A 55,645-nucleotide genomic window follows, 5' to 3' on the forward strand; every position below is an offset into this window, starting at 1 on the left:
AGCCGCTCCGCCCCGTCAGGATCGTCATGGCCTGCGGGAAACTCGGTCGTTCCGTGTCTCCATTGGGTGTCCGTCGCCGCGCGCCATATGCAGGCAGTCACGACAGGCACATTCTTCTCGTCCGTGAACGCCGGCTCCTCGACCCAGGGCCTGAAGACCGGCGGGACACCGTCGATCACACCAGGCCAGGGTTCGCCATCATGGGCATACGGGCTCATCGGCGATTCATGGTCGAATCCGCGGACGTAGGCACCTACTGCCGAGAAAATGATGGAGTACTCGTTGCCGGAGCCGTTGCGCATCGAGGCCATCTCTTCACCGTCGGCCCAGGCGGAGTCGAAGGAGTGGTACCGATACTCCCAGTCAGGGCTGAGGATCGTATCGAGCACCGCCAGGGAGCGGCACAGGTTCCGCAGGTCATCGATGGCAGGCAGTTGTCGAGCGATGTCATGTGCAGTCACGCGCTCATCCAACCGGATGCCTCTGACACCTTTATGCCTGTGACAGTCGGATGCCTGTGACACCCCGACGGCTCGACGAAGGACGTCACGACCAGTAACAAGTCCGGAGCGGTTCAAAGCCAACAGGCGGCACCGCGACCGGGACCCTCCGCCGGGGAGCCGCAGGCCGCTCCCCGGCTCGTGGCCCGCGCCGGCCGTCAGCCCTCCTCGCGCAAGCCCCACGGAGAGCCGTACTCGGTGAGCAGGTCGAGGAAGGGGCGGGGCGGCAAGGCTTCCGGGCCGAGAACACCGCTGGCCGACCAGGCTCCACCCGCGACGAGTTCGAGAGCGACGACAGGGTTGACGGCGGTCTGCCACACCACCGCCTGGGATCCGTACTCGCGCATCGACCATTGGTTGTCGACCACGTGGTAGAGGTAGACCTCGCGAGCCGAGCCGTCCTTGGTGCCCTTGACCCAGGTGCCCGCACAGGTCTTGCCGGTCATGCGGTCGCCCAGCGTGGCCGGGTCGGGCAGGCAGGCGGCGACCACGTCGCGCGGGGAGACCGCCACGGGCCCGTTCTCCGAGGGGACGGTGACCTTCTTGGTGGCGTCCAGACCCAGCTCATGGAGGGTCTTCAGCTTGTCGATGAAGTCGTCGCCGAGGCCGTACTTGAACGTCACACGGCGGGCGTCGACCCAGCGGGGGATGAGCAGGACCTCCTCGTGTTCGACGTTGACGCACTCCACCGGGCCGATGCCCTCGGGGAAGTCGAAGACCTCAGGTTCGCTGAAGGGTTCGGTGGTGAACCAGCCGCGATCCTTCTCGTAGACCACCGGCGGATTGAGGCACTCCTCGATGGTCGTCCAGATGCTGAAGGACGGGGCGAAGTCGTAGCCCTCGACCGTCAGGTTGGCGCCGTCGCGGACGCCGATCTCGTCGATCTCGTCGAAGAGCTCGTCGGCTGCGTACCGGGCGAAGACGTCCGACAGGCCCGGCTCCACACCCATGCCGACCAGGGCCAGCCTCCCGGAGCGTTCCCACGGACCGGCCTGTTCGAACTGTGCGTCGCCGAGCTTTACGCCGCATCGCTCGTACGGGTGGCCGGCGTGCGGCGCGGACAGGGACATCGCCATGTCGACATAGTGCGTGCCTGCCGCGAGGGCCGCGTTGAACAGCGGCATCACGAACCGCGGATCGGTCGCGTTGAGCAGGGCGTCACACTTCTCCTCGGTGAGCGCCTGACGTACCGCGTCCTCGTCGGAGGCGTCCAGGCGCCGCGCGCTGAACCGGTCCCCGTGTTCCTTGAGCGCCGCGACGGCTGCCTCGGCGCGCGCGAGGTCGTAGTCCGCGACGACCATGTGGGTCAGGAAGTCGCGACGGGCCGCGATCCGCGTGACGGCCGTGCCCACGCCGCCTGCGCCCACGAGAAGAACTCGCATGTCACACACCTTTCGTCGCCGGAGACGGACGCCTCCGGGGTTGGAGAGATGCAACGGGATGCCCTGGGTTAAGGTCAACAGTGTTGGCATAGGAGTCCAGGTCCGGTCGGAAGGGAGAGTTGGCGTGGCGAAACAGGTGGTGCCGGAGGCGGCACGGCGCAGGCGTCGGCCGACGAGGCAGGGCACGGTGCTGTCCGAGAAGCTGATCGTGCAAACGGCGTTGCGGATGCTGCGAGAGCACGGCAGCACGGGACTGACGGCACGCAGGCTGGGCGCGGTGCTCGGAGCCGACCCCAGCACCCTCTACCGTTACTTCGCCGGACTGGACGACCTGACCAGGGCCATCGGGGAGGAGTTGATGGGGCGGGCGCTGGACACCTGGACGGCCACCGGAGAGTGGCGGTCCGACCTGCGGGCGCTCGGCCAGGCCATTCATGCCTCCTACCTCGCCCATCCCCAGGCCGCTGTGCTGACCGCCAGCCGAGTCACCGGCCGGCCGCGGGAGATCGCGGTGGACGAGGCGATCCTCGGCATCCTGCGCACCGCGGGCTTCCCGGACGCGGACGCGGTCGTCGTCTACCACGCGTTCATCGATCTCACTCTGGCCTTCGCGGCCCTGGACGCCGGGTCGCTGGCGCTGACGGACGAGGCCCGCGCGGCGGACGAGGAGATGTGGAACTCCACCTACGCCGATCTGCCTGCCGACAGCCACCCGCACATCGCGGCCACCGCGCGGCTCCTGGCCGGACGGATGACGCACAGTGCCTACCCCGTGGTCCTCGACACGCTGCTGAACAGCGCGGCAGAGCAGCTCGCCTGGGCGCGCGCCCGGCGATATCCCCACGCCGCAAGCACGCAAAAGCCCTGACTGCGAGGCTTATGCCAACGGTAATGGTCTCTCCACGCCCCAGCACCTTTCCTCACCACCGTGACGTTCGGCCGGCTGCGTGACCTGTGCCGCGATCCATGGTCCGGACACCCGCGCCAACGGCCTGTCGGCGCCGTGTCGCCGCCAGGGGCGGAACTCACTCGCTGTCTGGGTGTGTGCGACGTTTCGGGGTGGGCGGGGCGACACCTCATGGCGACAGGTGGCACCAGCGATCGGCACCAGTGACTGACCCCAGCGACCGGCGCAGCCCCTGCTCAGTGAGTCGGAGCACTGTGGTCCTCGCACGGGGACGTAGGCCTGGCGCGGGCAGGCTCGCTGTCATCAGACAACACCATGTCATTGGTGGCCGGCTCAGCGGGCTGATCGGGTAGCCATGGCACACGAGCGCCGTGGACTCATGGGCTCACTTCATGGCGTCCCGGTGCCGGTGGGGCATCCGTCACTGCTTCGAGGGGGATGTCCAGCCGGTCGGCGACGGCGGCGAGGGCTGTTCCCAGCGAGAGGGCGATTCGGGCGAGGGCGTGTTGGTCGCCCCGGGTCGGGTCCCGGTTGACGATCACCACCGGCTTCCCGGCCTGGGCCGCCTGACGGACGAACCGCAGCCCCGACATCACCGTCAGTGAGGAGCCCAGCACCAGAAGCGAAGTCGCCTCACGGACCAGCCCGCGGCAGTGCTCGACCCGCGACGGCGGAACGGCTTCGCCGAAGAACACCACGTCCGGCTTGAGGATGCCGCCGCAGACCGCGCAGGGAACCACGCGGAAGTCTCCGACCTGGTCATCGGTCAGGTCGGCGTCACCGTCCGGGTTGATTGCGGCGGCCACCGGCTCGAAGGCTGGATTGGCCTTCTCCAGCTGCCGGGCGAGTTCGCGGCGCGGGCTGAAGGCGCCGCAGGAAAGGCAGACGACCCGGTCCAGGCTTCCGTGGAGTTCCACGACGCCCTCGCTGCCGACGGCCTGGTGCAGACCGTCGACGTTCTGAGTGATCACCCCCGAGAGCAGGCCGTGCCGCCCGAACGCGGCCACGGCCCGGTGCCCGTCGTTGGGGCGGGCACGGCCGAAGGTTCGCCAGCCGAGGTGGCTGCGCGCCCAGTACCGCCGACGGGCTTGGGAGCTTCCGGTGAAGTCCTGGTAGGTCATCGGGGTGTGCCGACTCAGGCTCCCACTCGGGCCCCGATAGTCAGGGATGCCCGATTCCGTGGAGATTCCCGCCCCGCTGAGCACAAGCACACCGCCGGTGCTCAGCGCGTCGGTGACCGGCTCCAGATCCGTGGTGCCCGGCGGCAGGTCCTCGGGAGGGGTCCAACTCAGAGTGGGGCGCATCCGCATGTTCCCAGGGTACGGACACGTTGACGGGTCCGCGGGCCGACAAGACCAGACCCCGACGACTTGGTCACCGTCGGGATCGTGGAGAGCCATGACTGGCGCGAAGGAAGCCCTCTTCCGCCTTCGCCTGATGCAGCTTGAGATCACCATTGTCCGGGTCGACCGCGCCCACGCGGGCAAACTTGTGGCCTGGGCGAGACAGCATCTCAACCTCACCGTCAGGTCCTTCATCGTCCGAAGGACAGCTCGCGGGCCGCCCAGCACGCGCACGCTTTTGACCCGGTAACCAGTAACCGCAAGCTCAGTAAGGAACGCGACATGCCCACGTGGACCCGCACGCTGCGTCAGACCGGCATCACCGAGCCGGACCTGCGGACTGCGTACGGCCAACAACGCAAGTTTGTCCGGCGCTTCAAGACCGAGGAGTTTCTGACGGTCCGGCTTCTGCTGCCGACGCGCCTGCATCCACCGATCATCGCCGCGGTCGCCTTCATGCACGAGACGGACGAGCGCATCGACACCGGCACCCGGGAAGCCCGCAGCGAAGCGCTGGGGGAGTGGGCGACCGTCACACGGGCGGTACTCGACGGCGCAACCCCCACCGATACGACTCTCAGGGCACTCGGGGATGCGGTCACGCGGCACCCGCAGCTGGGGCACCGTGTCGAGGCCTTCCTGCGGGGAGCGCGCCATGAGGTCGAGTACGCCGGCTTCCATACCGAGGACGAACTGCAGTCCTACATCGACGGGTACTCGCTGCCCGCGTTCATGCTCCTGGCCTGTCTGCTGGAGGAAGGGGACACCGCAGAGGCCGACGAGTTCGTGCGGCGCTGCCGTGACCTCATCGAGGCGATGCAGCGCGTCGACTTCCTCGACGACCTCGCCGAGGACGCGGAGCAGGGGCAGGTCGGTATCCCGGGCCAGGATCTGGAGCGTCACGGCCTGTCCGTCGAAGATCTCCGGAGCCCCACGAACGCTGTCCGTGCGCGGCTGGAGCAACTGGTCCAAGAACAGGTGGACCTGGCGCACCTGCGGCTGTCCGCAGGCAGGCATCTGGCGGACTTGGCGTCACGGCAGACGCGGCCCTTCATCACCGCCCTGCTGCAGGTGCAGGAACTCCGGTTGCAGGGGGTCAGCCGGAAGGGCGGCAGCCTGGCCGACGGTGGTGCACGTCCGTCTGTCCCGGCGCTGCTCGGCGTGTTGGCACGCCAGTACCGGGCAGCACGGCGGACGCGGTAGATGTCTCGGGCCTGCCCGGCCTGCCCGGCGTCCTCGGGCACCTCGGCGCGGTGCAGGACGTGTCGAGCTACGCAGGGCAGGCGCTTAGGACAGGTACGCAGTTTGTTCCTTACAGGCCATCTCAATTGGCCGGGCACGTTGTCGGCTCTGATGGGATCGTAGGGCGAAGATCCACCTCACCGCCTGCGCCCCATCGGCTCAGCGCAAGCTCGCCAATTGAGATGACCTGTCAGTGGTGTTGTGGGCTACGGGTGCCAGTGGCTCAAGTCGGCAGCTTCCAGTTCTGGGCGCCTGATCCGTTGCAGGTGTAGAGCTGGAGTTGGGTGCCGTTCGTGGTGGTGGAGTTGGGGTCGTCCAGGCACAGCTTGGACTGGGGGTTGATGAGCGATCCGTTGGCGCCCGTGGTCCATTGCTGGGCGCCGCTGCCGTTGCATGTCCACAGCTGGATCAGCGTGCCGTTGGTGGTTCCGCTGTGGTCGGCGTCCAGGCATTTGCCGAGGGTCCGGACCGTTCCGTCGCCGGCGATGATCCAGTCCTGGGCGTAGGTGTTGTTGCAGCTCCAGATCTGGACGTGGGTGCCGTCGGTGGTGGCGGAGCTTGCGTCGTCCAGGCACAGGTTCGATGCCACTGCCGACGTGATGGGGCCGATGCGGGGCGAGGTCGGGGCCGTGGTGTCACCGGCGTAGGAGGGCGGGGCCGCGGACGAGGCTGTTGCCCAGGAGGTGTTGGCGCTGGTGCCGAGGGTGTAGTTCAGCGTGCCGCCGGCGGTGATTGCCGTGGTGGGGGCGTAGGCGTTGTTCCAGGCGGTGCCGTTCCATGTCGCGGACTGCACATAGGGGGCGTTGTCGGCGGCGCCGTTGCCGTTGATCGTCAGTGTCTGGCCCGAGGGGAGTGTGACCACGGCTTGTGTGAACAGGGGGGAGCCCAGGGCGAGGTCGGAGGTGCCCGGGGTCTCGGGGTACATGCCGAGTGCGGACCACACGTACCAAGCGCTCATCGCGCCGAGATCGTCGTTGCCGTCGGCCAGCCCGCCGGGGGTGTTCGCCCAGATCTGGTCCTGGATCGCCCGGACGGTGCCCTGTGTCTTGTAGGGCTGCCCGGTGTAGTCGTATTCCCAAGGCAGTTCGATGCTGGGCTCGTTGCCGACCCACGCGTAGCCCTTGTCGCCGGTGTAGCTGCGCAACACGGTGTCCAGGTAGTGGTTCATCGCCGTGTTGCCGCCCTTGGCGTGCGCCAGGCCGCCGATATTGAACGGGATCATCCCGGTGTAGATCCAAGAGTCGGCTTCGACCATGTCGGTGCCGCTGGTGGGGTCGAAGCCGCCGGTCCAGGAGCCGCCGGCGTTGCGCGGTTCGACGAAGCCGGAGGCGGGATTGAGCACGTTGCGCCAGCCCTGGGCGCGGTTGGCGTAAGTCTTTTGGTGGCTGCTGTCGCCAAGTGCCCCGGCCAGCGCGGAGATTGCGAAGTCGGCGGTGTTGTACTCCAGCGTGGTGGCGACCGGACCGTAGAAGTTGCAGCAGCCGTAGCTGCCGTCGTGCGGCATGTATCCGGGTGAGTCCAGGTAGTTGAGGCCCGGCCGGTCGTTGTTGGCCGTGCTGGCCTGTTTGATCATGTCGGCCAGGGCGGTGGTTGTGTCGAAGTCCTTGGCACCGAAGGCGTAGTAGTCGGCGAGGATGGCGTCGGCCGGGTCGCCCACCATGACGTAGGACTCGCCGTTGTTCTCCGACCACTTGGGGAAGAGTCCGGTCTGGGTGTAGTCGTCGACCATCGATTGGGCGGTGTCCGAGGCGACCTGGGGGGCGAGCAGGGCTTCGAGTTGGGCCTGCGAGCGGTAGATGTCCCAGCCGGAGTAGTTGGCGTAGGCCGCTCTGTGGCCGGTGTCCACGGTGTGTGTTCTGCCGTCGAAGCCGTAGTACTGGCCGTTGGTGTCGCTGATGACGTTCGGGTGCAGCAGCGAGTGGTAGAGCGCGGTGTAGAAGCTCTGTTGCTGTGCGGCTGTTCCGCCGGCGATCTGTACTTTGCCGAGTGCGCTGTTCCAGGCGTTCTGCGCGGCGGTGCGGGTCGCGTTGAAGTCCCAGCCGGTGTTCTCCGCGGCCCGGTTGGCCGTCGCGTTGGCGATCGACACGTAGGAGATGCCGACTTTGGCCTGCACCACCGGGTTGGTGGTGGTGTTGAAGGTGACGTAGCCGTTCGAGGCGGCAGCGTTGGGGGAGGCGCTGCCCTTGGCGGACTTCGGGGCCGGTGTGGTGGGGGGCTTGCCGTGAAGTACCGGCTTGTTGGGCTTCTCGGCGGCATTCTTGGACGCCGCGCCGGGCCTCGAGGGGGTGGTGGCCGATGTCTTCGCGATCGAGGTGCCTTGCGAGGCGAACGGCTGGTCGAAGACCATGTCGAAGTACACGCTGTACGTGTTCCCCGCGCCGCAGAAGTGGCCGCTGGTGACTTGGCCGCTCACCTCGGTGTTCGAGACCTTGGTGAACTGCGTCGAGCTGGCGCCGTTCTGGCTTCCGGTGAGTTTGAAGATCAGGTTGGCCTGGCTGCTCGAGGGGAAGGTGAAGCGGGCCATACCGCTGCGTGTCGTGGTGGTCAGCTCGGTCGTCACCTGGTTGTTGAGGGCGACTTTGTACGAGCCGGCCGACGCCGACTCGTTGGAGTGCGAGAACGCGTCTGTCGCACCGGTGTTCACGGCGCCGACCGTGGGCAGCACCGGTATGTCGCCGGCCGCACCGCAGCCGGGTCCGGCGATGTGGGTGAGGCTGAAGCCGGTGATGGACGAGTCGTTGTACTCGTAACCGCCACCAGAGGGACGCGACGGCGTGTCCGGGCTCCACTGCACCATGCCGAACGGCACGTCGGCCCCGGGGAAGTCGTCAGCCTCGTTCGACGTCCCGATGAACGGGTTGACCACGGTGGCCGGCGACGTGAGGAACGCGGCGCTGTCGGCTGCCGACGCAGGTGTGCACAGCCCGGCCGCGGCCAGTGCCGCAACCGCAAGTAAGCCGATCGCGCTGGTTCCGGGGGGTCTCGACAGTCGTGTGATCACGGGCGTTTCTCCTCTACTCGGGGGCGGGAGACGGAGTTGACAACGTTGTCTCCATGCGAAGAGCGCGACACTGGGCAACGACCGAGGTTGACAACGTTGTCTCATCGCCGGGATGGGGCGGCTGGTGATGCGACGCATTGACGGGGGCCCCGGGGCCGCGAGCACCTGGGGGCGCAGACGAGAACGCTTCGTGAAGCTAGCCACAAGGCAGGGTCATGTCAATGACTCGCGCAAGCGGTCGGTCCCGAGCGCACTGGGGCCGTGGTCATGGGGTTACTGCCCACTCCGCCGAATCTCGGTGAGGTGTCTGCGGAGCAGCGCGACGGCGATGATCCGAGGAGGCGGGTTGTTCGTCGGCTGGGAGAGCGGGGGCGATCGAGCCGTGTCCGGCTTCAGATGGAGCGTGGCAAGGCGGGACAGGCGGCGCGAGTTGGAGCCGAGTCGCGACGGTCATCCGAAGACCGGAGTGTGGCTGGTGGAAGCGGTCGGAGGGGTGGGTTCGGTGGCTGCTGCCCAGCTGGTCACGCAGCGACGCCGGAAACTGCTGTTCAGGCCATCCCATTCACCCGCGTCGCCCCGGCCAGTTGCCCTTTGGCCGAACTGCGGCCTCCGTGAGATCGAGGTGCCTGGCGATCTTTCCGACCGAACGGTCACCGCGACGGCACCTCGACCATCTCGGCCTTGAACTCCGGCGTGAACGAACGCCAACAGGCTGACCCGCGATTGACCTTGGGGCGTACTGGCCTGGGGGTTCGGCCGGCTGGTGTTCTCTCGCAGATCGGCCCGTTACTCGTATCGGTACTTCAGCGAGTCCGCCTCCGCCTGCTCGATGTCGGCGATCGTCAGCTCCGGCATCCGCAGTTGGGCCAGCGTCACCTCGGCCGAGGTCGGCTGGGCGTCCGTCGGCAGCCACTGCTCCGGCTTCCAGGCCCCGCTGCGCAGGAGCGACTTGGGGCAGTGCGGGTAGACCTCCTCGATCCCCAGCACCAGGGCACTGGCCGGCGGCTTTCCCACGGCGGTCAGCTGCGAGAGCAGCTCCGGGCGGGTGGAGACGACAGCCCGGCCGTTCACCCGCAGGGTGGTGGTCCGCCCGGGGATGACGAACAGGAGTCCGGCCCGTCCGGTGGCGATGACGTTCTGCAGGGTGTCCAGCCGCTTGTTGCCGGTCGCGTCCGGTATCGCCACCGTCCGTGCGTCCAGGACGGCGACGAACCCGGCGGGGCCGCCGCGCGGCGAGACGTCGCAGTTGCCCTCGGTATCCGCGCTGGCGACCAGGACCAGCGATGAGCAGCCGATCAACCGCCGCGTGTGCTCGGTGAGTTCGGTCATCTGCTTGCGCACGGCCGCGTCGCCGGGGAGTTCGTACGCCCGGCGCAACGCCTCCTGGTCGGGCACGGCGTCGAGGCGGAGCGAGTCGAAGGCACTGCCGGCAAGGGGTGTTGTCATGCCTCCGACCCTAACGAGCCGACTTGCGATTGATCTTGGCCGGGGGGTGGGTGGATAGAGACGGCCACGCAAGTTGTCTTCCCCTGCTCTCCGTGATGGACATCAACCCTCCCGGTGGGCCGAAACGCCTGATCTTCGATGTCGGCCAAAACGCATCAAGCGCAGTGCGTTCGACTGCTTTGGACGCCGACCGCGTACCAGTTCCGAGCCCAGCCCCCTACCTGCTACCACCCTGCTACCATGCGGGTGTGAATTCCACGAAGAAGCAGACGCAGGTCCGGCTGGAAGAGGATGTGCTCGCGGCCGGCAAGGCCGCCGCGGCCGCCCGTCGGCTGGACTTCAATAAGTACGTGGAGCGCCTCATCATCGAGGACACCACCGGCGCCCGCGCCGCCGGCATGACGGCCGCCCAGCGGCTCATCGATGAGCACGGCACTTTCCTCGACGATCTGGAGCAGCAGCTCGACGCTCCGTACGCCGATCCGCGGCCGGGCGCCGCCGCGTGATCCTGCACGTCGACGAATCCTGGATCCTCGAAGTGGCGGAACGTGCCGGGCACCGCGACCCGGCCGCCGACGACTACGGCGTGCCCATCGCCGCCGTCGCCCGCCATCGCGGCGAACTCCTCGACACACCCGTTTACGACGGCGCCTACGCCCGCGCCGCCGCCCTCGTCCACAACCTGGGCCGCTGCCGCTGGCTGGAGCGTTCCAATCTCACCGTCGCCTGCGCCGTCGCCGTCATGTACCTCGAGGCCAGCAACATTCCGGTCAACCCCACACGCGAGCAGCTCACCGCGCTCGCCCACGAGTTGAACAACCCGCGCTGCACCGCCGCCCGGATCGCCACCTTCCTGCGCACCTGGAAACCCTGAGCCCGGGGTGCGGCTGCGTGTCCGCTGCGGACACGAGAGCTTTTGGTCGGTCCTGCCGGCCATGGGGGCCGCGAACTTTCGTTCGTGGGCGGGGCGCGGCCCCGGAAGCGCAGGTGGGAAGGGTCGACCCTGAGCCGTTCGTCCCGAGTGCGGTTGTCGGAAACTGGGGCCGTCCACGTCCCGGCGCCGCCCGGCGCCATGTTCCTGAGCTCGCCCCGGGCGCTTCCCGATACCGGGATCAGGTGCGCCGGCCCCGGTCGGCGGTGGAGTAGCCGGCGATGTCGAGAACCTTGGTGCCGGTGTATCCGGGCGGTGTCGGCACGCTGACGTAGGTGTACGCGGCAGCCTGGGCCGGCGCGGCCGCGACGACCGCCGTGAACGGTGCCGCCCCGACGCCGCCGGCCTCGACGCCGGCGGCGACCCTCTGGCTTGCTTTCATGTGTTTCTCCCGGTGACGACATGTGATGTGCGTGCAAACGACGCCGGTCGGCGCCGAGATCCTCGGCGAGGGACTTCGAGTACGGCCGGAAAGCACAGCTCAGAGGTGCCCGAGGGGGTCGAGAATGAGGGCGAGACCTCGTTGTGCAGGGGGGACCATGGGGCTCAGGGTGCACTTCACGGCGGAAGACCTCGCGCGGATACGGATAGCCCAGGGGCCCGACCCGATGTGGGAGATCGTGCTGAGCGCGACCCTGCTGGACGGCACCGCGGGCCGGGCCGTCTTCGACCCGTGGCGGGCGGGCGCCCGAAGCCGGCTGCGGGACCGCCTGCCCCGCCAGGACGCCCGGCTGATCCGCTATCTGGCGCCCCGCACCGGGGACTTCCCGGACTTCCTGACCCCCGTCAGGACGACCGTGGACCTGGCCGAAGGGATCGAGGCGGTACGCGCCACCCCGGCCCGACGGTCGCGTCAGAATCTGGCCGTCCTCCCCACGGCGCCGGCCTGGGCCCGCCCGCTGGCCGACAGCGCCCACGCCGCGCTCACCGGCCTCGGCAACGCCCTGCACCGCTACTACCACGCCGCCCTCGGCCCCTACTGGCCGCAGATCCAGGCCCTGGTCGACGCCGACCGCACCGCCCGCAGCCGCGCCCTGCTCCGCCACGGCGTCGACGGACTCCTGCACAGTCTGCGGCCCACCCTGGACTGGTCCCCGTCGGTGCTGACTGCGCCCTACCCGGTCGACCGCGACCTCCACCTCGCCGGGCGCGGCCTGCTCCTGGTGCCCTCGGTGTTCTGCTGGCGCACCCCGGTCACCCTCATCGACACCGAACTCCCTCCGGTCCTGGTCTACCCCGTCGCCCACCGGCCCGGCTGGTGCGCCGACCCAGCCGCCCGACCCGGATCCGGCAGTCTCGCAGCCCTCCTCGGCCCCACCCGGGCCAGCGTCCTGCGCGCCGTCGAAGACGGCTGCACGACCACCGAACTCGCCCGCCGCACCGGCACCACCGCCCCCACCGCCAGCCAGCACACGCTCATCCTGCGCGAGGCGAACCTGATCGTCTCCACCCGCCACCGCAACACCGTCGTCCACACGCTCACACCACTCGGAGCCGCACTGCTGCACGCCAACACCTGACCGGACAGGCCTCCGAGGCGCCCGTCCGGGCAGCGGGCCGTCCAGGAGCCGCAACGTGTGGGGGGCAGGGCCTCCCGGGCGTACGGTCTCGGCTGTCACACCCGCGTGGCCGGCTGCCTGCTCCGCATCGCGCAGCAAGGTCCTACCGAACCGGGAACTCGGCGCCGTCGATGAGGGGCAGCCGGGTAGTTGAGCCGACACGCCGCCCCCGTAGCGCTCCCTACTCAGGCCGGTCGCCAGGACGGCACCGGCCGCCCCGGGGCGCCCGGCGTCGCACGCCCGTATGACCAACGAGGCGAACCTCCAACGGTGATACCGGCGGTTTTTCCCCGACGGCCGCATTCGAAGGGTCGGCCGCCATCCCGGAAGGTGGGGCTGCCGACACCATCCGATCGCCTACGCAGGCTCGACCGCGGCTCACCATCACCGTCAGAGGCGGCACGATCCGGCGCAGCGGGCCGGCCTCGGGTACGACTGTCGAATCGAGGAGGCCGGGCTTTGAGCAGCCCCCAGGGCATGGCCCGTCCGAAGGGCGGGACAACAAGGCCCTGGCCGTGCAACCATTCGGACCTCGAACATGTCTCTCATAGTGAAATCATCGGTCCCCTTCACCAGAACATCTGGGGGCGTCATGCACCATCACCCATCCCGTGCAGCCGTTGTCGCGGGCGTCCTTCTCACCGCCGCCGCAGCCACGGTCCCCGCCTCCGCGGCAACACAGTCGAAGGCCTCTGCGCAGACTTCGCCGCCCGCGCGCATCGTCAACGCCCGGTGGGCCGGCCACTGCACGTTCGACCGGCTCGTCATCGACGTACGGGGCAGTGCCCCGCCAGTGACCGTGAAGCCGGTCAGGACGCCTACCTACGATCCTTCCGGGAAGAAGGTCCCACTTGCCGGGAAGTACTTCCTGGAGATCAGGCTCTCTCCCGCGGTCGCGCACGACGGTGCCGGCAAGTCGGTCTACCAGGGTCCCCGCCTGGTGAAGATCCAGTTGCCCAAGCTGAAGGGTCTCGCCTTCACCGGAGACTTCGAAGGGGTGGTCAGCTTCGCAACCGCGTTCCAGACCAAGCCCACGTACAAGGTCTTCAAGCTGCACAGCCCCGAGCGCGTGGTTCTGGACTTCAACCACGCCAACTCCTGCCGGTGAGTGCCGACCGTCACTGAAGTAGTCGCTGCCCAGCCCTGCCAGGGCTGGGCCGACGCCGTGGGGCGAGCCCGGAACCGGCAATGCGCGCCGGGGCAGTCCGCGTCGGGTGCGCCGGTGGGCGCGACATTCGTCCACCAGGGCGGCAGTCGGCCCGGGTCGGGCAGGGGAGCGGCGGGGCATCCAGTCCCTTCATGTCATGCTGGCCATCACCGGCCTTAGCCATGACGCGGACGCCTCGTCAACGCTCAACCCCAGATGATGTATCCGGTCGTGTCGTCGTGGCCGTCGTCCGGAAGGCCGATGTAAGCGCGCAGGGCCGCCCGGGTGTCGGGCAGGTGCCGGTTCTTGAGGAGCTCTTCGAACTTCTTCCCGTACGCGCCCCAGGGTTCGGCCTTCACCAATGCCTGGAGGAGACGTTGTTGTGACTCGGTGAGTTCTGCGAAATCGGGCAGGCCGTCGTGGAAGGGCTGGGCGAAAGCCAAGGTCAGGGTGGACCTCGCCGTCGAGCCAGTGTGGTTGCCGGGCATCGCTGTCAGACAGTCAGCCACGCCCCGAAGCACGGTCTCCCGGTCGTGGTCGGCGAGCGACAGAAGAGAGCGACTGATGTAACCGGGGATGTCGCCTTCGTTGTAGTCGATGTCCTGCTTCGGGGGTTCGGCCGCCGCCGCGGCGAGTTCGGCGATCACTCGCCCAGTCAGATCGGTGCCGAGCCCCGTGGCGTCCTCGGCGTTGCCGATCCGGGCCAGCGCGGTCGCCGCCGCCCAGCGGATCAAGGGCTCCGTGGCGTCCAGGTGAGGGCTGAGCCGGGACACGAGAGTCAGGTCGCCGAGCAGGCCGGTCGCCACCAGGGCGGTGGCCATTACCGTAACGGAGTCCTCGACCCGCAGGCGGTCGAGCAGACGGGGCAGTATGACGGGCGCCTCTTCGGGGAACCAGGCCGCGAGGTAGACGGTCCTGGTCCGGATGGCGGGGTCGGGATCGTCGAGGAGCGGGAGCAGGCCGGGGAGTTCGGCCCGTACCGCGTCGTAGGAGAGCAGGGCGCTCGCCCGAGAGTCCATCACCCGCTCGGCGGCCCACTCCGCACGTGTCTCCCTGATTCTGCCGCGCTTCTCCTCGTCCGGTTCGGCCGCTATCTGCTTGTCGTACCAGGCCAGTGCCTCGTCCATGCTCAATTCAGCCGCCGCCGCGCGCCAGGCGTTGATCTGGATGCCGCGGGGAAGGTCGTATTCGTCGTGCCAGTCCACCGCGAGTCTGGTCAGCAGCCGCAGTACCCCGTCCCGGACCGGGTGGGGGCCGGCCAGGGCGATCCGGGCCAGGAAGGGCACCGCGTACGGTGACGCGGAGTATCGGGTGCCCTGGTGAAAGATGTTGCCGAACAACGACGTCAAGGCGTTCTCGCGAGCGGCCTCGTCCTGCCCGCACAACGCGGTGAGTTGGCCGGGGACGTCCTGCGCCCTACCGTACGCGTGGCCGAGCTCGGCCCAGTCCACCTCGTGCAGGCCTTCGAGGAGGCCGCCCTCAACGTTGATCACCGCCTGACTGTCGCACACCCCACTGACAGTGAGTCCTGCCCCACCCCGCGTCGGGCGCCATGCCCGACGGAGTCCTGCGCGACGACCCGCCCGCGCTGCGGCCCCAGCACCTCTTCCGGTTCGACCCGCAAGCTTTCGAGCACGCCCTCGTCCGGCTGTCGGCCGTCCGCAGCCCGTGGCTGCGCGAGATCTACGAGAACCTCCCGCGGCAGACACGCGCCCGCATCTTCTAGCTCGCGACCCTGCACACGGTCAGCCGGGCCGGCGCCTACGGGGCCCGGCCAGCAACTGTCCCGTCTGCGAGGGCTCACCACGGCGTTGGTCTCCGCCCGTGATGATGTTTCCTGTCTACGTCGCGACGCGAGTGTTGCTGTGATCGGCCTGGAGAAGGTTCATGACTGTGCCGGCGTAGTGCCTGGGATCGGTTGCTGCGGCCCTGAGGCGGATGCGGCCGGTTCACGGTCCTCTACGGGGATGGGACGCCGGCGGGGCAGCAGCAGCGGGCTGGTGAGGATGAGCAGTCCCGCGACCGTGAGAGCGGTACGTGGGCTGGTGACGTCGGCGAGCAGTCCGCCGAGCGCCGTGAAGATGGCGATGGACGCCTGCTGGCCGATCGACCAGGCCGACAGGGTGCGGGCGACGAGATGGTTGGGGGTGTGCTCGAGCCGGTAGGTGGCGAGCACCGGGGTGTACAGGCTCATGTTGATGATGGTGGCCAGCTCGACAGCTGTCACCGTGACGAGGCCGATGACGCCGGGACGGACGAAGGCCAGGCCGATCAGCCAGATGGCGCGCAGAGTGCCGACAGTCCGGAAGACCCCGTGCCGGCCGTAGCGGGCCACGACGCGGCGGGCCAGCCTGGAGCCGATGAGTCCGCCGAAACAGGGGGCGGCGAAGGCGAGGCTGCCAGGGCGGGAATCCGAGCTGGCGAAGCAGGAGCACGGCCAGCAGCGGCTCGGTCGCCATGATCAGACCGGCGACGAGCATGTTGTTGAGGTAGAGCGCCCGCAAACCGGGATCGCCCAGGATGTGGCGCCAGCCGTCGAGCAATGCGCCCGCCCGGACGCGGCTTTTGCCGATGGTTCCCGGCGCTCCTTCTCGGCCGCGAATCGCGGTGATGCCCAGCGCGGAGAACAGGTGGCTGAGCGCGTCGGCCACCAGGGTGATGACTGGCCCGAACAAGCCGATCGCCGCCCCGCCCAGTGGTGGTCCCGGCAGCGAGCTGCAACCCTTTGCTGTCCTGAGAACGGTCATGTGCGTGGACCACGAAGCCGACGCACCCTTGTCGCCGCTGCGGACGTCGGCCGGTTCCAGCAAGCCGCCGCTGCGCTGTCGATCACCCGCAGGCCGTGTCCTCTCGCACTGGCGGGCGCGAGCCCGGTATTTGTGCCCGATAGGCACCGACACCTATGCCTGACGCGGACCGGCGAGGCGCTCGGCCAGGAACGCGCGCTCGGCGTCGTTCTCGGTCAACTCCAGCGCCTGGCGGTAGGCGATCGACGCCTCCTCCGAGCGGCCCAGCCGACGCAGCAGGTCCGCCTTGATCGCCGGTAGGTATTGGTATTTCGCAAGCCGGCCGTCCTTCTCCAACTCCGCAACATCCGCCAGCGCCTGCGCCGGACCCGAGACCATCGACACCGCCACCGTGCGGTTCAACGCCACCACCGGTGAGGGCCACACCGACAGCAACTCGTCGTACAGGGTCACGATCTGAGGCCAGTCCGTACGGTCGTAGGACGACGCCTCGGCGTAGACCGAGGCGATGGCAGCCTGCAGGACATAGCGGCCCGGTCGCCCGCCGCGCAGCCCGTCCACGATCAGGCCGTGCGCCTCGGCCATCGCTGAGCGGTCCCAGAGCGATCGATCCTGGTCCTCCAGCCGCAGCAGACGACCGTCGGCGTCGACCCGGGTGGCGCGCCGGGCGTCGGTGACCAGCAGCAGGGCGAGCAGCCCCCGCGCCTCCCGTTCGTCGGGCATCAGCTCACGCAGCATCCGGGTCAGCCGCAGCGATTGGTCCACCAGGTCCGTACGCACCAGCGACGCGCCGGACGGCGCGGTGTGCCCGGCAGTGAACAGCAGATGGATCACGCCCAGAACCGCGCGCAGTCGATCCGGCAGTTCACCCGTTCCCGGGAGCCGGAAGGGGATCCGCGCGGCCGAGATCTTCTTCTTCGCCCGGGTCATCCGGGCGGCCATCGTCGGCTCCGAAACCAGAAGCGCCCGTGCGATATCAGTGGTCGCCACACCGCACACCAGTCGCAACGTGAGTGCCAACTGCGCCTCCTGCGCCAACGCCGGATGGCAGCACATGAAGATCAGCCGCAATCGCTCGTCCGGTACCACGTGTTCAGGCTCGACGGCGGACGGTTCGTCGATCGCCACCTCGAGCTCCGTCTCCTCGGGCTGTACCAGCAGCGGGAGTTTCGAGCGGAGCGTCTGCTCGCGTCGCACCGCGTCCATCGCGCGGCGCTTGGCCGCGGTGGTGAGCCAGGCCACCGGTTTGTTCGGGATCCCGTCGCGGGCCCAGCTCGCCAGGGCGGCTGCGTACGCCTCCTGCACGCACTCCTCGGCCAGGTCCAGGTCGCGTGCGACGCGCACCGTCGCGGCGAGCACCAGGGCGCACCCGCGACGGTGCGCGTCCGCGACCGCCGATTCGACGTCTGCCATGGGCGTCATGCCGTAGCGGATCCATTCGCGATGAAGCCGCCCTCTACGGGCCGCACTTCGACACCGCCGCCCTGCTGGGTGGCGGGATTGGCACGGGCGATCTTCAGGGCGGCGTCCAGGTCGGGCGCCTCGATGATGGCGAAGCCGGCGATGACCTCCTTGGCATCGACGAACGGGCCGTCCGTCACCACGTCGCCGTGGATCGAAGTCGCCGTGTCGGCGGCGGACCGCAGCGCGAACGCCGCGACCAGGGCCCCGGACTCCACCATGTCCTCGAAGTGGCGGTCATGGGCCTCCCGAGCCCCGGGAATTACCTCGGCCTCGTCGACGTGGGCCTTCGCGTAGATCAGGATCGCGTACTGAGCCATGGTGGCTGTCCCTCCTTGCGGTTGCTGTTGCCTTACGCCCCTATGTCGAACGGCCGGACCGGAATCGACAGTCCTCCTCGAAACTCATTCGGCCGATACCCCGCAACGTGACGATCCCCCGAGCTGACGCGGCGGACCGGTGAGGCTTGCCGACCGGGTCAGATCTTCAAGAGCCGAGTGAGGTCAGGAGTGTGAGGACTTTGGGCCAGCCTGCCTCTCGAGCGGCGGCATCGCCCGCGCGGGTGCCGCCGAGGTCGGTCTCCCGACGGGTCACGGGTTGAATCAGATGGGTCCCGGCAGGGAGGTAGGGGAAGATGCCGACGCCGTGCCCGGAGTTCGGGTAGATCAGTGCCTGGTGCGGATACCGGTTGTGGGTGGCGTCGAGTTCCCGGACGATCTGCCGGGCCCATCGAGGCGAGGTCCAGAGCCTGTCGTCGGCACCTGCTATGGCGATGACGGGGCCGCTGACGTGGCCGAGTGGGATGAGCTCTTCGGCGACGGGCTTGCCGTTCCTTGTCCAGGCATAGGTGCCGTAGTCCGGAAATCCGCTGTGTACCTGTGCTGAGGGGGAGTAGACGACGGCACCGTGGATGAGGTCGGGGTAGTTGTCGGCGAGGAGCAGGGCAGCCTCACTGCCGCGCGAGTAGCCCATGGCCAGGATGTGGCGTGGGTCGACCCCCGGTTGTGTGGCCAGCAGCCGGGCGGCGGTGGCGAAGTACTCCAGGGGGATGTTCTCCAAGGCTCGGGGGAGGCCGGGGAGGTTGAAGTAGCCGAGCGACAGGGCCGGGTAGCCGTGCGAGGCGAGCAGGGCCGCAGCATGCGTCGTGCTGTTTCCCCCCTCTGAACCACCGAAGACGAGCACCGCCGGGTGCCGCGGCGTGCCAGGGGCCGGCTGATACAGGGTCCCGGCGATCTTGTCGGCCGCCACGGTGAGGTTCCTTTTGGTTACACCGGTTCCGAACCATGCGCGGGTCACCGTACGGGAGGCGACCCGATGTCCGTGCGCCGTGACGGTGAGGGTCACGTGGTAGGCCTGCTGGTGCGAGGAAGGCGGAACGAAGGAAGCGGCCTCGGGATCTCCCGTCGCCGGGGCCATCGACCAGAACAGGCCCATGCCGTCCCGAAGTTGGTAGGTGCCGGAAACCGGACGAGCCGTGTCCAGGTCGACCGAACCGCGGGCGTCCGCCCGGAAAGTGGCCCGTCCGCGCCACGGAACACCCTGACGGTCCACCGTCCGTGAGGTGACCGTGACCTCCTCGCCGGGCGACAGGCCACTGATCCGGGCGTGCACCGGTTCGTCCGTCAACGCCGCCGGAGCGCCCACCTTGAGTAATGCGTGGCTACCGGGAGCCGTGCATCCGGCAGTGCCTGCGCCGACGAGGGCGAGCACCGCCATGACACAGGCCCAGCCCGGTATCCGATCCCTCAAGAGTCCGCCCCTTGCCGCGTCCGCCGGCTTGCGAAGGCTGACGCGATCCAACTCGCCTCGCCCCGTTGAAAGTTTCAGAAAAATTACTCAACCACATCGACCGTAGACGTGCCAGAGTCGTGCCGCGGCCGGAACACGGTGATAGCGAACCGAGGGGAGGTCCTCTCGCAACTGGTCTTCTGAACAGTGCATTTGGTCCAATTCCTGGACTGGCTCCTGCGAGAAGCCAGGCATGGGACCCGTTCCGAGAGCCATGCAATTCCTTGCAAATGCTCCCCGGACACGAGTGCGTGATGTCAGCCACCGCGATGTCGGCGACCGCATGGGTCATCGATCCCTGCATCCGCCGCCGGCCGAGGCGGCGCCCAACCTGCCCAGAGCGAGCGGGTAGTCGTGGCGCTTGGTAGTCGCTGTGGTTCAGCTCCCGCACGACTCGTTCCCCTTCGAGCAGCGTCGTTTGGTCGGAGGCTGCGGTGGGGTTTCTCGGCCCGGTCGGTCAAGACAGGATCTCGACGAACCCGTCGGTTCCGTGCACGCGGATCCGCTGCCCGTCCCGGATCAGCCGGGTGGCCTGCTCCACGCCCACGACGGCCGGCAAGCCGTACTCCCGGGCGATCACTGCGCCATGGGTCATCAGGCCGCCCACCTCCGTCACCAGGCCCGCGATTCCGACGAATAGCGGCGACCAGCTGGGGTCCGTGAAGGTCGTGACCAGGATGTCGCCCGCTTCGAGATCGGCCTCCGCCATGTCAAGGATGACGCGGGCCCTTCCCTCGACGGTCCCGGCGGAGACCGCCAGGCCGATCAGGGCGCCGGCCGGCACGTCGTCGCGCCGGTACGCACCGGTGACGGCCTCACCATCCGATGTGAGCACCCGAGGCGGTGTGAGCGCGTGGTACGACCGGAACGCGTCCTTGCGCCGCTGGATGAGGTGGTCATCCACCTGGTTCGAGCGCACGGCGGCGTGGAGTTCCTGGAACGTGAGGTAGAAGATGTCCTCCTTCTCAGGAAGCACGTTGGCCTGCACGAGACGCTCGGCCTCCTCCAGCAGGGCCTGCTTGTAGACGAAGTAGCGCCAGATGATGCCGTACTTCGGGTACTCCCGGTACCCGATGAAGGTGCGGACCCGGTCGATCATCCGCTTGGCCTCGTCGGCCATCTGGTCCCCGTCCGGCAGGGCCCGCAGGCGTGACAGCACGTCCTGTTCCGTCTTCTGCGCCTTCTGCAGCCCTTGCTCGAAGCGCCGTTCGGCGGCGCCCGGTTCGAAGTTCCTGACGTTGTCGAGGATCACGGGCACGAGCGTGGTGGGGCGCTCGCGCCAACGCGGCCTCGTGATGTCGATCTCGCCGACGCAGCGCATGCCGTACAGGTCGAGGTAGCCCTCGATGGCGTCGCGCGCCTCGGTCCCCCCGGCGAGTTTCGGCAACTCGTCGAGGAAGCCCTCGTCCTCGACGCCCTGCAGGAACGCCACCACCTCCGCGTGCGGGCGGATCACGTCCGCGACGTCGAGCAGTGCCAGTCCCATCTCCGACGTGACGTTGTCGGGGGCGGACAGCGTGAGCGTGTCGGCCGCGTTCTTCTCGCCCAGCCACTCCTGCAGCTTGTCGTTGAGCCACCACGTGGCCTCCATCCCCGCCATGATCGCCTGCATGTTCAGCGGATCAATGAGGACTCGCTTGTGCTCCTGGAAGGCCTCCAGCAGGAAGTCGAACAGCGCCGGTCCGGTCTTCGTCCGGATGTCTCGCTCCAGGGCGGCGATGGACGCCTGACTACGCTCGATCAGTTCGGTGACGATGGCCGGATCGGTCTCGATCGAGGCGGAGGCACGGCCGTCCGGCGGCCCGCCGGGACCTGCGTCGGGGAGCGGCGGGACGAAATCGTCGTGGTCGAGGACGGTTTCCAGAGCGTCCCTGACCAACGGATCGCCCTTCCCCATGACGTCCAGGAGGGCGGCGCGGCTCGCGGGGGAGGCCAGACGACGGGTGACGTCGACGAACAGTCTCCCGCCGGCCTCGTGCATCGGCACCATGGCTGTCAGCTGCCACATGGAGAACCCCAGCGGCTTCATGGGGTCGGTCATCATCTGCTGATGACCGACGGAGACGTAGACGTGGTTCTCCTGGTCGTCGGTCTCGGGGATGGGGAACAGCGTCGTGATCGGCCGACTCTGAACGATCTGGAAGTCATCATCGTCCAGGCACCATTCGATGTCCTGCGGACGGCCGAAGTGCGCTTCGATCCGCCGCCCGAGCTGCACGAGCCGTACGACCTGCGTATCCGTCAGCGCCGGCTGCTCCTGCCGCTGCGAGTCGATCGCCACTTCCTGCGTACCGCCGGCCGGCAGGGCGTGCACGGCACGCTGTTTGGCGGCGATCGCCTTGGCGACGACTTCGCCGTGCCGCACCTTGAAGACGTCCGGGTTCACCAGGCCGGAGACCAGGGCCTCGCCGAGGCCGAAGCCGGCGTCCACGGTGGCGACCTTCCGGTTGCCCGTGACGGGGTCTGCCGTGAACAGGATGCCGGCCGCCTGCGGGAAGACCATCCGCTGCACGACGACGGCCATGCGGACCGTGCGGTGGTCGATGCCGTTCCGCTGACGGTAGGTCACGGCCCGCTCGGTGAACAGCGAGGCCCAGCATCGGCTGACGTGCTGGAGGACCGCCGTCGGCCCCACGACGTTCAGATACGTGTCCTGCTGGCCGGCGAAGGAGGCCGTCGGCAGGTCCTCTGCCGTCGCGCTGGATCGGACGGCGTAGGCGGCTTGCTCGCCGAGCCGGGCGAGCGCGCGGGTGATCGCCGCGGCGAGATCGCCCGGAATGGCAATCCCCTCGATGGTCCGACGAATCTGCGCGCTGAGCGTGCCGATCGCCTCCCGGTCGTCCGGGTTCAAGCGCGCCAACTGATCGAGCCGATCGTCGATCGACGGCGCTTCCGCCATGATCCGCCGGAAGGCGTCCGTCGTCACGCAGAAGCCACCTGGCACGCGAATGCCTTCGATCCGCGACAGCCCGCCCAGGTGCGCGCCCTTGCCGCCAACGACCGCGACCTGCGTCTCGTCAACCTCGTGAAGATCCACCACGTACTGCTCGGTCATCGCGATACCTCCGAGGCAGCCGTGCTCCGTTGCGCTGCGGTGCCCGATCGAATCACCGGCGCCTCCAACTCTGCCGAACCTCTTGTCGAGCACGTCCTCATCCCTGCTTGCCTTCCCTCCGCCCACTCGGCCGGCCGCGCCGCCCAGTCGGGCGACGCGCACCCCCGCACCTTTGCGCCGAGCACCCGCAACCGCACTGCCGCTCCCACCCATGGTCCGACGTCACCACGTCCCCCATGCGTCGACAGCGATACACGCACGTCGTGCCCTCATTTCCGCAGGTTGTGGCATCGGTCGACGATTCTGCGCCGTGACCCGGGGCTTGCGGCAAGCCCCCCGGCGCGCTATACGTTGAGAGTGGCAAGGAGAGAGCTCTCCTTGCCTTTGTCTTTTGCCGTCCATTGGACTCGACAAGCTTCTCGCGAAGCGGCGGCGCGTCGCGTACGGGTACGCGCCGTTGGCTCAGTCGGATGTCCCATCGGCTTACGGATGCGGCCGCGGAACCAGAATTCTTTCCCACGGGAGACGCCACCACGTGAACGCGCCACCATCGCCGCCTGGAGTGGAGCGGACTGACGGATCATCCGTCCAGATCGGCGCTCTCGTTCCACTGACTCGGCCTGGCTGGGTCGAGGCCGGCCGACACCTGCTCGCTGGACTCGAGCTGGCTGCTCGCGAAGTCAATGACGCCGGCGGGATCGCGGGAAGGCCACTCGAGCTGGTGGTTCGAGACACCGCGGCTGATCCACAGAGGGCCGCGGCGGCCGTGGATGAGCTGGCTCGCCTGGGCGTGGTTGCCTTGGCAGGGGAGTACCACAGCGTGGTCGCTCGCGCCGCTGCCGCCAGGGCCGACGCCCTTGGCCTCCCGTTCCTCTGCTCGTCAGCGGTTCTCGACGCGCTCACCGATCAGCCGACGGAATGGGTCGCCCGCCTCGCCCCGGCGCAGTCCCACGGCTGGCAGATCTACGCGGACTTCCTCCTCGGCGCGGGCCACACTCGAATCGCCATAGCAGTCGAGCCGAGCGTCTACTGGGCATCCGGGGCACGCATTCTGCGGGACCATCTCGCTCCACGCGGCGGCACGGTCATCGAACTCGACGTGCGCGCGCTCTCCCCCACGGCCGTGTGCGACGAACTCGTCGACAGTCGTGCGACCGCCCTCCTTCTTCTCGTCGGCCACCCGGAGCCGGCGGTGTCGATCGTCAAGTCCCTACGCCGCGACCGGCGCCTCGCCGAGATCATGATGGGCGCTCCGGCCGGGCAACCGGAGTTCGCCGAATGGGCGAGGTTGCTGGGCAAGGACGGTGCCGGGATCCCGTTCCTGCGCTACCTGCCCGAGCGCCTGAACCCACTCGGGGTACGAGTTGAGACAGCGCTCCGCCAGCGGCTGGCCGAAGCGCCCTCCTTCGTCGCCTTCGAGGGGTACGACACGGTCACCGTGCTCGCCGATGTGCTGCGTTCTCACGGCGCGGACCGGGGGCGCACCGCCGCATCTTGGCCGCACGTTGCAGTCGAAGGCACCCGCGGGCAGATCCAGTTCTCCCGCATGCCAGGCATCAGCGTCTGGCAATGGGCCTGGACGCCAGTCCAGGTCGTTGATCGAGATCCGGCGGACCCCGATCGCTTTCGGATCCTTCACGCCGGCTGAGAGAGCACGGAGGCCCGAACGGGTCGGCCGGCACCCGGGGACCTCCGCCCGCATGCAGTGAGAGACGAAGCCGCGCAGCGTCCCGCGCTGCATTTCGGCCGGCCCGCGCAGGCAGCGGCCCGCTGGAACGAATTTGGTGACGAGGGGGGCTGGCCTGGTGTAGAGAGGAGGGCGCAATCAATCCTACGAGCGCGGGCGCAGATGTCGCGGTACGCCTGGCAGCCAGGGCACCGCCGGTGATTGACATTGCATACCGCTCATGATCACCAGCCGGAGGCTCTGATGCAGGTAGTGCTGCGAGACGTGAGAGACACCGACCTGCCCATCTTCTTCGCTCAGGTGAACGATCGCGAAGGGCTCCGGATGGCGGCGTTCACTCCCAAGGACCCATCAGACAGTGCGTATTTCGAGGCCCACTGGGCACGGATCCGCCAAGACTCAACGATCATCGCACGCACCGTCGTTGGCGACGGCGATGAGGTGCTCGGGAATGCTGCCGTGTTCGGACCGCCCGAGGAACGTGAGGTCACGTACTGGATCGGGCGGCAGTACTGGGGGCGAGGAGTAGCCACCGCCGCGCTGCGGGAACTCCTCGTCGTCGCGACGGAGCGTCCGTTGTACGCCCGCGCGGCGGCGGACAACCTCGCTTCGATCCAGGTCCTGAAGAAGTGCGGATTCGCGGTCACCGGCAGTGATCGGGGCTTCGCGAACGCACGAGGCGAAGAAATCGACGAAGTGCTCCTCACCTTGGCCGACTGACCCCACGCCCACCCAACCAATCCGGGTGCCGTGCTCGACTCCAGGTGGTGGTCGGGATCCACGGTGATTCGCAACCACGGTCCAACAACGGTCAACCACGGTCCAACAACGGTGTGGTCACCAGCACATCCTGAGATCCACGACGCAGCGTTCAACCGGCAGGATCCGACCCCTCGGCAGGCGTCCTTCGGACACTGGTGGCGAAGCAGGTAGCCCAGCCCCGCCGGAGCATTGCGGGACCGGGCTACGGATGGGACCCCTGACTGGCAGCAGGAGAACGGGCTCTCAAGAACTCCTACGCGATGCAGAACCGCGTAGACATACGTCGGTTCGGCGTCGTACGCCGCGACAGGTGGTCAGCACCAGCCTCCGCCGAGGTGGGAAAACGCCTTCCAGGCGGCCCTGGTCTTGGTTCCGGCGACGCCGTCGATGCCGCCGGTGTCATAGCCGAGGTAGGTGAGGAAGCGCTGGAGGCCGCGGATGGTGTTGGGGCCGACGTCACCGTCAACGGTTCCGGCGTTGAATCCGCGATCGTTGAGGAACCTTTGCCAGGCTTTCCAGCTGCTGGAGCCGAGTTGCCCGTCGATCGCGCCGGGGCTGAATCCGGCGTCGCGAACGTAGCACTGCACGCTCTTGGCTTCGGAGGTGGTGAGGCCGAGATTGTTGACGGCCAGAATGGTGACACTCTGGCCGCTCGCCGCGGCTGTGGCGGCCGACTGGGGAGCCGCGAAGGCGGCGCTCGCGCCTGTCAGGCTCCCCACGGCGATCCCGATGACAGCGGTGGCACTCACGAGCGCCCTGGATGCAGCACGCATTGTCTCCTCTATTCAGTCGCGTTCCTTCGGTCGCCGTCATCGGCCGACCGTGCTGCCAGCCTTGTCGGGAGCGGGCGTTGAGTGCTTGTACGAATGCGACCTGCAGCCCGAGATGCCGGATATCGGCCAACGTCCCCTGAAGTCGGCCAACTTCGGGACGCTCGGGTCACGGATCGCCCGGCACTTCTAGGGTTGCCGTGTCTGCGTTGACCGATGGGGGGATCGGGACGTGCACGAACTGTTCCTACAACCTGCTGCCTTGGACCTGCGCAATGAAGTTCTGGGATACCGCGGCTTCCGCTTCGATGTGGTGGGGACGCGGCGCAGACTGCTGATCCCCGACGCCGTGGTGAAGGTGATGCTGGGTTTCGGCGACCCGGTGCGCGTACAGGACTCTGTCGACCCGGCTCGCTACGCCAGCGGGGTCAGCCTCGCCAATGGGGCCCGCACGACGTCCGCGATCGGCGAGCACACCGGCCTCATCCACGGAGTGACCATCCTGCTCACTCCGCTCGCCGCCTACCGGTTGTTCGGGGTGCCCATGTCCGAGTGGGCCCAGACACCCGTGCCCCCCGAGAACCTGCGCCCGTCTCCCTGGGCCGACTTGCCCGCCCGACTGGCCCACGCCTCTGACTGGGGCCGCCGTTTCGCCCTGCTCGACCACGTCCTGCGTCAGGCACTCGACACAGGTCCCGCCGTCAGTCCCGAGGTGGCCTGGGCCTGGCATCGCATTCAGGGCACGCGCGGGCGGATCCAGGTCGAGGAACTCGCGGCGCGTACTGGCTGGAGCCGCCGTCACCTCGAGCGCCGTTTCCATCACCAGATCGGGCTGACTCCGAAAGGGACGGCGCAGGTGATAAGGCTGCAGGCGGCTCTGCGCGGCAAGGAGGCAGGTGCCACCTGGGCGGATGCGGCGGCCCAGGCCGGGTACCACGATCAGCCGCATTTCGACCGGGTGTTCAAAGCGATGACGGGCCGCACGCCCAGCGCCTTCAGCGCCTACCGCTCCGCTGCATCCCTGCGCGATGCGCAGGACTTCGTCCCGGGGCACGTCACGAGCGCGATGCTCGGGCACTCCCGCTGAGCACAAGTGGTGCGGGAACGCGCCGCTCAGGTCGAGGGCGGCACTGCCCGGTTCGATCATCCGGCCCTGCGGCGTGACCTCCAGCAGACCGCGCAGCCGCTACGGCAGCTCGGCGTCGCAGCCGCACGGCATCTCGAAAGGCAGGTGAACAGTGCTGCGGCCATTCATGACGCTTACCCAGCGGGTCCCCGGGTGCGGTGGCCGAGCCGGCGCGGATCCGCTGCGCGGGTCCCGGCACGCTGCGGCGGCCGGGACCCGCGTCCTCGCCCGGCTCGGCGATCAGCAGAGGAGAAGCGGACCGTCGTAGGCGTTCATGGGCACTACTGCACTACTGCACTGCTTCGGGCTTGACCGACACACAGCCTCATCCTCGACTCCTTGGAAACCAAAGCATCTTCGCCAGGACGGAGCACGGTGCTTCAGAACGCGGAGTTGGCGAACCAGTGGGCCAGCAGGTGCTCGTCGCCTTCGTGAGTGAAGGCCCCTGCGGTGTGGGGCAGGCGGCCGTAGACGAGCAGGAGCAGGTCGGCCGCAGTTCCCCGGACGGTCGCGTCGGCGGTGTCCGTCGTGGGGCGGTTCATGTCGAGCCCGAAGCCGTCGGGCCGCAGGCGGACGAGCCAGGCGTCGTCCCCGTCGGTCGTGTGGAAGCTGATGGTCTTGTGGGGGCCGGACAGGTTGGCCACCTTGGGGGCGAAAGAGGTGGCGAGGGGCAGGTTGACGAGAAACTCATCGATCCCGTCGACCGCGACCGCTCGGTCGACCGCGGGTTCGAGGTCGAGTGCGAGTTCGGCGTCGACCCGGTGCAGCAGGGTCTCGAAGAGCATCCGGCGTGCCCAGAAGCGCGCGTGCTGGTCGGTGCCCCATGCCCACATCGGCAGGTTCGGGTCGGTGGTTGCGAAGGCGTCCGCGGCCACGGTCGCACTTTCGTTCAGCCACTCGGCGTATCCGTCTTCCTGGTCCGGGAGCCGCAGGTCCACTTCGCGCGTGCGCGGGGGTTCCTGGATGCGCGCCCGCAGGAGTGCGGAGAACCAGCGCTGGACGCTGCCGGTGTGCTTGACCAGGTCGGCCAGCGTCCAGCCGGGGCAGGTGGGCACAGGTGTGGCCAGGTCGGCGTGCTTGACCGCAGCGACGAACCGGGCGGTCTCCGCCGCGACCGCCGTGGGGTGGTCGACCGGGGCGTGGAAGCGGCCGAGGCCGGGGTGGTCCGAGGTCGTCATGGATGAGCTGCCTTTCGAGGACGGTACGGGGATGCTGGGGTCGGCGATCAGACGAGCTCGGCCTGTGCTTCTGCTTCCGCTTCGGCGGGCGGCGTCCTCGTCCCGGAATCCGTGACCTTCGTCGGCACTGTCGTGCGAGGCGCGTGCACCGCCTTGATTCCGAACAGGGCAACGACCACAACCAGCAGGAACGCCACTCCCGCGATCACGAAGCTCAACGTGAACTGGCCTTCTTGCGGCAGGGCCGGCATCCCCTGTGGCAGCGGAATGGTCTTGGACGCCAGCAGCGAGATGATCACCGCGCTCGCGATGGCGCTGCCGACGGAGCGGGAGATGGAATTGATGCCGTTGGCGATGCCGGTCTGGTGGGCCGGGACGCTGGCAACGATGAGTGCGGGCATGGAGGCGTAACCGAAGCTGATCGCCAGACCGATGACCATACCCGAGCCGATCACCGAGGCAGTGGTGTCGTGCGCGGCGCTCAGCCAGGTGAAGCCGAGCACCCCGAAGCAGGCACCGGCGGCCAGCGTGCCGCGCGCGCCGAGTCGGCGCACCAGCACACCGCCGAGCTGGGCGCCCACGAGCGAGACGAGGGTGGTCGGCAGCAGGTAGATGACGGAGGCTCGGAGCACGGAGGCGCCGAAGCCGTAGCCGGCGATGTCCTTGGGCACCTGGACGAGGTAGGAGACGCCGATGAACTGGGCGAACATCGCGAAGCCCAGCAGCAGCCCGGCCAGGTTGGTGAAGAGAACAGGTCGGTGGGCGAACATCTTCATGTCCACCATCGGTTCCTTGACGCGGCGCTCGGTGACGACCCACACGACTGCCATCACGACCGCGCCCGCGAAGGCGCCGAGCGTACGGCCGGACGTCCATCCCCATGCGTGCCCTTGCGAGATGGGCACCAGGAGCAGTACCAGCAGCACCGCCAGGCCGACCGCGCCCAGCCAGTCCGTCCGCCCTCCGGTTTTCGTGCGGGAGGCGGGGACCGCGAACAGCACGCCCGCCAGCGCTGCCACCGCGAGCACGGCGGCGAGCCAGAAGACCCGGTGGTAGTCGGGGTCGGAGCCCCGGGTCAGCAGCCCTGCGCCGACCAGTGCCAGCCCGCTGCCGAACGCGAGTGTGCCACTGACCAGGGCCATGGCGCCGTGCAGCTTCTCCGGCCTGATCTCCTCGCGCAGGATCGAGAGGGCGAGCGGAAAGATCGCGGTTGCCGCTCCCTGCATCACCCTGCCGACGATCAGCCAGGTCAGCGAGGTCGTGGTGGCGGCGAGCACCGAGCCCGCGATCATCACGAGCAGGACGCCCACGAGGGTCGGCTTCTTGCCGTGCTGGTCGCCGAACCGTCCGAGCAGCGGAGTGAAGACGGCGGCCGACAGGAGCGTGGCCGTGGTCACCCAGCTCACGTTCGCCGTCGTGGTGTCGAGGTCGTTCTGGATGATCCCCAGGATCGGGACGACAAGGGTCTGCATCATCGAGACGACCATGGCGGCAAGCCCGAGCACCAGCACGACCGCGGTGTCGCCTGCGGGTCGTCGGGTGACCGTGTGCTGTTCGTGAGACACGGAGATTCTTTCCTACCTCGAGAGCTGAAGGAACTACTTGAGAACTACTTGAGAACATCGATGCTTGAGAACTTCAAGCAATGACGAGACCGTAGCCATCAATATTTGAGATCGTCAAGTTTCCTGGCGTAGGCTGACGAGCGTGACTGGTACTCCCCGCAGCGACCCGGCCCAGCTCATGGAACTGCTCTCGGTGTCCCTGGCTGCCTACTACGGCGACTTCACGGTCGCCGCTGCGAGCGAGAACCTCACCGCCAGCCAGGGCAAGACACTCAACGTGTTGCGCCGGGGACCCGCCTCCATGAGTGCGCTGGCCACCACGCTGACCTGCGACGCCTCCAACATGACCGGGATCATCGACCGGCTGGAGAAGCGCGGCTTGGTGCGTCGCGAGCCGAGACCCTCCGATCGCCGCGTCAAGAATGTCGTCCTGACCGCCGAGGGCGAGCGCGTCATCGACGTGATCCGCGGGAAGATGCACACCACCCAGGCGGGCCTGAGCAGACTCGACGAGCAGGAGAGGGACACCCTGTACGCCCTGCTGGAGCGCGCCTTCACCTCCCAGGACGCTGCAGTCCGGCCCTGAGATCGTCTGTGGGCGGGGACGCGCCGCAGTGGGGGTCGGCCCATGGGCCTGGAGGATTGCCGGAGTCACCAGCCTGCCTGTGCCGGCCTGCAGTAGGCGCTGACGTGCTGGGTACGAGGATGCTCCGGACCCGCGCTCAGGCCGTGAGGGAGGCAAGCCGACCGGTCAGGATCTCGTTGACCTCGTCGCGGCGTTCCTGCTGAATCCGGTGGCCGCAGCCGTCGAGGATGTGCGCGGAGAGCAGACCGGGCAGGGGGGTGGGGTATGCCTGGATCGCCTCGGCCATCCAGCCGGTGGAGGCGTCCAGCGTCCCGCCGAGGAAGAGCGACGGGTGGGTGATGGGCCTGCCGTTGAAGCCGGCAAGGCGGACCTCACGGACCGGTGCCGTGCATGCCTCATCGGTTCCTTCTTGCGGCGGGACCGGTGTCGTGATGACCGGGCCGTCCTCACATGTCGAGGACGACATCGGTGTCGGGATGGGCACAGCAGATCAGGGCCTGTCCCGCGGGAGGCTCCTCGAGCGGGGGCGACGTGTAAGCGATCTCGCCGGACAGGAGAGGTGTGATGCAGGTGTGGCACACCCCGGTGCGGCAGCTCCAGCGGACGGGAACGTCGCATGCCTCGGCGAGTTCGAGCAGGCTGCTTCGCCCGTTCGGGAACGGTGTGGAGATGCCGCTGCGGGCGAAGGTCACCACCGGGCCGGTCCCGGGCGGGCCGGGCGGTTGGTGCGGCCGTGGACCGCTCTGTCCGGTCAGACCGGGGGTGATGGAGGGAAGCGCACCGAAGAGCTCGGAGTGGACGGCGCCAGGATCGACCCCGGCGGCGGTGAGCGCGTCTTTGATGTCGGTCATGAACGAGGCCGGCCCGCAGACGTACGCGGTTGCGTCTGCCGGGACACCGAGAGCGATCAGGTTGTCCTTGGTGAGGCGTCCTGGCCGGGCCTGATCGCGGCTGTACTCGCAGGGCTGGGCGGCGCTGTAGAACACGCGCTCGCGGGAGTGCGGCAGCGCGGAGAGCAGGGTGTGTGCCTCCGCGGCCAGTGTGTGCTCCCGCGGGCTGCGGGCACCGTGGATCCACCAGACCTCGCGGGCGCTGGACGATGCCGCAAGCTCGTGCAGCATGGCCAGCACCGGAGTCAGACCGATGCCGGCGGAGATGAGAAGGACCGGTCCGGTGCCCTCCTGGAGGACGAAGTCGCCTCGGGGGGCTGCGGCGTCGAGCGTCGCACCGGGCCGCAGCTTCGTGGTCAGATACGCGCTGACCGTGCCGTGCGGTTCGTGTTTGACGCTGATCCGATAGCGGCCGCCATCGGGCGCCGAGGACAGCGAGTAGCTGCGCACCGGGGCAGGTTGTCCGGCTCCGGGCACGCGCAGCGTCAGGTACTGGCCCGCGCGGGCAGGAGGGAGCCGGGATTCGTCCGGGGCCACGAGGTGGATCGACGACACTGTTGCGTTCTCGGGAATCACGTCAGCCACGCGCAGCGCTCTGAATCCGTCCCACGCCGACGCCGCGCCGCCTGCGGCAGCAGCGCCCGGAACCTCCGCGGCCTCCAGCAATTCACGGAACGAGCCCTGCCAGCCGGGGCTCAGAGCAGGGATGGTCACCGCCAGCCGCAGCTTCTCGGGGTCCCGGTCAGGGAGGTAGAGCAGTGCGTCGGTGTCGGCCACACTCAGTGTGCCCGGCCCGGACCCGATCTTGATGATCTCTTCGCCGGCCTGGATGTGCCCTTCCCGCAGGATCCGCATGTAGAACCCCGGACGGTGGTGGCTGACCAGCAGAGCGGGCAGCTCGGGTTCACCGAGGCGCATGCCCACGCGGTAGCAGGTGACGCGAGGCTGGGTCACCTCGAACTCGGCTTCCCCGATGCGGTACCGGTCACCGATGCACACCTCGTCGTCCGGAAGGCCGTCGACGGTGAGGTTCTCCCCGAACTGACCGTGCCCGAGGTCGTCGCGGCCGAAATGCCGCTTCCAGTGCTGGTACGACTCGATCTGGTAGACCAGCACGGCCCGCTGCTCACCGCCGTGGCCGGCCGTGTCGCCCTGCCCGTCGCCGTCGATGTTGAGACGCCGCACCATCACCGGTCCGTGCACCGGGTACTTCCACACACCGGTGAAGACGGTTCGGCCCCGCCAAGGCACATTCTTCGGCATACCGACGTTCACCGAAAGCAAAGACGGCACCGGGTCCTCCCTCTCTCGGTAGCTCTCCTACGAACACGGCGGCAGTGGTCAGGCCCGTTGATCAGAGAGCGCTGCGTCGAGCTCGAGGTTGCGGTCCACTCCGTGCGAGACGACGTTCTGCCCGGGTTCCAGGCTCTGCCGCACACCGTCGAGGTGCATGTCGATCTCGTCCGGTTCGCACGACACCATCCCAGAAATCCGGTGTACCTCGTCCGAGGCGGCCACGTACGACCATGCTGCACGCCGGGCGCTTGCCGTAGGACACATGGGAAGTGGGGCCGCCCGGAGGTTTCCGGGCGGCCCCACTTCTTGCATGGCGCTGTGAGGTCAGGCGCGGTGGTTCTCGTAGTAGCCGCCGACCTGCTCGTGGTAGCCGGCGTCGCCGACGTGCTTGTCCTTGTCGAACTCGGGAGAGTCCTTGATCTGGTCCTTGGTGAGGGCGACGTAGATCTTCCGTTCGGCCTGGTCGACCGTCTTCACGGTCCCGGCCGGCAGCAGAACGTGCTTGCCGAAGATCCACACGCCGGTGTCGACGACGAGGTACGAGGAGCTGACGTCGTCCGAGTGCTTGTCGACCTTCCCGATACTGCCGTCGGTCGCCTCGACCTTGTACCCCGTCAGATCGGTGCCCGCGATGTGGCCGGTGGTCGGCTGGTAGCCCCAGATGCTGTCACTCATAAAACGGCTCCCTCATCGAAATTCTTCGCCACTCCACAGAAAGACTGTGGAGTCGTACAGGCGTCATCCAAATTCGATGACGTTTCCTCGGAACGTCGGGTGCCCTCCATCCCAGATGCCACACACGCGCACCGAGGAAATACGTCATCTGTATTCACCCACGTGCACCCGCGCAACGGAGCGCGGGTGGGTCCCGACGCGTTGGCGTCGGGGCCCACCCGGGTCAGTGAGTTAGTTCCGGACATGCCTACCAGCGGTACCAGCGGCCCCGCTTGCCGCCGCTTGCCGCGGGGCGGATCACGAAGCCGAGCACCCATACGACCAGCACGATGACGGCGATCCACCACAGAGCCTTGAGTGCGAAACCGGCACCGAAGAGGATCAGAGCGAGCAGAAGAACGAGAAGAATAGGAACCATAGTTATCAACCTCCGAGCCACCGTGTCCCCTGCGAAACGATCTCCACTCCCGCGGAGCTTAGATATTTCTTACGGACCTGGCGTGACGAAAGTTCCACGGACTGCCTTCCGGGTTTGAGGGCGCAATCAGGGGTGACACGGGAGATGGAATATTTCTCAATAGGGACAGGATGTGAGTGGTTGTGGCTGCGGACGAGAAGGCCCAGGCCAAGGGCGAGCAGGCCAAGGGCAAGGTCAAGAAGGTGGTCGGCGGTGCGGTGGGCAACGAGTCCCTGAAGGCTGAGGGTCACGTCGAAGAGTCCAAGGGCGATCTGCGCTCGGCCAAGGAGAAGGCCAAGGACGCCATCAAGCCCAAGTAGCGCCGGCCTGACCGATCCCGGCAGCCCACTTTGCTTTGGGCCGCCGGGATCGGTGCTGTCCTGGCAGCGAACCACGCCCCGTCGCCTGAACGTTCGGGCCACTCGGGCGCACGACCGGCTACTCGTCGGTATCTGTTCGACGCGGCGGAAGCACCCGTGAGCAAGCCGGGCGCCCGACACGTCCAGCTCTGGCGGGGCGCGCGGCATGATTCCGGCATCGGCTCGATCGTCGGCATCGCGCTGGCAGTTCGGTCCGCGTACGGGTATGTGACGGCGTTCATCCGTGCCGCGAACGCCGCGAACGCCGCGTACGACGTGACCGAGGGCCGCCCGGCTGGGAAGAGCCCGCCGGTGTGTCTCGGCACCTCTGTGAGTGCGATCCTCGCCCAGCGCGCTCCTGGTCCCCCCAGTCAGGACGCCGGCGCAGACGGCCATGATTCCGGGAACGAACGCCCGACTGGCTCACTCAAGGTGCGTCGAACCGGATACACACCAGACTTGATTCATGGCAGAAGAGCGTCGGCCGCGCCCAAGGAAATCCTCGACGACAACAGCTCGCCGCACGCCGTCCGTGCGTGGAGCGGAAGATGCTGCGCGTGCTGCCTGCCGGAGCCTGGAAGGCCTGATCGGCCATCCCACGGAGGGCGTATCGGCAGTGGGGCGTGAGGGCGACGGCTGGTGTGTCGTCGTGGACGTCCTTGAGCTGCCGCGGATTCCGGACACGACGAGCCTTCTCGCTTCGTACGAGGTGCGGCTCGACCAGGACGGCGAACTCATGGAGTACCGCCGGGTCCGACGCTACCGGCGGGGGTCCGCCGACGAGTGACCAGCAACTCAGGTCTGCCCGACTACCGGAAGGATGCCCCATGCCTGCGACCACCTACTCCGACGAGGTAGTGGCGTGCCCACCGCGCGCCGGCACGTTGTACGACGTGCTCGAACTCATCCTTGACCGGGGCATGGTGATCGATGTGTTCGTCCGGGTGTCCCTGGTCGGCATCGAGATCCTCAAGATAGATGCGCGCATCGTGGTAGCGAGTGTCGACACGTACCTGCGATTCGCGGAAGCGTGCAACCGGCTTGACCTGGAGCGTGATTCCGGCAGCACCACCGTCCCCGAGCTGATCGGCGGTGGTGCCGCCAAGTCCATCGGCAAACGCAAGGTTCGCAGGGCCGCGGAAACTGTGGGCGACACCGTTCGCAAGGTGGTCGGCGGCGGTGACGACGACTCCGACGAGCCTGATGAGGACGAGGAAGAGCAGCAGGAACGGCCGAGGAAGCGTCGTGCTCCGGCCCGGGGCAGCAGCAGCCGCCGACGACGACCTGTGGAGGCGTGAGTCGTGGCCGACGATGGCGTGTACGTCTACGCGATCATCCGCGCGGGAAGGCCGCTGCCGGTGGACGCGACGGGTGTGGGCAGCCCGGCTGCGCAGCTGCGGGCGATCCGGCAGGGACGGGTCGCCGCTGTTGTGAGTGAGGCTCCGCCCAAGCTCCGCGCCAGACGGCGCGATCTGCTCGCTCACCAGGATTTGCTGTTGCGCCTGTCGGAGCAGGGGTCGGTACTGCCAATGCGGTTCGGCATGGTCGCGTCCGACGAGGAGGCGGTGCGCGGCCAGTTGAAGGCCCGCGAGGCGGACCACGTGGCCGCTCTGGAACACCTCTCCGACGGGGTCGAGGTAAACCTCAAGGCGCTCCCGGCCAAGGACGCGCTGGCAAACCTTGTGGCGCAGGACAAGCACGTCCGCCGGCTGCGGGACGAGGCGCGTCGACGGCCCGGATACGAAGCCAGCCTGCGACTGGGCGAGGCCGTCTCGGCTGCTCTGGAGAGCAGGGCCGCCGAAGCCGGCCGGCGAATTCTGCACGAGCTCACGCCCAGGGCCCGTGCGGTGGCCTCAGGTCCCGAAGTCCAGGGATGCGTGCTCAACGCGTCATTCCTCGTAAACCGCGGCGACAGCGATGCCTTCCGAAGCGCGGCCGAGCGTTTCGGCCGTACGCATCGCGACCGTGTGGAGCTGCGTCTCACGGGCCCGCTCCCTTGTTACAGCTTCGTCTCCGCCGAAGGAACTCCCGTCCGAGCCATCGGAGTCTGAGATGGGAATCATCACCGGCCTGCTCACCCTCCCGATCGCGCCGGTCCGCGGCGTTATTTGGGTGGCGGAGAAGCTCAATGACGCCGCCGAGCGTGAATTGCACGACCCAGGAGTACTCCGTGCCCAACTGGCTCTGCTGAACCAGGAGCTTGAAGACGGAGACATCAGCCTGGAGGAGTTCGAGCGAGAAGAGGAACGGCTGCTCGACCGGCTGCATGCCGCACAGACCTGTTCCACGCCGAAAGACCGAAGGTGACGAGATCATGGATGACAAGGAAAAGGTGGCTCTCGCGGCTGCGGTAGTGGGCGGCTATGTGCTGGGCCGTTCCAAGAAGGGCCGACTGGCCTTGTCCATTGCCACCTACCTGGCGGGCCGGCGATTCGGTCTTGAACCTCGCCAGCTCGCCGCCGAAGGGATGCGCAGACTGGGGGAGATCCCGCAAGTCGCCGAGTTGCAGGAGCAATTGCGAGGGGAAGTGCTGGAGGCGGGCCGCAAGGCCATGACCGCCGCCGCTGACCGCGGCATGAGCACGCTTGCCGACACCCTCAGCGACCGGACGGCCCGCCTCCTGGAGAAGGCGGATGAGGGGGAGGAGTACGAGGAGGAGTACGCCCCGGACGAGGAGGCCGCGGAGTACGAGGAGGGGGAAGAGGAGGAGGGGGAGCCGGAGGCCGAGTACGAAGAGGACCAGGTCGAGGAGGAAGAGGAAGAGCCGGAAGACGAATACGAGGACGAGGAAGAACCGGAAGAAGAGCCGGAAGAGGAAGAGCCCGAAGAAGAACCGGAGGCGAGGCCGCGGAGGCGCCGCGGTTCGCAATCGGATCGGTCCCGCAGGGCACCCGCACGAGCGGCACGTAAGAAGGCGGCTCCCGCAGGCGGGGACAAGCCTCGGGCGGCCAAGAAGACTGCGCCGGCGAAGAGGACCACCTCCAGCAAGACGGCTGCGAAGAAGGCGGCACCCAGCAAGAAGACCGCGGCCGGCAAGACCGCCAAGAGCTCGGCGGCGAAGAAGACGGCGGCGAAGAAGGCGGCTCCGGCCAAGAAGACGGCGGCGAAGAAGACCGCGGCGAAGAAGACGGCGGCGAAGAAGGCGGCACCGGCCAAGAAGACCGCGGCGAAGAAGACCGCGGCGAAGAAGACGGCGGCGAAAAAGACTGCGGCCAAGAAGACCGCAGCGAAGAAGACAGCTCCGGCCAAGAAGACTGCGGCGAAGAAGACGACGTCTTCCAAGCGAGCAGCATCCAAGCGTGCCGATCGTCGGAGGTAGGCAGCGATGACCAAGACGGAAAAGGACGAATCGGCAGAGGAATCGTCGGGCGCGGACCGGCTTCGCGAAGAGCTGTCCAAGTTCGTGTCTGCGCAGCTGGAGAATCTCACCGAGAAAGCCGGTGACAAACTCACGGACGTCGCCGGACAACTCAGTGACGCGGCCCAGAACGGTGGCTCGCTTCCCGCGATCGGCTCCCGCATCCTCCAGGGCGACTCACCGCTGAAGGCGTTTTTGTCGGAGAAGGCCAAGGGCGTCAAGGACAACGTCGTAGAAAAGGCCAAGAGCGCCTTCGGGGGCGGGAAGGGGAAGCGGAAGGCCAGCGGCGGCAAGGTCATGAACATCATCGAGGTTCTCGATGTCGGAGTGCCGCTCCGGGACACCTACGACTACTGGACTCAGTACGACAAATTCAGCAGCTTCGCGAAGGGCGTTCGCGACGTTTCGAAGAGCGACGAGACAGGGAGCGACTGGAAGGTCAAGGTCGGCCCTTCGTCGCGCAGCTTCAAGGCGACTGTCCAGGAGCAGATTCCTGATGACCGCATCGTGTGGACCTCCGAAGGCGCCAAGGGGACCACGCGCGGCGCGGTCAGCTTCCACGAGCTGGCGCCCACCCTGACTCGAATCGTCCTGGTGGTGGAGTACTACCCGTCGGGATTCTTCGAGAAGACGGGCAACCTCTGGCGGGCGCAAGGGCGCCGCATGCGACTGGACTTCAAGAACTTCCAGCGGTACGTGACTCTCACCAATGAAGAACCCGAGGGCTGGCGGGGCGAAATCCGTGACGGCGAGGTCGTCGTATCCCACGAGGACGCCGTAGAAGAGGAAGAGGCTGAGCAGGAGGAGTCGGAGGGCGAAGAGCCCGAGGGCGAGGGCGAAGGCGATGCGGAGGAAGGCGCCGACTCCGCATACGAGGACGAGGACGAGGACGGAGAAGCGGAGGAGGGCGCGTACGAGGACGAGGAGGAGGCGTACGAAGGCGAGGGGGAGGAGGGGGCGGAGGACGCATACGAGGACGAGGACGAAGAGGGGGCCGAGGCCGAAGACGAAGACGAGGCGCAGGACGAGGAAGAAGCTCCCAGGAAGAGGCGAGGACAGAGGCGACACCGTGAGTGAAGTCGACTACCGGCAGGGCTCGTACCCCGTCTCCGGTCCTCAGACCACCAACCTCGCCGACATTCTCGAACGCGTTCTGGACAAAGGAATCGTGATCGCCGGGGACATCAAGGTCGATCTCCTCGACATCGAACTGCTCACCATTCGTCTCCGCTTGTTCGTGGCGTCCGTGGATACCGCGAAGAAGGCCGGAATCGACTGGTGGGAAAATGATCCGGCCCTCAGTTCGCGTGCTTCACGCAACGCCTTGCAGGAAGAGAACCGCGAATTGCGTCAGCGGCTGAAACAGCTCGAATCCGAGACGCCGGAGAAATCGTTCGAATCCGAGACGTCGGAGAAATAGCCACAGCGGCGGCCCCACAGCAGCAACGCCCCGAGACGGCACGGAACAAGGAGAACCGAGGTACATGACCGAGCGCGGGCCTGAGCCTACGGGCGTCAACACCATCTACGTGTTCGCTGTCTGCTGGAACCCGGACCTTTCGGCCGTCGTCGGGCTGCCGGGTGTCACTGAAGAGGCGCCTGTGAGCTCTCTGTCGCTGGGGACACTGACGGCGATCGTCCAGACCGTCCGCGCGAGCGACTTCACGGACGAAGTCTGGCAGGCGCGCCTGTCCGACCAGCGGGAACTCGAACGATACGCACGCGCCCACCATGATGTCGTCGCCGCGGTCGCGGCTTGCTGCCCGACAGTTCCCCTGCCGATGGCCACGCTGTACCACGACGAGGAGAGGGCGCGAGAGGCCCTCGCCAAAGAGGCGGATCGGTTCAATACCGCGCTCAAGCGCATCGCCCACCACGCCGAATGGGGTGTGAAGGTCTACGCGCCGCCCAGCCCGCGAGACGACACGGTACAGACGCCGATCCGGCAGGTCGCGCCGACCGAGCGCTCTCGCCCGGCGGCTGGAGCCGGCCTTGCCTACCTGAACCGCAAGCGGGGCGCGCAGGAGCGCCGCGAGCGGATCCAGGACGAGGCATTGAGGACCGCGGAAGCGGTGGATGCCGAAGTCCGGGGCCTTGCCACCGCGTCCCGTAGGTTGCGGCCGCACGCCCAGCCGGCCGGGGAACGCCGGGTCCAGGTCCTCAATGCGACGTATCTGGTGGCCGAACACCGCGCTGAGGACCTGGCCCTGCTGGCACGGACGCTGCGGGAACGCACCGGGGCGGATATCGAGCTGTCCGGGCCGTGGGTGCCCTACTCATTTGTTGGCGAGGTGTAGACGGTGACGCACGACGTGGTGCCCTGGGACACCCCGGGGCCCCTGAGCGGCCCCATCGGGGTCCCGCTCGTCGATCTGTTGGACCGTGTCCTGGCAACCGGCGTGGTGATCAGTGGGGATCTGGTCATCGGCATCGCTGACGTTCCGCTGGTGCGGTTGTCCCTTCATGCGCTGCTGTCGTCCGTCAACGAGCGCGTCCCGGCTCCCTGGGCGGACGGCGGTCCGCTGTGAGCGGCTCGCGACTCGATCTGGACTCCGACCAGATGGGGCGCGACCTGGTCGCCCTGGTACTCACCGTGGTCGAACTCCTCAGGCAGCTGATGGAGCGCCAGGCGATTCGCCGTGTCGAGCAGGGCGACCTCAGTGAAGAGCAGGTCGACGAGATCGGGACCACGCTCATGTTGCTCGACCAGCGGATGGCGGAACTCTGCGAGCAGCACGGAGTGCGTCCGGAGGATCTCAATCTCGACCTCGGCCCGCTCGGAACCCTTTTGCCCAGGAGCTGAAGACGTTGATCCAGCTCTGCTGGATCCGCAGCGACCCTCGCCGTGCCCGCCGCGGCAGAGCTGGCCGACCCTGCCCTGCCCGGCCTGAGACCTGCGGTAACGGGGTCTTGCCCCTGCCCGGCCCTGGGGCCGCGTGAGAATTCGCCCGGATCGCATGGCCCTTCCTGAACTGATCCGCGATGTTCCGGGTACTCGCGCCTCAACGACTGCCGAAACGCGTCATGGCGCTTCGGCCTCAGCGAAGAGACAGGCGGGAGGTGGTCGCGTGTCAAACGCGCAGTCGCATGTCGACGGACCCGGACCCGGCAGGCAAACGCGGGGAACCGGGTCGGATCAGGTGGGTGAGCTGGTAGAGCGGGCCTCGCAGCAGCTCACCGAACTGGTGCGAGGCGAACTTCGGCTGGCCCAGGCGGAGATGAAGGAGAAGGGCAGGCGCTACGCCAAGGGCAGCGGACTGTTCGGCGGCGCGGGAGTGGTCGGCTTTCTGATGCTGGAAGCCCTCGTGGCTGCCGCGATCGCCGGCTTGTCCGTGCCGCTGCCGGTGTGGGCCGCAGCGCTCATTGTCACCGCCGTTCTGGGCGTTGTTGCCGCGGTGATCGCCCTGAGCGGCAAGAAGCAGATCAGCCGTGCGGCTCCCCCGATGCCGGAGCAGGCGATCGAGAACGTGAAGGCCGATGTGGCCGAGATCAAGGAGAGTGCCCACCGATGAACAACCCGTCGGACGATGAGCAGACTGCCGCCACTCCTGGAGAACTGCGGGAGCAGGTCGAGCAGACCCGCGCCGAGCTGGGGGAGACGGTCCAGGAGTTGGCCGACAAGGCTGATGTCAAGGCCCGGGCCAAGGAGAAGGGTGCCGAGGTCAAGGAGAGGACCGCCGAGGTCGCGGAGCAGGCGGTGGCCAAGGCGGGGGAGTTGAAGGCCAAGGCCGCCGGGGCTGCGCACTCGGTCCAGGACAAGCTGCCCGACGCCGTCAAGGACAAGGCCGGTCAGGCCGCCGGGCAGGTTCGGGACAAGGCCGCGCAGGCCGGGAGCCTGTGGGAGGAGAGGGCTCCCGAGTCGGTGCGGCAGCATGCGGCTGAGGGCGCGCGCATGGCAAAGAACAACCGCACGCTGTTGTTGGGAGTCGCAGGTGCGGCGCTGATCGTGTGGTGGGTGGTCCGTCCCAGGAAGGGATGACCCCGGGCGACGGAGGCGGCCTGCCCCGCGTCACTGGGCACACGCGCCGTCGCTCAGCGGGTTCCGACCTCCGGCCGATGAATCGTCCGGATCGACGCCGGTGCAGGCAGAGGCGTCCTACGCGCCGCCGGGCCGCCGCGACTTTTCGCGGCGGCCGGTGTCGTGCATGCCTTCGGGCTTCGTTCTCCGGTCTTCGGCTCTCGCGGTCATGCTTTGGGCAGTACTTCTTGGAGGGTCCCGAGCCTTACGCTGAGCAGGTGCCGAGCAGGTCGTGGCCCAGCCGGGTTCGCGTCGCGCCGCACACTGTCGTCGCGCAGCGGCAGGAGCCCGGATGCGGAGGCGACGCTGGTCGCTGTTGTCCCAACGATCAGCGCCCGGGTCCGGATGGCGCCGGGACCCAGCCTTTGAGTGACCTGCCCGACTCGGGTCAAACAAGTTCGTCGGCGGATCGCCGGCCGCACGGGAGCATCAGCCTCGTCCGGACCCGGAGTCGTCGGCCAGAGCGATGCGCGCGGTGACGCGTTTGCCGGACGGTTCCACGTGGACCTGGAAGTTCCGCGCGACGGCCATGACGATCTCCAGGCCGTGGCGACCGATGCGGAGGGGATCGACGGCGCAGGCGACCGGCCGGGTACGGCGGCTGTCTCGCACGGTCACCTCCACCGTGGCCTCCGCGATGCGCAGTTCCATGAATATGGGACCAGGGGCATATTTTCGCGCGTTGGTGACCAGTTCGCTGACCACCAATTGGGTCAGGTCCATCACGCGGGTGGAGACGACGACGTCCTGATCTGCCTTTACGCGGGTGAGGAAGTCCGCCGCGAGGTGACGTGCCTCGGCGATGCAGGAGTTGCCGCCGGCCAAGGGGACAGCGGTGGCTATGGGGTGAGTGCTCGGCGCCCCCGCTCGGTCCCTACCGGACGACTCCATATTTGTTCACCTTCGTTCCTGTTGTCCGCACATGTACCCCGGGCGGCAGAGAAGATGCTGCTGCTCCTCCCACGCATCCGCTGTTCGGGCATGCCGCCCCGTAGCATCGGGACCGGGTGGGGCACACGCTCCGGCCGCAACGGCCCAGCGAGCGCATTCGAGGACACGGTGACAGACGTACAGCCAGCACAGTCCGGCCATTTTTCCGTCAACCACTCCACCATCGACGGTGTGCGGGTCGTCACCGTGTGCGGCGAGCTGGATCACCTCGTACGTGACCGTCTCGGAGAGGCGCTGAACCAGCAGGCGGGCGACGCGCCACCGCGGATCGTGGCAGACCTCGCCGGGGTCACCTTCATGGACTCCAGTGGCATCAACGCTCTCATCGGTGCTCATCGCGTGGCTACCGACGCTCAGGGCTGGATCCGTCTGGCCGGCGCGCAGCAGTCCGTGCTGCGCGTGATGCAGCTCGTCGGTATCGACGAGCTCATCCCTTGCTACCCCACCGTGGTCCAAGCACTGGAGGGCTGACCCCGCAGGATCGCGAGTGCGCGGCGGGAGCACCCTGGGACTCGGCACCTTACGAGGGGGGCGCCGATCCTTCGTCGTGCAGGTGGTGTCGGTCCTCCTCGTCCCATTTCCGGGTGTCGCGCGGCTCGGTGTAGGGCTCGGTTTCCGGAGACATGCCGCCGGCGATCGCCCGTTGGCGCACAGCCTCCGCGTCGAATTCCAGGCCAAGGAGAATGACTAGGTTGCTGATCCACAGCCACACCAGGAAGACGACGACGCCGGCCATCGTGCCGTATGTCTTGTTGTACGAGGCGAAGTTGGCCACGTAGAAAGCGAATCCGGCGGAGGCGATCATCCAGAGCACCAGGGCCAGGAAGCTGCCCGGCGTGATCCACTTGAATCCCTTCACCTTCGCGTTCGGGCTCGCCCAGTACAGGATCGCGATCATCACCGTGACCAGAACGACCAGGACGGGCCATTTGCCGATCGACCACACGGTCAGGGCGGTGTCCCCGATCCCGAGCGCCGTGCCGGCCTGGCGGGCCACGCCACCGGTGAAGACCACGATCAGCGCACTGACCACCGCCAGCACCATCAGTACGACCGTCACACCGACGCGCACCGGCAGGATCTTCCATACCGGGCGGCCCTCGGGCATGTCATAGACGACGTTCGCGGCGCGTATGAACGCCGCGACATAGCCGGATGCCGACCACACCGCCACCGCCAGACCGACGATCGCCACGATGGAGCCGGTGCCGGCGTTGCCCTGCAACTGCTCCACGGCGCGGGTGATGATGTCACGGGCAGGGCCGGGGGCGAGCTGTCTGAGATTGTTCAGCACCTTGTCCGTGGTCGACCTGCCCGTGATGCCCAGCAGGGAGACCAGGACCAGCAGGGCCGGGAACAAGGCGAGGACCCCGTAGTACGTCAGCGCCGCCGCCCGGTCGGCCAGCTCGTCCTCCTTGAACTCCCGCAGGCTCCCGGTGAACACCTTGCCCCACGCCCGCCTGGGCAGCTTCGTCGGCGCATCAGGGGCCCGCCGCTCCACCTCGGGTCCGGGACCGGCCTCCTCGGGTGCCGGCCCGTCGCCGCCGGCGTTTTGGTCTATTTGTTCTGGAAAGTGCGATTCCGTCATGTCCGCCGGGTACCCCGGTTCATGGCATTGAGCAGCGGTCCGGAGCGAATGGGCGGATGGGCAAGAGCGTCGAGCCCGTGGGCCGCGCCCGGCTCGTCCCTGGCGGCGCCGCGCGGGATTGTGGCGAGTCGGCGGTGGCGTCCTTGCCCGAGTTCGGGCGCGCTGCCCCGCGTTCACTCAGGAGCGGGCTGTGTTCGAGTCCACGCTGCCGCAGCCGCCTGCGAGGAGGGCTGGATGGAGAAGACCTGTTCCAGACCGACCATCCGGAAGGTCCGGTGGACGCGGTCCGGGACCGCTACCAGAACGACGGACGCGTCGGCCGCCAGCGCGTGGTTGCGGGCGGCGATGAGAACCGTGATGCCGGTGGAGTCGCAGAAGGTGAGCCGGTCCAGGTCGATGACGAGTTGCTGACCGGGGGAGAGGGCGAGGCGAGGGAGCAGTATGCGGACCTCCGGCGCGCTGTGATGGTCCAGGGCGCCGATCAGCTCGACCACCGGGCCGGCCAGGGTGGTGCGGGTGCGGACGGTCAGTTCGTGGCTCACATCTGCTCTTCACTGCTGTGTCGGGGCACATTGAAGGCCAGGACCGCGGTGTCGTCGTCCACGCCGGTACCGAAGGTGTCGAGCAGGCCCCGGATCGCGGCCACGGCGTCACGGGCGGTCGTGGGCGCCAGCTCCTGGGCGAACTCCAGCAGGGCTTCGTCGCCGTAGCGGCCCTCGGCGCCGACGGAGTGGGCTTCGGTGAGGCCGTCGGTGTGCAGGAACAGAGTGTCGCCGGGGTCGAGGCGGACGCTGGTGGTGGCGATGTCGGCGTCGGGCAGGACGCCGATCAGCTGGCCGCCGGGAGTCGGCAGATAGTCGGCATGGCCGTCGGAACGCATCAGCAGGGCCGGCGGATGGCCGCCGCTGGCCAGGGTGACCTGGAAGCCGCCCTCGTCCCCGTCCGGGGTGAGCAGGCCGAAGATGACGGTGCAAAAACGCGGGTCGTCGCCGTTGTACTCGTGATTCAGGACGGTGTTGAGGTTGGCGAGCACAGCCGCCGGCTCGGGGTCGTACACGGCAGCCGCGCGCAGTGTGTAGCGCGCCAGGGAGGTGACGGCCGCGGCGGCGGCGCCCTTGCCGCAGACGTCGCCCAGGAAGAATCCCCAGGTGCCGGAGGCCAGGGGGAACAAGTCGTAGAAGTCACCGCCGACCTCGTCGGCGGATGCGACGTGGTAGTAGGCGGCGACATCCAGGCCGGGCACATCCACCAGGGTGGGGGGCAGCAGCGTCTTCTGGAGTGTGGCGTTCAGTCGCTTCAGGCGTTCGCGTTCCCGGTCCGATTCCTGACGGGCGCGCAAGAGCTCGGATTCGTACGTACGCCGGTCTCGGGCGTCGAAGACAGTGGTGCGGATCAGTAGCGGCTGTCCGTCACTGCCCGTGCGAATGACGGAGGTCACCAGAACCGGCAGCCGCCCGCCGTCAGCGGTTTTGAGTTCCAGGGCGATGCCGCTGATCTGGCCCTGCATGCGCAGCAGCGGGCCGAAATGGGTCTCGTGGTAGAGCCGGCCGCCGACGGTGAGCAGATCGGAGAAATCCCTCCGGCCCACCAGGTCGCCGCTTTCGTAGCCGAGCCAGTTCAGCAGAGTCTGGTTGATCTTCGCGATGCGGCCGTCCAGCGTCGTGGAGAGGTAGCCGCACGGCGCGTGCTCGTACAAGTCCTCCGCGCTGTCCTCCAGCAGCGCGGAGAACATGGCCTGGTCGTCACCCGGCTCAGAGCGCGGGGGAGAACTCTCGCTCTTCTCGTGGTCGTCGGTCATGCACATCAAAGCCCGGCTCCGACGAAGGCCGCGATCGCGGCAGCGGTCTCCTCGGGGGCGGCGAGCTGCGGGCAGTGCCCTGTGGCATTCAGTGTGATCAGCCTGCTGCCGGGAATCTGCGTCTGCACGAAGGCCCCCACCTCCGGCGGTGCGATCGCGTCCTTGGAACACTGTGCCACCAGGGTCGGAACCCGGACATGACACAGAGCCTCGCGATTGTCGGACAGGAACGTCACCCGGGCGAAGACCCGGGCGATGTCCGGATCGGTCCGGCAGAAGCTGTTGGTCAGCTCCTCACCCAGTTCAGGACGCTCCGGATTACCCGCGATCACCGGGGCCATGGCACGCGACCAGCCCAGATAGTTCGCGTCCAGCGACTCCAGAAGTTCCTCTATGTCCTCGGCGCTGAACCCGCCCCGATAGCCGGATACCGGGTCGTCGATGAAACAGGGAGAAGGGGCGAGCAGAAGCAGAGCACTGAACGCACCCGGCTCCTGTGTCGCGGCCACCACACCCATCATGGCGCTCACCGAGTGTCCGACGAACGTCACGGGACCCAGCTCGAGCTCGTGACAGATCTCCAGTATGTCCTCGGCGTAGCCGTCGATCGTGGAGTAGCGCTGCTCGCTCCAGGACGCCAGATCCGAGCGTCCCGCCCCCACGTGATCGAAGAGCACCACGGTGAAATCGCGCTCCAGCAGCGGCACCACCAGCCGCCACATGTTCTGGTCGCAGCCGAATCCGTGCGCGAGCATCACGACGGGGCCGCCCGTTCGGCCGGTCACCCTTACATGGTTCCTGCTCCGCACGTCCATACGGAACATCCTCGCAGACTGCCGCGCGGCCCGACCGCAAGTCCCGTCTGCCCCGTGGATCACATACGAGCGTCTCGCCGACGTGTGGATCACCGCCTCAGGGGCACTCAGTGCGGAAGACAAGCACGGGACCCAAGTGCCGACAGGGACAGGGCTCGCCTCGACGGAGAGCTGCACCGCAGAACGCCGTCGTCACGGACACATGACGCGTCCGCCTCCTCGATTCCTCAGCCGGCTCGGCATCGGTGCGCGAGAGGAGGACCCAGGTCGTCCCGCGCCGTACCCGACATCGGAGGCAGGCAGTGACCACCCAGACTTTGACGCCCTTGGTCCCCCCGATTCTGCTGGCACCCGGGGTGTACCGGCCCCAGCACGACACACGCCTTCTGGCGCGGGCGCTGAGCCGGGAGGACATGAACTCAGGCACCCGGGTGCTGGAGCTGGGAACGGGCAGCGGTGCCCTGGCACTGGAGGCGGCGAGACGGGGAGCCCGCGTGACGGCTGTCGACATCTCCTGGCGGGCCGTGCTGACCGCGCGCCTCAACGCGGTGATCGCCCGGAGGCATGTCACTGTGCGCCACGGCGACCTCACGGCCGCGGTGGCGGGTCAGTCGTACGACCTGGTGATCAGTAATCCGCCCTACGTGCCCTCGCCCGACGCCCGCCTCCCTCGTAAGGGCGCTGCTCGGGCCTGGGAGGCGGGACACGACGGCCGGATCCTGGTGGACCGGATCTGTGACGCCGTGCCCATGGTGCTGCGGCCCACCGGCGTACTCCTGGTGGTTCATTCGGGGCTCTGCGGTGTCGATGCCACCTTGGACAGGCTCGCGGGCGCCGGCATGGCCCCGGTCGTCACGGACCGGGCCATGGTTCCGTTCGGACCGGTACTGCGGTCCCGCCTGCCGTGGCTGCGCCGGAGGGGCCTGCTCGGCGACGAGGACGAGGAAGAGCTGGTGGTCATCCGTGCCGAACACGCCTGAACGACCGCGCCGTGTCCGGGTCGACCCCGATGGGCCGCTGCTCGTGGAGGGGCCCGTCGAGGTGATCGCGGAGGACGGCAGCGTCAGTGTCTCGCGCCGGTTCACCGTGGCCATCTGCACCTGTCGACGCAGCCGCACCTATCCCTGGTGCGACACCAGTCACCGCCGCCGCCTGAAGCCGGACGGCGAGACCACCGGGCCCGCCGGGTCGTCCGGGGGTTGCCGAGCCGAGCCCGGCGATGCGGCCGGCCGGGCAACCGGGCCGAAGGGAGCCGAGTGATGTCCACCGCACAAGAGGCCCGACTGTCCAGCCCGCCGCTGCCCGCCCCGCGCGGCGCGCTGTCCGCCGGCGTCTTGTCCGCTCTCGGCCACGGACTGCCGGTACCGGGACCGGAAGGGGCAGTCGGCGCCGATCCCTACGGTGACGATCTGCAGCTCGCTCTGTATGTGTTGTACGAACTTCACTACCAAGGGTTCGACGCGGTGGATGAGGAGCGCGAGTGGGACCCCGACCTCCTGCTCCTGCGCCGCGCACTCGAGCAGAGATTCCTCACCGCTGTGCGGGCCGACGTCCCGCGCCCGGTCCCGCTGAAGCAGGCGCTCGACGATCTGCAGATCGAGCCCGTGGGCCACGACGAGACGAGCATCTCGCATTATCTGCAACGCGATGGCGAACCGGGCCAGTTGGCGGAGTACGCGGCGCTGCGGTCGCTCTATCACCTCAAAGAGGCGGACCCGCACGCCTGGGTCATCCCGCGGCTGCACGGCCGCGCCAAGGCGGCGATGGTGGCGGTGGAGTACGACGAATTCGGTGCGGGGCGCCCGGAGGAGATCCATGCCAGGCTCTTCGCCGACCTCATGGAGGACCTCGGTCTGGAGACGGCATACGGCCACTACCTCGATGCCGCCCCGGCCGCGGCACTCGCCACCGTGAACCTGATGTCCCTGTTCGGGCTGCACCGGGCGTTGCGGGGCGCACTTGTCGGACACTTCGCCGCTGTCGAGGTGACGTCCTCTCCGGGCTCACGCCGACTGGCGAAGGCACTGCGCCGCATCGGTGCCGGGCCGGCCGCCATCCGGTTCTACGACGAGCACGTCGAGGCGGATGCTGTCCACGAACAGGTCGTACGACACGACGTGGTGGGCGGTCTGCTGGAGAGCGAACCCGCGCTGGAGCCGGACGTCGTCTTCGGTGTCCAGGCCACCACCCTCCTGGAGGACCGGCTCGGCGCCGTGCTTCTCACTGCCTGGCGGGAGGGACGCAGTGTGCTTCGCGTCCCTGCTCAGCGCGGTGGACAGGGCCCGGAACTCCAGCCCTCGACCTCGGCACTTCCTCACTTGGGACAAGAAGGCGGTCCGCATGAGTGATGGAGCGCTCGTGTTCCGAGGATTTGGCATTCGGTGCGCGCACCGAATGGCTCAATCGACCACTCCGCGAGTCACCTCGCAGGCAGGGAATCACCATGGACAACAACCGCGAGATGGATTCGGCGCACCAGGTGCCCAAGGGCGTCGACGAGGAAACGGTGGACGCCCTGGGGGCGCTTTCGAAGGCTCTGGAGACCACGGAGCGGGCCCGCGGCCACCTGTACGGGTTCCACCAGTTGACCGGGACGGCGGACTTCGAGCTCGGCGAAGCGGTGCGGCTGCTGCGTGAGGCGGGTCACGACGAGCAGGCCGTCCTGGTCGAACGCGAACTCGTCGGCCGCAACGTCATCCCCGGCCACTGGACGTTCCAGATCGTCGAGGCTTACAACTCGACCTACTATCGACCCTTCGCCGCAGTGGAAGGCGACATCGTCGACGAACTCGCCGCCGGACGGGATCACCTCCTGGAGGCCCGCCTCAAGACGGCCCGTCGCACCCGTCGGCACCCCCACCACACCGCCACACCTCCGCCGCCTGATCGGTGAACCGCGTTCGGCAACTGCCGGAAAAGAGGCTTCGGATCCTCGACGGACTCGCCCCTGCCGCGATACTTGCCGGCGATGCGCTTCGCCATGGGCGTCCACGCCTGTACGACCTCGTCACGCAGAGCCCGCTTCTCGGGCCCGTCAGCGAGAGCAGCCAGCTGGGTGAGTGCGACAGCGCTGTCGGGGGCTCAAGGTGGGTACGTCGCTTCGGGGTGATCTCGGTGCGCATGGACCGGCCACCCGCTCGGCGGGTGGCCACCCGCCGAGCGGGTGGCCGGTCGCGAGGCCGGTGGCGGGCCGACTGTCGAACCCTCCGTTGAGCGGGTGGGTGAAAGGGTGGGCCGTGCCCCTTCTCACGGTGGCCGCACCGAAAACCGCGAGGCATACCGGCCGGGGTCGGGGGGGGGCGACCACGAATCATTGTCGCTGATGGTCGGGCGAATGCCCGGACAAGGGCGGCCCCTACCAGTAGTGCCGTCGTCCGCCGACCTCACGTCCTACCGCTCCCAGAATCCACAGCAGAACTCCGATCGCGACCAGGATGATTCCGATGGTCCAAAGGATTCCAATGCCCGCGACGAGACCCACAACGAGCAGAATGACTCCGAGGATGATCATGGTTTCCTCCGGTGACGGGACGTCGTCTGCGGGCGTCCTCATCCTTTGCCACGGGTCCCCGCCTTCCCACGAGACAAACGCGGATTCGGAGGCGTCGACAGACACGGTCCGCCTAGGTCGCGGGATTCGCTCCCACGGCTTGCCGATAAGCCACGTGGCCGCCCAGCGCACCGCTCACAGCGACGGCTGCCATGCCGCCCAACGACCACAGCTTGCCCTTCGTCGGGTGACGACGGAGCCGCGCGGTCAGGGATGCGGCGTAGAACGCCACCGCCGCCACGTTCGCGACCGCATGGGCCAGTCCGACCCGTGCCTGCTCGGGCGGCAGGTCCGCCCAGTCGGCCCAGCCCGCGACCGCCGCCGGGGCGACCCCGGCCAGACCGACGGCCGTGAGGGTGGTAGGCGCATGCCCTCCTCCCGGCACGACGTCCAGTACGGCGGCAGACAGCCAGCAACCGATCGGCACCTGTACCAGAAGGGGATGGACGGGATGGCCCAGCGGTCGGCCGCGCAGCAGTTCGCGCACCCCACCCAGCGGGAGTGAGCGGATTCCCCGCTGGAGGGCTCGGATTGCCGGGTCCGCAACCGTCGACCGTTCCATGTGGTCCAGGCTTGTCAGCCACCATGTCGACGCCGTGTCCAGAGGGGAGGGATTCCTGGTTTGCGTGGAGCTGTCGAAGGCGTGTGTGTTCATGTACAACGGCTACCCGGCATCGCGCCGCTGTCTCGCCGTGGCCTCGACTGCACCCGAACGGTGTGCCTCCCAACGGTGGAGTCCTGACGGTGGAGTCATGGCCGGGTGCCTTCGCGATCTTCCACGGTCACGACGGCGAGTGGCCGGCCGTCGTGGTGGCTCCAAGGACGCCTGAGGTCCTGCTGCGCAGAATGCCCGTACCGAAGGGCACCCGTCGATCCCGACCTGGTCGCCTGGTCGGCGCCCGACCAGGCATCGCCTGCCGTACGAACGGGCCCTGGGCGTCCGGACATGGGCGCAGGCAGCACTCGGAGTCCCCGTGCACATCGGGGTCGCACCGGTTGGCCAGCGACCTTGCCTATGACGTCGTCGGCGCCGCGCGCCTCGGCTCGTCCCCATCCTCGTTGCCCGGCTCGCGGGGATCCGCGGAGAGGAGAACGGCGGGCGGTTGCGGTTCGCGGCCTGCTCCCGGGTCGGGCTGCGGCTCAGGCGATCCATCAGGCATGGGGTCTTCTCCCGAGGGTGGCAGGACAGTGATCCGTATCGCGGGTCGCTACGGCCCGATGTGGGTGAAGGGGGTCCACAACCGGGGCTTGTCGGGCGCGAGAGCGGGCCGATCCGCCCGCGCGGAGTGCCTGCCGACCGACTCCCCGCGCCGCCCGGGGTGCGACGTCGCCTCGTTGCCTGTAGTGGCAGGTCGCGCGTGCGGAGTACATCGGAGGGGGTTCAAGGCCGCGACCCCGCCCTCCCGGCCTTCCACAGGAGGCGCAGGACGCCGTCACAGCGCTCGCGCCGCGTAGGCCCGCACATCCGCGTCCGAGTCCGCCGTCGCCGTGGCCAGGGCCGCACGGGCGTCCTCGGCGGCACGGTGCGGGTCAACGCGAGTACGGCGGCCTTGCGTACGTCGGCGTTGGGGTCGGCGAGGGCCTTGGCAAGGGCAGGGATGGCCAGGCCGGGGTCCGCGGCCGACAGGGCTGTGGCGGAGCCGACCCGGACCTGCCAGGCCGCGTCGGACAGTGCGGCCACGGCGCGGGCGTCCAGCGGTGGCGGGCAGCCTGTGGCGCCCAGTGCCTCGTAGGCGGCCGCACGCACCAGGGCGTCCATGTCGTCGATGAGCTCGGCCAGGGCCGAGTGGACCGGGCCTGGCCCGGGGCCCGTCGGCCTCGTGTCGCCCAGCCGCCCCGCCACGGTGGTGCCCAGTGCCTTGGCGATCGTGACGCGGACCTCGCGGGACGGGTCTGCGGCCGCGCGGGCCACCGCTCTGGTGGCGTCGACCGACACGAGCGCACGCACCGCCTCGATGCGGACGGCAACGCTGGAGTCCGACAGGGAATCGGCGAACAGTTCGGCGTCGCCGAGGCGCAGGGCACGCAGCACGTCCAGTGCGGCGGCACGCACGACGGGGTCGTCTCCGGACAGGGCTGCGGCGAGGCCGTCGCGCAGGGCCTGTTCGGGCGGCAGCGTCTCGACGAGTTCACGCAGTGAGCCGGCCGCGGCCTCGCGTACACCTGCGTCGGTGTCGACGAGTGCCGCGGTGAGGGCAGGCCCGGTGCCGGGCGGCACGGTCTCCGTCAGGACGGTGACGGCCGTCCGTCGGACGGTGGGATCGGCATCGGCCAAGTAGGGCACGATGGCGCAGAGTTCGGGTTCCTCCTCCGCGAGCGCCAGGAGCTGGAGCAGGCGTGGTGTGGTCGGCGCGTCGGTGGTGGCACCGCGGTGGGCGGTCGTGCCGCTCGGTGACGGCTCGTGTGGCATGGTCACCGGCGCCGCTTCCCGGGCCCCCGCCGTCGCCACCTGCTGCGGGTGGACCTCACCGAGATGACGGGAGGGGCCGCCGACCGGGGTGAATCCGTCGACCGGAACGAGATACGGAGCCACCGGGCGGGTGCTGAACTCCATGGTTCCGGACGGGGACTTGTACAGGTCCAGGTGGTGGAACCAGGACGTGTCGTCGCGCCGCGGGTGGTCGAGGCGGTCGTGGTAGAGGCCCCAGCGGGACTCCGTGCGCGACAGGGACGCCCGCGCCGCCATCTCCGCGCAGTCGCGGATGAAGGTGACCTCGGCACAGCGCATCAGCTCGTGCGGGGTGCGGGCGCCCATCGCGGCGATGTCCGCGCGCATCCGCTCGAACGCCTCCAGGGCGAGTGGCAGCCGGGCGCCGGACTTCGGCGGGGCCACGTAGTCGTTCACGAAGCGGCGCAGCTTGTACTCGACCTGGGGCTGCGGCGGACCGTCCGGGTGGTGCAGGGGGCGGTAGATCAGCTCGTGCGCCTCGCGCAGTTGGCCGGAAGGCAATTCGCCCTCGTACGCCGTGTACTGGGCCGCGTCGGCGCCCGCCAGGTTGCCGAACACGAACGCGCCGATCATGTAGTTGTGCGGTACGCAGGCCAGGTCACCGGCGGCGTACAGACGCGGGACGGTCGTACGTGCGTGGTCGTCCACCCGTACTCCCGAGGCCGAATGGCCGCCGCACAGACCGATTTCGGAGATGTGCATCTCGACGTCGTGCGTGCGGTAGTCGTGGCCGCGACCGGAGTGGAACGTGCCCCGGGTCGGGCGCTCGGTCGAGTGGAGGATCGACTCCAGGGCCGCGACCGACTCCTCCGGGAGGTGGCTCAGTTTCAGGTACACCGGGCCGCGGTCGGACGCCACCTCCGCAGCGAACTCGGCCATCATCTGCCCGGACCAGTAGTCGGAGTCGACGAAGCGCTCCCCGTGCCGGTTGACCTGGTAACCGCCGAAGGGGTTCGCCACGTACGCGCAGGCCGGGCCGTTGTAGTCCTTGATCAGCGGGTTGATCTGGAAGCACTCGATGCCGGTGAGTTCGGCGCCCGCGTGGTACGCCATGGCGTAGCCGTCGCCCGCGTTGGTCGGGTTCTCGTACGTGCCGTACAGGTAGCCGGAGGCGGGCAGGCCCAGTCGGCCGCAGGCGCCGGTCGCCAGGATCACGGCGCCCGCGCGGACGGTGACGAACCGCCCCGTACGGGTGTTGAATCCGGCCGCCCCCACGGCTTGCCCCCGCGCCGTCAGCACGCGCACCGGCATCACCCGGTTCTCGATGCGGATCCGCTCCCGCATCTCACGCCGTCGCAGCTGCCGGTACAGGACCTTCTTGACATCCTTGCCCTCCGGCATGGGCAGCACGTAGGAGCCGGAGCGGTGCACCTGGCGGACCGCGTACTCGCCGTGCTCGTCCTTCTCGAACTTCACCCCGTACGACTCGAGGCGCCGCACCATGGCGAAGCCGCGGGTCGCGGTCTGGCGGACCGTGGACTGGTCGACGATGCCGTCGTTGGCGCGGGTGATCTCGGCGACCTAGTCGTCGGGTTCGGCGCGGCCCGGGATGACCGCGTTGTTGACGCCGTCCATGCCCATGGCGAGGGCGCCGGAGTGGCGGACGTGAGCCTTCTCCAGCAGGATCACGTCCGCGCCGTGTTCGGCGGCCGTCAGCGCCGCCATGGTGCCGGCGGTGCCGCCCCCGATGACGAGGACGTCGCAGCTCAGTTCCTCGGCGTCACCGAGGGCGGGGATCTCCAGGGGGGTGTTCACGGGGGTGGTCACCGTAGTGCCTTTCAGGTACCGAGCGAGGAGAGGACTTCGCGTCGCAGCGCCACGCGCGCCGGGTCGTCGTGCGCCGCGCGGTCGCGGGGGTGAGGCACGTCGTGCAGCGCGGCGAGCCGGCCGGCGCCGAGCAGTGCCACCCGGTCGCCGAGGAACAGGGCCTCGTCGACGTCGTGGGTGACGAACACGACGGTCGCGCCCGTGCCGCGCAACACCTCCACCAGCAGATCCTGCATACCGGCGCGGGTCTGGGCGTCGAGGGCGCCGAAGGGCTCGTCCATGAGGACGGCGCGCGGCGCCGGCGCCAGGGCGCGGGCCAGTTGCGCCCGCTGGCGCTGGCCGCCGGAGACGCGGTGCGGCAGTTGTCGGGACTGCTCGGCGAGTCCGACCCGGGTGAGCCAGGACTCGGCCTGGGCGCGGCGTTCGGCGCGCGGCAACCCCCTTATGGCGAGGGGTAGTTCGACGTTCCCGCGCAGGGTGCGCCAGGGCAGGAGGGCGTCCTCCTGGAAAATCAGGGCGCGGTCCGCGGAGGGACCGGTCAGCAGGCGTGTGTCCTGGGTGACTTCTCCGGCGAGCGGTGACAGCAGTCCCGCCAGGGTGCGCAACAGTGTCGACTTGCCGCAGCCGGAGGGGCCGACGACGGTGAGGATCTCGCCGGGGGCCACGTCGAGGTCCACCCCGTCCAGCACCGGCGCTCCCGGGCGGCCGAGGGTGGCGTCACGCAAGGCGAGGGCCGCCCCGGTGCGCGACGGTGAACGGACGTCAGACGAGCTGGTCATGGGGCACGTCCTTCTCGGTCCTGGGTGCTATCGGTACGGGGGTGGTGGCGCTGCGGGCCCGACGCGGGATCTGCGCGCCGGGCACGTACGACGTACGCGGCAGCCAGCGGGTCAGGCGACGGCCCAGGACCTCCACGGCCGTGGACGTGACCCAGCCCAGGACACCGATCGTGACCATCCCGACGAACACACCCGGATAGTTGACGATCGTGTAGTCCTGCCAGGTGCGGTAGCCGACGCCGTACTGGCCGGAGATCATCTCGGCGGAGATGACACAGATCCACGAGACGCCGAGGCCGACCGACAGGCCGCCGAAGATGCCGGGCAGCGCGCCGGGCAGGACGACCGAGGCGAGGATCCGCAGGCGGCCACCGCCCATGGTGAGCACCGCCTCTTCCCATACGGGAGTCAGCGCGCGGACGGCGTGCCGGGTGGAGACCAGGACCGGGAAGAAGGCTGCGGTGAAGGTGATGAAGACGATGCCCTGTTCGTCGGAGGGCAGGAGGAGGATCGCCACAGAGGGAGCGGTGCAGGAGGCCGCTCATCGTGATGCGGTCGCCGCGGAACCGGATGAACTCCAGGTCGACCGGGCGGCCGTCGGCGAGATGCGTGAGCCGTTCCAGCATGAGGACGGCCGCGCCGCGCGGGGCTTCGAGTACGGCGGCGGAGTGGGCGTCCGCGGTGACCGCCTCCAGGGTGATCTCGGCCTGAC

At 68.4% G+C, this 55,645-nt stretch carries 55 protein-coding genes and 6 pseudogenes (2 of these 61 running past the window's edge); 29 read left to right on the forward strand and 32 right to left on the reverse strand.

Going from position 1 to position 55,645, the window contains the following annotated elements; genetic code table 11:
• Together ACZ4N5_RS30115 and ACZ4N5_RS30120 are read right to left on the reverse strand one after the other, a co-directional pair.
• On the reverse strand, positions 1–461 hold the 5' portion of the coding sequence (locus tag ACZ4N5_RS30115; protein WP_467760198.1) for a hypothetical protein. The gene continues 208 nt to the left of window position 1, outside the view; 461 of the gene's 669 nt are visible here — the first part of the coding sequence; the start codon lies at positions 459–461; the stop codon falls past the left edge of the window.
• 197 nt (positions 462–658) lie between these two features.
• Positions 659–1,882 carry a saccharopine dehydrogenase family protein gene (locus tag ACZ4N5_RS30120; protein ID WP_467760199.1) on the reverse strand — a complete coding sequence of 408 codons (1,224 nt, stop codon included), beginning with the start codon at positions 1,880–1,882 and terminating at the stop codon, positions 659–661.
• Between the two features lie 124 nt (positions 1,883–2,006).
• Between ACZ4N5_RS30120 and ACZ4N5_RS30125 the strand changes: the two genes are divergently transcribed.
• Positions 2,007–2,750, forward strand: coding sequence for a TetR/AcrR family transcriptional regulator (locus tag ACZ4N5_RS30125; protein WP_467760200.1), 744 nt, complete (start codon positions 2,007–2,009; stop codon positions 2,748–2,750).
• Positions 2,751–3,166: 416 nt separating this feature from the next.
• On the opposite strand, the gene ACZ4N5_RS30130 is transcribed toward ACZ4N5_RS30125, so the two are convergent.
• Positions 3,167–4,099 carry an NAD-dependent protein deacetylase gene (locus ACZ4N5_RS30130; RefSeq protein ID WP_467760201.1) on the reverse strand — a complete coding sequence of 311 codons (933 nt, stop codon included), beginning with the start codon at positions 4,097–4,099 and terminating at the stop codon, positions 3,167–3,169.
• Between the two features lie 315 nt (positions 4,100–4,414).
• Here ACZ4N5_RS30130 and ACZ4N5_RS30135 point away from each other — a divergent pair, with 315 nt between their 5' ends.
• Positions 4,415–5,335: a phytoene/squalene synthase family protein gene (locus ACZ4N5_RS30135; RefSeq protein ID WP_467760202.1), complete on the forward strand. Its 921-nt coding sequence runs from the start codon at positions 4,415–4,417 to the stop codon at positions 5,333–5,335.
• A 262-nt stretch (positions 5,336–5,597) separates the two neighbouring features.
• Here the strand turns inward: ACZ4N5_RS30135 and ACZ4N5_RS30140 are convergent, their stop codons facing one another.
• Together ACZ4N5_RS30140 and ACZ4N5_RS30145 are read right to left on the reverse strand one after the other, a co-directional pair.
• Positions 5,598–8,375: a lectin gene (locus ACZ4N5_RS30140; protein ID WP_467760203.1), complete on the reverse strand. Its 2,778-nt coding sequence runs from the start codon at positions 8,373–8,375 to the stop codon at positions 5,598–5,600.
• A gap of 786 nt (positions 8,376–9,161) precedes the next feature.
• Complete coding sequence (locus ACZ4N5_RS30145; RefSeq protein WP_467760204.1) at positions 9,162–9,821, reverse strand: MSMEG_1061 family FMN-dependent PPOX-type flavoprotein; 660 nt, start codon at positions 9,819–9,821, stop codon at positions 9,162–9,164.
• Between the two features lie 248 nt (positions 9,822–10,069).
• Between ACZ4N5_RS30145 and ACZ4N5_RS30150 the strand changes: the two genes are divergently transcribed.
• Both ACZ4N5_RS30150 and ACZ4N5_RS30155 read left to right on the forward strand, forming a co-directional pair.
• The gene (locus ACZ4N5_RS30150; protein WP_467760205.1) at positions 10,070–10,327 is read left to right on the forward strand and encodes a hypothetical protein; all 258 of its coding nucleotides are present in this window, start codon (positions 10,070–10,072) and stop codon (positions 10,325–10,327) included.
• A complete protein-coding gene (locus ACZ4N5_RS30155; protein WP_355855307.1) occupies positions 10,324–10,695 on the forward strand; it encodes a fic family toxin-antitoxin system, toxin component in 372 nt (123 codons plus the stop codon). The genes ACZ4N5_RS30150 and ACZ4N5_RS30155 overlap by 4 nt, the downstream gene beginning before the upstream one ends.
• Positions 10,696–10,933: 238 nt before the next feature.
• Here ACZ4N5_RS30155 and ACZ4N5_RS30160 read toward each other — a convergent pair whose 3' ends face one another.
• Positions 10,934–11,134 (reverse strand): hypothetical protein, encoded by a 201-nt coding sequence (locus ACZ4N5_RS30160; RefSeq protein WP_467760206.1) that lies wholly within the window; start codon positions 11,132–11,134, stop codon positions 10,934–10,936.
• A 157-nt stretch (positions 11,135–11,291) separates the two neighbouring features.
• Between ACZ4N5_RS30160 and ACZ4N5_RS30165 the strand changes: the two genes are divergently transcribed.
• Both ACZ4N5_RS30165 and ACZ4N5_RS30170 read left to right on the forward strand, forming a co-directional pair.
• On the forward strand, positions 11,292–12,272 hold the full coding sequence (locus ACZ4N5_RS30165; RefSeq protein WP_467760207.1) for an ArsR/SmtB family transcription factor: 981 nt from the start codon (positions 11,292–11,294) through the stop codon (positions 12,270–12,272).
• Between the two features lie 631 nt (positions 12,273–12,903).
• Positions 12,904–13,419: an AMIN-like domain-containing (lipo)protein gene (locus ACZ4N5_RS30170; RefSeq protein WP_467760208.1), complete on the forward strand. Its 516-nt coding sequence runs from the start codon at positions 12,904–12,906 to the stop codon at positions 13,417–13,419.
• A 245-nt stretch (positions 13,420–13,664) separates the two neighbouring features.
• Here ACZ4N5_RS30170 and ACZ4N5_RS30175 read toward each other — a convergent pair whose 3' ends face one another.
• Positions 13,665–14,951: a HEAT repeat domain-containing protein gene (locus tag ACZ4N5_RS30175; RefSeq protein ID WP_467760209.1), complete on the reverse strand. Its 1,287-nt coding sequence runs from the start codon at positions 14,949–14,951 to the stop codon at positions 13,665–13,667.
• A 59-nt stretch (positions 14,952–15,010) separates the two neighbouring features.
• Between ACZ4N5_RS30175 and ACZ4N5_RS30180 the strand changes: the two genes are divergently transcribed.
• A complete protein-coding gene (locus ACZ4N5_RS30180; RefSeq protein WP_467760210.1) occupies positions 15,011–15,184 on the forward strand; it encodes a hypothetical protein in 174 nt (57 codons plus the stop codon).
• Positions 15,185–15,343: 159 nt separating this feature from the next.
• Here ACZ4N5_RS30180 and ACZ4N5_RS30185 read toward each other — a convergent pair.
• From ACZ4N5_RS30185 to rph, 5 genes and pseudogenes are all read right to left on the reverse strand, one after another.
• Positions 15,344–16,163: pseudogene (locus tag ACZ4N5_RS30185) on the reverse strand (MFS transporter); the annotation flags it as partial.
• A 195-nt stretch (positions 16,164–16,358) separates the two neighbouring features.
• Positions 16,359–17,627: an RNA polymerase sigma factor gene (locus ACZ4N5_RS30190; protein WP_467760211.1), complete on the reverse strand. Its 1,269-nt coding sequence runs from the start codon at positions 17,625–17,627 to the stop codon at positions 16,359–16,361.
• Entirely contained in the window at positions 17,624–17,986 is a 363-nt protein-coding gene (locus tag ACZ4N5_RS30195; RefSeq protein ID WP_467760212.1) for a YciI family protein, read from the reverse strand. Before ACZ4N5_RS30195 ends, ACZ4N5_RS30190 begins: the two co-directional genes overlap by 4 nt.
• Positions 17,987–18,152: 166 nt before the next feature.
• Positions 18,153–19,415, reverse strand: a complete 1,263-nt coding sequence (locus tag ACZ4N5_RS30200; protein ID WP_467760213.1) for an acyl-CoA thioesterase/BAAT N-terminal domain-containing protein — start codon at positions 19,413–19,415, stop codon at positions 18,153–18,155.
• A 496-nt stretch (positions 19,416–19,911) separates the two neighbouring features.
• Positions 19,912–22,509, reverse strand: coding sequence for a rifamycin-inactivating phosphotransferase (gene rph / locus ACZ4N5_RS30205; protein ID WP_467760214.1), 2,598 nt, complete (start codon positions 22,507–22,509; stop codon positions 19,912–19,914).
• A gap of 535 nt (positions 22,510–23,044) precedes the next feature.
• Between rph and ACZ4N5_RS30210 the strand changes: the two genes are divergently transcribed.
• Together ACZ4N5_RS30210 and ACZ4N5_RS30215 are read left to right on the forward strand one after the other, a co-directional pair.
• On the forward strand, positions 23,045–24,157 hold the full coding sequence (locus ACZ4N5_RS30210; protein WP_467760215.1) for an ABC transporter substrate-binding protein: 1,113 nt from the start codon (positions 23,045–23,047) through the stop codon (positions 24,155–24,157).
• Positions 24,158–24,439: 282 nt separating this feature from the next.
• Positions 24,440–24,916: a GNAT family N-acetyltransferase gene (locus ACZ4N5_RS30215; protein WP_467760216.1), complete on the forward strand. Its 477-nt coding sequence runs from the start codon at positions 24,440–24,442 to the stop codon at positions 24,914–24,916.
• 356 nt (positions 24,917–25,272) lie between these two features.
• On the opposite strand, the gene ACZ4N5_RS30220 is transcribed toward ACZ4N5_RS30215, so the two are convergent.
• Positions 25,273–25,707: a peptidoglycan-binding domain-containing protein gene (locus tag ACZ4N5_RS30220; protein ID WP_467760217.1), complete on the reverse strand. Its 435-nt coding sequence runs from the start codon at positions 25,705–25,707 to the stop codon at positions 25,273–25,275.
• A 253-nt stretch (positions 25,708–25,960) separates the two neighbouring features.
• On the opposite strand from ACZ4N5_RS30220, the gene ACZ4N5_RS30225 reads away from it, so the two are divergent.
• Positions 25,961–26,815: a helix-turn-helix transcriptional regulator gene (locus tag ACZ4N5_RS30225; RefSeq protein ID WP_467760218.1), complete on the forward strand. Its 855-nt coding sequence runs from the start codon at positions 25,961–25,963 to the stop codon at positions 26,813–26,815.
• A gap of 419 nt (positions 26,816–27,234) precedes the next feature.
• Here ACZ4N5_RS30225 and ACZ4N5_RS30230 read toward each other — a convergent pair whose 3' ends face one another.
• Entirely contained in the window at positions 27,235–28,032 is a 798-nt protein-coding gene (locus ACZ4N5_RS30230) for a maleylpyruvate isomerase family mycothiol-dependent enzyme (RefSeq protein WP_467760219.1), read from the reverse strand.
• A 47-nt stretch (positions 28,033–28,079) separates the two neighbouring features.
• On the reverse strand, positions 28,080–29,597 hold the full coding sequence (locus ACZ4N5_RS30235; protein ID WP_467760220.1) for an MFS transporter: 1,518 nt from the start codon (positions 29,595–29,597) through the stop codon (positions 28,080–28,082).
• A gap of 178 nt (positions 29,598–29,775) precedes the next feature.
• Between ACZ4N5_RS30235 and ACZ4N5_RS30240 the strand changes: the two genes are divergently transcribed.
• Positions 29,776–30,183, forward strand: a complete 408-nt coding sequence (locus ACZ4N5_RS30240; protein WP_467760300.1) for a MarR family winged helix-turn-helix transcriptional regulator — start codon at positions 29,776–29,778, stop codon at positions 30,181–30,183.
• Positions 30,184–30,319: 136 nt separating this feature from the next.
• On the opposite strand, the pseudogene ACZ4N5_RS30245 reads toward ACZ4N5_RS30240, so the two are convergent.
• The 5 genes and pseudogenes from ACZ4N5_RS30245 to ACZ4N5_RS30265 form a co-directional block, all read right to left on the reverse strand.
• Positions 30,320–30,547, reverse strand: a pseudogene (locus ACZ4N5_RS30245) (alpha/beta fold hydrolase); the annotation flags it as partial.
• A gap of 82 nt (positions 30,548–30,629) precedes the next feature.
• Positions 30,630–32,366 (reverse strand): MOSC domain-containing protein, encoded by a 1,737-nt coding sequence (locus ACZ4N5_RS30250; protein ID WP_467760221.1) that lies wholly within the window; start codon positions 32,364–32,366, stop codon positions 30,630–30,632.
• Between the two features lie 48 nt (positions 32,367–32,414).
• Complete coding sequence (locus tag ACZ4N5_RS30255; protein WP_467760222.1) at positions 32,415–32,591, reverse strand: hypothetical protein; 177 nt, start codon at positions 32,589–32,591, stop codon at positions 32,415–32,417.
• Between the two features lie 102 nt (positions 32,592–32,693).
• Positions 32,694–33,044 (reverse strand): PRC-barrel domain-containing protein, encoded by a 351-nt coding sequence (locus ACZ4N5_RS30260; protein WP_389402056.1) that lies wholly within the window; start codon positions 33,042–33,044, stop codon positions 32,694–32,696.
• 247 nt (positions 33,045–33,291) lie between these two features.
• Positions 33,292–33,462 (reverse strand): hypothetical protein, encoded by a 171-nt coding sequence (locus ACZ4N5_RS30265; protein WP_033279275.1) that lies wholly within the window; start codon positions 33,460–33,462, stop codon positions 33,292–33,294.
• A 182-nt stretch (positions 33,463–33,644) separates the two neighbouring features.
• Between ACZ4N5_RS30265 and ACZ4N5_RS30270 the strand changes: the two genes are divergently transcribed.
• From ACZ4N5_RS30270 to ACZ4N5_RS30330, 13 genes are all read left to right on the forward strand, one after another.
• A complete protein-coding gene (locus ACZ4N5_RS30270; protein ID WP_467760223.1) occupies positions 33,645–33,821 on the forward strand; it encodes a CsbD family protein in 177 nt (58 codons plus the stop codon).
• Positions 33,822–34,326: 505 nt separating this feature from the next.
• Positions 34,327–34,647: a gas vesicle protein GvpO gene (locus ACZ4N5_RS30275; protein ID WP_467760224.1), complete on the forward strand. Its 321-nt coding sequence runs from the start codon at positions 34,327–34,329 to the stop codon at positions 34,645–34,647.
• 40 nt (positions 34,648–34,687) lie between these two features.
• A complete protein-coding gene (gvpJ, locus tag ACZ4N5_RS30280; RefSeq protein ID WP_467760225.1) occupies positions 34,688–35,158 on the forward strand; it encodes a gas vesicle protein GvpJ in 471 nt (156 codons plus the stop codon).
• A 3-nt stretch (positions 35,159–35,161) separates the two neighbouring features.
• The gene (locus ACZ4N5_RS30285; RefSeq protein ID WP_467760226.1) at positions 35,162–35,911 is read left to right on the forward strand and encodes a GvpL/GvpF family gas vesicle protein; all 750 of its coding nucleotides are present in this window, start codon (positions 35,162–35,164) and stop codon (positions 35,909–35,911) included.
• Position 35,912: 1 nt separating this feature from the next.
• Positions 35,913–36,167 carry a gas vesicle protein GvpG gene (locus tag ACZ4N5_RS30290; RefSeq protein WP_467760227.1) on the forward strand — a complete coding sequence of 85 codons (255 nt, stop codon included), beginning with the start codon at positions 35,913–35,915 and terminating at the stop codon, positions 36,165–36,167.
• 7 nt (positions 36,168–36,174) lie between these two features.
• A complete protein-coding gene (locus ACZ4N5_RS30295) occupies positions 36,175–37,179 on the forward strand; it encodes a histone H1-like repetitive region-containing protein (protein WP_467760228.1) in 1,005 nt (334 codons plus the stop codon).
• Between the two features lie 6 nt (positions 37,180–37,185).
• The gene (locus tag ACZ4N5_RS30300) at positions 37,186–38,295 is read left to right on the forward strand and encodes an SRPBCC family protein (RefSeq protein WP_467760229.1); all 1,110 of its coding nucleotides are present in this window, start codon (positions 37,186–37,188) and stop codon (positions 38,293–38,295) included.
• Positions 38,288–38,638 carry a gas vesicle protein gene (locus tag ACZ4N5_RS30305; protein ID WP_467760230.1) on the forward strand — a complete coding sequence of 117 codons (351 nt, stop codon included), beginning with the start codon at positions 38,288–38,290 and terminating at the stop codon, positions 38,636–38,638. Before ACZ4N5_RS30300 ends, ACZ4N5_RS30305 begins: the two co-directional genes overlap by 8 nt.
• Before the next feature lie 64 nt (positions 38,639–38,702).
• Positions 38,703–39,515, forward strand: a complete 813-nt coding sequence (locus ACZ4N5_RS30310) for a GvpL/GvpF family gas vesicle protein (RefSeq protein WP_467760231.1) — start codon at positions 38,703–38,705, stop codon at positions 39,513–39,515.
• A gap of 3 nt (positions 39,516–39,518) precedes the next feature.
• A complete protein-coding gene (locus tag ACZ4N5_RS30315) occupies positions 39,519–39,746 on the forward strand; it encodes a gas vesicle protein (protein ID WP_467760232.1) in 228 nt (75 codons plus the stop codon).
• Positions 39,743–40,021, forward strand: a complete 279-nt coding sequence (locus ACZ4N5_RS30320) for a gas vesicle protein K (protein ID WP_467760233.1) — start codon at positions 39,743–39,745, stop codon at positions 40,019–40,021. The genes ACZ4N5_RS30315 and ACZ4N5_RS30320 overlap by 4 nt, the downstream gene beginning before the upstream one ends.
• Before the next feature lie 337 nt (positions 40,022–40,358).
• Entirely contained in the window at positions 40,359–40,730 is a 372-nt protein-coding gene (locus ACZ4N5_RS30325) for a phage holin family protein (protein WP_467760234.1), read from the forward strand.
• Positions 40,727–41,197 carry a DUF3618 domain-containing protein gene (locus ACZ4N5_RS30330; RefSeq protein WP_467760235.1) on the forward strand — a complete coding sequence of 157 codons (471 nt, stop codon included), beginning with the start codon at positions 40,727–40,729 and terminating at the stop codon, positions 41,195–41,197. The genes ACZ4N5_RS30325 and ACZ4N5_RS30330 overlap by 4 nt, the downstream gene beginning before the upstream one ends.
• Before the next feature lie 468 nt (positions 41,198–41,665).
• Here the strand turns inward: ACZ4N5_RS30330 and ACZ4N5_RS30335 are convergent, their stop codons facing one another.
• On the reverse strand, positions 41,666–42,127 hold the full coding sequence (locus tag ACZ4N5_RS30335) for an ATP-binding protein (protein WP_467760236.1): 462 nt from the start codon (positions 42,125–42,127) through the stop codon (positions 41,666–41,668).
• A gap of 168 nt (positions 42,128–42,295) precedes the next feature.
• Between ACZ4N5_RS30335 and ACZ4N5_RS30340 the strand changes: the two genes are divergently transcribed.
• Positions 42,296–42,658: an STAS domain-containing protein gene (locus ACZ4N5_RS30340; protein ID WP_467760237.1), complete on the forward strand. Its 363-nt coding sequence runs from the start codon at positions 42,296–42,298 to the stop codon at positions 42,656–42,658.
• 49 nt (positions 42,659–42,707) lie between these two features.
• Here the strand turns inward: ACZ4N5_RS30340 and ACZ4N5_RS30345 are convergent, their stop codons facing one another.
• The 4 genes from ACZ4N5_RS30345 to ACZ4N5_RS30360 all read right to left on the reverse strand — a co-directional run bounded on the left by ACZ4N5_RS30345 (position 42,708) and on the right by ACZ4N5_RS30360 (position 46,388).
• Complete coding sequence (locus ACZ4N5_RS30345; protein ID WP_467760238.1) at positions 42,708–43,775, reverse strand: YihY/virulence factor BrkB family protein; 1,068 nt, start codon at positions 43,773–43,775, stop codon at positions 42,708–42,710.
• A gap of 173 nt (positions 43,776–43,948) precedes the next feature.
• Complete coding sequence (locus tag ACZ4N5_RS30350) at positions 43,949–44,317, reverse strand: STAS domain-containing protein (RefSeq protein WP_467760239.1); 369 nt, start codon at positions 44,315–44,317, stop codon at positions 43,949–43,951.
• The gene (locus ACZ4N5_RS30355) at positions 44,314–45,579 is read right to left on the reverse strand and encodes a PP2C family protein-serine/threonine phosphatase (protein WP_467760240.1); all 1,266 of its coding nucleotides are present in this window, start codon (positions 45,577–45,579) and stop codon (positions 44,314–44,316) included. The genes ACZ4N5_RS30350 and ACZ4N5_RS30355 overlap by 4 nt, the downstream gene beginning before the upstream one ends.
• Positions 45,579–46,388 (reverse strand): alpha/beta fold hydrolase, encoded by an 810-nt coding sequence (locus tag ACZ4N5_RS30360; protein WP_467760241.1) that lies wholly within the window; start codon positions 46,386–46,388, stop codon positions 45,579–45,581. The genes ACZ4N5_RS30355 and ACZ4N5_RS30360 overlap by 1 nt, the downstream gene beginning before the upstream one ends.
• Before the next feature lie 302 nt (positions 46,389–46,690).
• On the opposite strand from ACZ4N5_RS30360, the gene ACZ4N5_RS30365 reads away from it, so the two are divergent.
• The 4 genes from ACZ4N5_RS30365 to ACZ4N5_RS30380 all read left to right on the forward strand — a co-directional run bounded on the left by ACZ4N5_RS30365 (position 46,691) and on the right by ACZ4N5_RS30380 (position 49,281).
• The gene (locus tag ACZ4N5_RS30365) at positions 46,691–47,368 is read left to right on the forward strand and encodes a HemK2/MTQ2 family protein methyltransferase (RefSeq protein ID WP_467760242.1); all 678 of its coding nucleotides are present in this window, start codon (positions 46,691–46,693) and stop codon (positions 47,366–47,368) included.
• 61 nt (positions 47,369–47,429) lie between these two features.
• The gene (locus ACZ4N5_RS30370) at positions 47,430–47,648 is read left to right on the forward strand and encodes a CDGSH iron-sulfur domain-containing protein (RefSeq protein ID WP_467760301.1); all 219 of its coding nucleotides are present in this window, start codon (positions 47,430–47,432) and stop codon (positions 47,646–47,648) included.
• Positions 47,648–48,736 (forward strand): iron-containing redox enzyme family protein, encoded by a 1,089-nt coding sequence (locus tag ACZ4N5_RS30375; protein ID WP_467760243.1) that lies wholly within the window; start codon positions 47,648–47,650, stop codon positions 48,734–48,736. The genes ACZ4N5_RS30370 and ACZ4N5_RS30375 overlap by 1 nt, the downstream gene beginning before the upstream one ends.
• 95 nt (positions 48,737–48,831) lie before the next feature.
• Entirely contained in the window at positions 48,832–49,281 is a 450-nt protein-coding gene (locus tag ACZ4N5_RS30380; RefSeq protein ID WP_467760244.1) for a hypothetical protein, read from the forward strand.
• Between the two features lie 35 nt (positions 49,282–49,316).
• On the opposite strand, the pseudogene ACZ4N5_RS30385 reads toward ACZ4N5_RS30380, so the two are convergent.
• From ACZ4N5_RS30385 to ACZ4N5_RS30415, 7 genes and pseudogenes are all read right to left on the reverse strand, one after another.
• Positions 49,317–49,469 (reverse strand): annotated as a pseudogene (locus ACZ4N5_RS30385) (B/F/G family RNA polymerase sigma-70 factor); the annotation flags it as partial.
• Positions 49,470–49,743: 274 nt separating this feature from the next.
• A complete protein-coding gene (locus ACZ4N5_RS30390; RefSeq protein ID WP_467760302.1) occupies positions 49,744–49,899 on the reverse strand; it encodes a DUF6131 family protein in 156 nt (51 codons plus the stop codon).
• 112 nt (positions 49,900–50,011) lie between these two features.
• Positions 50,012–50,500 (reverse strand): DUF2231 domain-containing protein, encoded by a 489-nt coding sequence (locus ACZ4N5_RS30395; RefSeq protein WP_467760245.1) that lies wholly within the window; start codon positions 50,498–50,500, stop codon positions 50,012–50,014.
• A gap of 871 nt (positions 50,501–51,371) precedes the next feature.
• A pseudogene (locus ACZ4N5_RS30400) lies at positions 51,372–54,154 on the reverse strand (fumarate reductase/succinate dehydrogenase flavoprotein subunit).
• Between the two features lie 11 nt (positions 54,155–54,165).
• Positions 54,166–54,933, reverse strand: coding sequence for an ABC transporter ATP-binding protein (locus ACZ4N5_RS30405; RefSeq protein ID WP_467760246.1), 768 nt, complete (start codon positions 54,931–54,933; stop codon positions 54,166–54,168).
• A pseudogene (locus ACZ4N5_RS30410) lies at positions 54,917–55,450 on the reverse strand (ABC transporter permease); the annotation flags it as partial. The pseudogene ACZ4N5_RS30410 and the gene ACZ4N5_RS30405, both read right to left, overlap by 17 nt.
• Before the next feature lie 91 nt (positions 55,451–55,541).
• Positions 55,542–55,645 (reverse strand): annotated as a pseudogene (locus tag ACZ4N5_RS30415) (GntR family transcriptional regulator); its annotated part runs 591 nt beyond the window's last position; the annotation flags it as partial.

Source organism: Streptomyces sp. NPDC026500 (assembly GCF_055567635.1).

Coding starts and splice junctions, on each gene's coding strand:
- ACZ4N5_RS30120 (WP_467760199.1), bottom strand. CDS start 1,882: ATGCGAGTTCTTCTCGTGGGCGCAGGCGGCGTGGGCACGGCCGTCACG.
- ACZ4N5_RS30130 (WP_467760201.1), bottom strand. CDS start 4,099: ATGCGGATGCGCCCCACTCTGAGTTGGACCCCTCCCGAGGACCTGCCG.
- ACZ4N5_RS30135 (WP_467760202.1), top strand. CDS start 4,415: ATGCCCACGTGGACCCGCACGCTGCGTCAGACCGGCATCACCGAGCCG.
- ACZ4N5_RS30145 (WP_467760204.1), bottom strand. CDS start 9,821: ATGACAACACCCCTTGCCGGCAGTGCCTTCGACTCGCTCCGCCTCGAC.
- ACZ4N5_RS30160 (WP_467760206.1), bottom strand. CDS start 11,134: ATGAAAGCAAGCCAGAGGGTCGCCGCCGGCGTCGAGGCCGGCGGCGTC.
- ACZ4N5_RS30165 (WP_467760207.1), top strand. CDS start 11,292: ATGGGGCTCAGGGTGCACTTCACGGCGGAAGACCTCGCGCGGATACGG.
- ACZ4N5_RS30170 (WP_467760208.1), top strand. CDS start 12,904: ATGCACCATCACCCATCCCGTGCAGCCGTTGTCGCGGGCGTCCTTCTC.
- ACZ4N5_RS30180 (WP_467760210.1), top strand. CDS start 15,011: ATGCCCGACGGAGTCCTGCGCGACGACCCGCCCGCGCTGCGGCCCCAG.
- ACZ4N5_RS30190 (WP_467760211.1), bottom strand. CDS start 17,627: ATGACGCCCATGGCAGACGTCGAATCGGCGGTCGCGGACGCGCACCGT.
- ACZ4N5_RS30195 (WP_467760212.1), bottom strand. CDS start 17,986: ATGGCTCAGTACGCGATCCTGATCTACGCGAAGGCCCACGTCGACGAG.
- rph (WP_467760214.1), bottom strand. CDS start 22,509: ATGACCGAGCAGTACGTGGTGGATCTTCACGAGGTTGACGAGACGCAG.
- ACZ4N5_RS30215 (WP_467760216.1), top strand. CDS start 24,440: ATGCAGGTAGTGCTGCGAGACGTGAGAGACACCGACCTGCCCATCTTC.
- ACZ4N5_RS30230 (WP_467760219.1), bottom strand. CDS start 28,032: ATGACGACCTCGGACCACCCCGGCCTCGGCCGCTTCCACGCCCCGGTC.
- ACZ4N5_RS30240 (WP_467760300.1), top strand. CDS start 29,776: ATGGAACTGCTCTCGGTGTCCCTGGCTGCCTACTACGGCGACTTCACG.
- ACZ4N5_RS30260 (WP_389402056.1), bottom strand. CDS start 33,044: ATGAGTGACAGCATCTGGGGCTACCAGCCGACCACCGGCCACATCGCG.
- ACZ4N5_RS30265 (WP_033279275.1), bottom strand. CDS start 33,462: ATGGTTCCTATTCTTCTCGTTCTTCTGCTCGCTCTGATCCTCTTCGGT.
- ACZ4N5_RS30275 (WP_467760224.1), top strand. CDS start 34,327: ATGGCAGAAGAGCGTCGGCCGCGCCCAAGGAAATCCTCGACGACAACA.
- gvpJ (WP_467760225.1), top strand. CDS start 34,688: ATGCCTGCGACCACCTACTCCGACGAGGTAGTGGCGTGCCCACCGCGC.
- ACZ4N5_RS30290 (WP_467760227.1), top strand. CDS start 35,913: ATGGGAATCATCACCGGCCTGCTCACCCTCCCGATCGCGCCGGTCCGC.
- ACZ4N5_RS30295 (WP_467760228.1), top strand. CDS start 36,175: ATGGATGACAAGGAAAAGGTGGCTCTCGCGGCTGCGGTAGTGGGCGGC.
- ACZ4N5_RS30300 (WP_467760229.1), top strand. CDS start 37,186: ATGACCAAGACGGAAAAGGACGAATCGGCAGAGGAATCGTCGGGCGCG.
- ACZ4N5_RS30310 (WP_467760231.1), top strand. CDS start 38,703: ATGACCGAGCGCGGGCCTGAGCCTACGGGCGTCAACACCATCTACGTG.
- ACZ4N5_RS30330 (WP_467760235.1), top strand. CDS start 40,727: ATGAACAACCCGTCGGACGATGAGCAGACTGCCGCCACTCCTGGAGAA.
- ACZ4N5_RS30335 (WP_467760236.1), bottom strand. CDS start 42,127: ATGGAGTCGTCCGGTAGGGACCGAGCGGGGGCGCCGAGCACTCACCCC.
- ACZ4N5_RS30345 (WP_467760238.1), bottom strand. CDS start 43,775: ATGACGGAATCGCACTTTCCAGAACAAATAGACCAAAACGCCGGCGGC.
- ACZ4N5_RS30355 (WP_467760240.1), bottom strand. CDS start 45,579: ATGTGCATGACCGACGACCACGAGAAGAGCGAGAGTTCTCCCCCGCGC.
- ACZ4N5_RS30360 (WP_467760241.1), bottom strand. CDS start 46,388: ATGGACGTGCGGAGCAGGAACCATGTAAGGGTGACCGGCCGAACGGGC.
- ACZ4N5_RS30375 (WP_467760243.1), top strand. CDS start 47,648: ATGTCCACCGCACAAGAGGCCCGACTGTCCAGCCCGCCGCTGCCCGCC.
- ACZ4N5_RS30380 (WP_467760244.1), top strand. CDS start 48,832: ATGGACAACAACCGCGAGATGGATTCGGCGCACCAGGTGCCCAAGGGC.
- ACZ4N5_RS30390 (WP_467760302.1), bottom strand. CDS start 49,899: ATGATCATCCTCGGAGTCATTCTGCTCGTTGTGGGTCTCGTCGCGGGC.
- ACZ4N5_RS30395 (WP_467760245.1), bottom strand. CDS start 50,500: ATGGAACGGTCGACGGTTGCGGACCCGGCAATCCGAGCCCTCCAGCGG.
- ACZ4N5_RS30405 (WP_467760246.1), bottom strand. CDS start 54,933: ATGACCAGCTCGTCTGACGTCCGTTCACCGTCGCGCACCGGGGCGGCC.